General features: G+C 62.5%; 50 protein-coding genes (1 of these 50 only partly in view). 29 read left to right on the forward strand and 21 right to left on the reverse strand.

Annotated elements, in window-relative coordinates:
- Positions 1-1,198 precede the first annotated feature (1,198 nt).
- Positions 1,199-2,293 (forward strand): replication protein RepA, encoded by a 1,095-nt coding sequence (locus tag LDO29_RS17180; protein ID WP_224080998.1) that lies wholly within the window; start codon positions 1,199-1,201, stop codon positions 2,291-2,293.
- Between the two features lie 91 nt (positions 2,294-2,384).
- Here LDO29_RS17180 and LDO29_RS17185 read toward each other — a convergent pair whose 3' ends face one another.
- Positions 2,385-2,588, reverse strand: coding sequence for a cold-shock protein (locus tag LDO29_RS17185; protein ID WP_006159056.1), 204 nt, complete (start codon positions 2,586-2,588; stop codon positions 2,385-2,387).
- A 376-nt stretch (positions 2,589-2,964) separates the two neighbouring features.
- Here LDO29_RS17185 and LDO29_RS17190 point away from each other — a divergent pair, with 376 nt between their 5' ends.
- On the forward strand, positions 2,965-3,624 hold the full coding sequence (locus LDO29_RS17190; protein WP_224080999.1) for an AAA family ATPase: 660 nt from the start codon (positions 2,965-2,967) through the stop codon (positions 3,622-3,624).
- 3 nt (positions 3,625-3,627) lie between these two features.
- A complete protein-coding gene (locus tag LDO29_RS17195) occupies positions 3,628-4,638 on the forward strand; it encodes a ParB/RepB/Spo0J family partition protein (RefSeq protein WP_224081000.1) in 1,011 nt (336 codons plus the stop codon).
- Between the two features lie 66 nt (positions 4,639-4,704).
- Here LDO29_RS17195 and LDO29_RS17200 read toward each other — a convergent pair whose 3' ends face one another.
- Positions 4,705-6,267 carry a site-specific integrase gene (locus LDO29_RS17200; protein WP_224081001.1) on the reverse strand — a complete coding sequence of 521 codons (1,563 nt, stop codon included), beginning with the start codon at positions 6,265-6,267 and terminating at the stop codon, positions 4,705-4,707.
- Positions 6,268-6,818: 551 nt separating this feature from the next.
- Here LDO29_RS17200 and LDO29_RS17205 point away from each other — a divergent pair.
- The 12 genes from LDO29_RS17205 to LDO29_RS17260 all read left to right on the forward strand — a co-directional run bounded on the left by LDO29_RS17205 (position 6,819) and on the right by LDO29_RS17260 (position 22,996).
- Positions 6,819-8,024, forward strand: a complete 1,206-nt coding sequence (locus LDO29_RS17205; RefSeq protein ID WP_224081002.1) for a benzoate/H(+) symporter BenE family transporter — start codon at positions 6,819-6,821, stop codon at positions 8,022-8,024.
- Positions 8,025-8,581: 557 nt separating this feature from the next.
- Complete coding sequence (locus tag LDO29_RS17210; protein WP_224081003.1) at positions 8,582-9,454, forward strand: helix-turn-helix transcriptional regulator; 873 nt, start codon at positions 8,582-8,584, stop codon at positions 9,452-9,454.
- Positions 9,455-9,669: 215 nt separating this feature from the next.
- Positions 9,670-10,140, forward strand: coding sequence for a class I SAM-dependent methyltransferase (locus LDO29_RS17215; protein ID WP_224081004.1), 471 nt, complete (start codon positions 9,670-9,672; stop codon positions 10,138-10,140).
- A 96-nt stretch (positions 10,141-10,236) separates the two neighbouring features.
- A complete protein-coding gene (locus LDO29_RS17220) occupies positions 10,237-10,515 on the forward strand; it encodes a hypothetical protein (RefSeq protein ID WP_224081005.1) in 279 nt (92 codons plus the stop codon).
- A gap of 577 nt (positions 10,516-11,092) precedes the next feature.
- Positions 11,093-12,076 (forward strand): DUF1839 family protein, encoded by a 984-nt coding sequence (locus LDO29_RS17225; protein WP_224081006.1) that lies wholly within the window; start codon positions 11,093-11,095, stop codon positions 12,074-12,076.
- The gene (locus tag LDO29_RS17230) at positions 12,073-14,190 is read left to right on the forward strand and encodes a glycoside hydrolase family 2 protein (RefSeq protein ID WP_224081007.1); all 2,118 of its coding nucleotides are present in this window, start codon (positions 12,073-12,075) and stop codon (positions 14,188-14,190) included. Before LDO29_RS17225 ends, LDO29_RS17230 begins: the two co-directional genes overlap by 4 nt.
- 325 nt (positions 14,191-14,515) lie before the next feature.
- Positions 14,516-15,238 (forward strand): Crp/Fnr family transcriptional regulator, encoded by a 723-nt coding sequence (locus LDO29_RS17235; RefSeq protein ID WP_224081008.1) that lies wholly within the window; start codon positions 14,516-14,518, stop codon positions 15,236-15,238.
- An 87-nt stretch (positions 15,239-15,325) separates the two neighbouring features.
- The gene (locus LDO29_RS17240) at positions 15,326-17,719 is read left to right on the forward strand and encodes a polysaccharide biosynthesis tyrosine autokinase (protein WP_224081009.1); all 2,394 of its coding nucleotides are present in this window, start codon (positions 15,326-15,328) and stop codon (positions 17,717-17,719) included.
- A gap of 235 nt (positions 17,720-17,954) precedes the next feature.
- Entirely contained in the window at positions 17,955-18,206 is a 252-nt protein-coding gene (locus LDO29_RS17245; RefSeq protein ID WP_224081010.1) for an acyl carrier protein, read from the forward strand.
- Positions 18,203-19,402, forward strand: a complete 1,200-nt coding sequence (locus LDO29_RS17250; RefSeq protein ID WP_224081011.1) for an acyl-CoA dehydrogenase family protein — start codon at positions 18,203-18,205, stop codon at positions 19,400-19,402. The genes LDO29_RS17245 and LDO29_RS17250 overlap by 4 nt, the downstream gene beginning before the upstream one ends.
- Positions 19,403-19,412: 10 nt before the next feature.
- Positions 19,413-20,417, forward strand: coding sequence for an amino acid--[acyl-carrier-protein] ligase (locus LDO29_RS17255; RefSeq protein WP_224081012.1), 1,005 nt, complete (start codon positions 19,413-19,415; stop codon positions 20,415-20,417).
- 20 nt (positions 20,418-20,437) lie between these two features.
- On the forward strand, positions 20,438-22,996 hold the full coding sequence (locus LDO29_RS17260) for a beta-mannosidase (protein ID WP_224081013.1): 2,559 nt from the start codon (positions 20,438-20,440) through the stop codon (positions 22,994-22,996).
- Positions 22,997-23,104: 108 nt separating this feature from the next.
- Here LDO29_RS17260 and LDO29_RS17265 read toward each other — a convergent pair whose 3' ends face one another.
- Positions 23,105-24,139 carry a DUF1839 family protein gene (locus tag LDO29_RS17265; protein WP_224081014.1) on the reverse strand — a complete coding sequence of 345 codons (1,035 nt, stop codon included), beginning with the start codon at positions 24,137-24,139 and terminating at the stop codon, positions 23,105-23,107.
- A gap of 262 nt (positions 24,140-24,401) precedes the next feature.
- Here LDO29_RS17265 and LDO29_RS17270 point away from each other — a divergent pair, with 262 nt between their 5' ends.
- The 3 genes from LDO29_RS17270 to LDO29_RS17280 all read left to right on the forward strand — a co-directional run bounded on the left by LDO29_RS17270 (position 24,402) and on the right by LDO29_RS17280 (position 27,120).
- Positions 24,402-25,520 carry an acyltransferase family protein gene (locus LDO29_RS17270; RefSeq protein ID WP_224081015.1) on the forward strand — a complete coding sequence of 373 codons (1,119 nt, stop codon included), beginning with the start codon at positions 24,402-24,404 and terminating at the stop codon, positions 25,518-25,520.
- A 230-nt stretch (positions 25,521-25,750) separates the two neighbouring features.
- Positions 25,751-26,368, forward strand: a complete 618-nt coding sequence (locus LDO29_RS17275; RefSeq protein ID WP_224081016.1) for a sugar transferase — start codon at positions 25,751-25,753, stop codon at positions 26,366-26,368.
- A gap of 110 nt (positions 26,369-26,478) precedes the next feature.
- The gene (locus LDO29_RS17280) at positions 26,479-27,120 is read left to right on the forward strand and encodes a hypothetical protein (RefSeq protein WP_224081017.1); all 642 of its coding nucleotides are present in this window, start codon (positions 26,479-26,481) and stop codon (positions 27,118-27,120) included.
- Between the two features lie 24 nt (positions 27,121-27,144).
- On the opposite strand, the gene LDO29_RS17285 is transcribed toward LDO29_RS17280, so the two are convergent.
- From LDO29_RS17285 to LDO29_RS17300, 4 genes are all read right to left on the reverse strand, one after another.
- Positions 27,145-27,813 (reverse strand): acetyltransferase, encoded by a 669-nt coding sequence (locus tag LDO29_RS17285; RefSeq protein WP_224081018.1) that lies wholly within the window; start codon positions 27,811-27,813, stop codon positions 27,145-27,147.
- A 97-nt stretch (positions 27,814-27,910) separates the two neighbouring features.
- Positions 27,911-30,133, reverse strand: coding sequence for a polysaccharide biosynthesis tyrosine autokinase (locus LDO29_RS17290; RefSeq protein ID WP_224081019.1), 2,223 nt, complete (start codon positions 30,131-30,133; stop codon positions 27,911-27,913).
- Entirely contained in the window at positions 30,130-30,594 is a 465-nt protein-coding gene (locus LDO29_RS17295) for a low molecular weight protein-tyrosine-phosphatase (protein WP_224081020.1), read from the reverse strand. Before LDO29_RS17295 ends, LDO29_RS17290 begins: the two co-directional genes overlap by 4 nt.
- Before the next feature lie 2 nt (positions 30,595-30,596).
- The gene (locus LDO29_RS17300; protein ID WP_224081021.1) at positions 30,597-31,766 is read right to left on the reverse strand and encodes a polysaccharide biosynthesis/export family protein; all 1,170 of its coding nucleotides are present in this window, start codon (positions 31,764-31,766) and stop codon (positions 30,597-30,599) included.
- 351 nt (positions 31,767-32,117) lie between these two features.
- On the opposite strand from LDO29_RS17300, the gene LDO29_RS17305 reads away from it, so the two are divergent.
- From LDO29_RS17305 to LDO29_RS17330, 6 genes are all read left to right on the forward strand, one after another.
- Positions 32,118-33,359, forward strand: coding sequence for an MATE family efflux transporter (locus tag LDO29_RS17305; protein WP_224081022.1), 1,242 nt, complete (start codon positions 32,118-32,120; stop codon positions 33,357-33,359).
- A 74-nt stretch (positions 33,360-33,433) separates the two neighbouring features.
- Positions 33,434-33,886, forward strand: a complete 453-nt coding sequence (locus LDO29_RS17310; RefSeq protein WP_224081023.1) for an acyltransferase — start codon at positions 33,434-33,436, stop codon at positions 33,884-33,886.
- Positions 33,883-35,247, forward strand: coding sequence for an O-antigen ligase family protein (locus tag LDO29_RS17315; protein ID WP_224081024.1), 1,365 nt, complete (start codon positions 33,883-33,885; stop codon positions 35,245-35,247). Before LDO29_RS17310 ends, LDO29_RS17315 begins: the two co-directional genes overlap by 4 nt.
- Positions 35,240-36,346 carry a glycosyltransferase family 4 protein gene (locus tag LDO29_RS17320; protein WP_224081025.1) on the forward strand — a complete coding sequence of 369 codons (1,107 nt, stop codon included), beginning with the start codon at positions 35,240-35,242 and terminating at the stop codon, positions 36,344-36,346. The genes LDO29_RS17315 and LDO29_RS17320 overlap by 8 nt, the downstream gene beginning before the upstream one ends.
- An 11-nt stretch (positions 36,347-36,357) precedes the next feature.
- Positions 36,358-37,557, forward strand: a complete 1,200-nt coding sequence (locus LDO29_RS17325; RefSeq protein ID WP_224081026.1) for a glycosyltransferase family 4 protein — start codon at positions 36,358-36,360, stop codon at positions 37,555-37,557.
- A 160-nt stretch (positions 37,558-37,717) separates the two neighbouring features.
- On the forward strand, positions 37,718-38,491 hold the full coding sequence (locus tag LDO29_RS17330) for a ChbG/HpnK family deacetylase (RefSeq protein ID WP_224081027.1): 774 nt from the start codon (positions 37,718-37,720) through the stop codon (positions 38,489-38,491).
- Positions 38,492-38,667: 176 nt separating this feature from the next.
- On the opposite strand, the gene LDO29_RS17335 is transcribed toward LDO29_RS17330, so the two are convergent.
- The 5 genes from LDO29_RS17335 to LDO29_RS17355 all read right to left on the reverse strand — a co-directional run bounded on the left by LDO29_RS17335 (position 38,668) and on the right by LDO29_RS17355 (position 45,579).
- Entirely contained in the window at positions 38,668-39,948 is a 1,281-nt protein-coding gene (locus LDO29_RS17335; RefSeq protein ID WP_224081028.1) for a glycosyltransferase family 4 protein, read from the reverse strand.
- A gap of 16 nt (positions 39,949-39,964) precedes the next feature.
- Entirely contained in the window at positions 39,965-41,092 is a 1,128-nt protein-coding gene (gene wecB / locus LDO29_RS17340) for a non-hydrolyzing UDP-N-acetylglucosamine 2-epimerase (RefSeq protein WP_224081029.1), read from the reverse strand.
- A 1-nt stretch (position 41,093) separates the two neighbouring features.
- Positions 41,094-42,200 (reverse strand): UDP-2-acetamido-2,6-beta-L-arabino-hexul-4-ose reductase, encoded by a 1,107-nt coding sequence (gene wbjC, locus LDO29_RS17345; RefSeq protein WP_224081030.1) that lies wholly within the window; start codon positions 42,198-42,200, stop codon positions 41,094-41,096.
- A complete protein-coding gene (locus LDO29_RS17350; RefSeq protein ID WP_224081031.1) occupies positions 42,197-43,237 on the reverse strand; it encodes a polysaccharide biosynthesis protein in 1,041 nt (346 codons plus the stop codon). The genes wbjC and LDO29_RS17350 overlap by 4 nt, the downstream gene beginning before the upstream one ends.
- A gap of 305 nt (positions 43,238-43,542) precedes the next feature.
- Entirely contained in the window at positions 43,543-45,579 is a 2,037-nt protein-coding gene (locus tag LDO29_RS17355) for a polysaccharide biosynthesis protein (protein WP_224081032.1), read from the reverse strand.
- Positions 45,580-46,194: 615 nt separating this feature from the next.
- Between LDO29_RS17355 and LDO29_RS17360 the strand changes: the two genes are divergently transcribed.
- The gene (locus LDO29_RS17360; RefSeq protein ID WP_224081033.1) at positions 46,195-47,388 is read left to right on the forward strand and encodes a DegT/DnrJ/EryC1/StrS family aminotransferase; all 1,194 of its coding nucleotides are present in this window, start codon (positions 46,195-46,197) and stop codon (positions 47,386-47,388) included.
- Between the two features lie 80 nt (positions 47,389-47,468).
- Entirely contained in the window at positions 47,469-48,563 is a 1,095-nt protein-coding gene (locus tag LDO29_RS17365; RefSeq protein WP_224081034.1) for a GNAT family N-acetyltransferase, read from the forward strand.
- Positions 48,564-48,592: 29 nt separating this feature from the next.
- Here the strand turns inward: LDO29_RS17365 and LDO29_RS17370 are convergent, their stop codons facing one another.
- The 4 genes from LDO29_RS17370 to LDO29_RS28220 all read right to left on the reverse strand — a co-directional run bounded on the left by LDO29_RS17370 (position 48,593) and on the right by LDO29_RS28220 (position 51,728).
- Complete coding sequence (locus tag LDO29_RS17370) at positions 48,593-49,531, reverse strand: glycosyltransferase family 2 protein (RefSeq protein WP_224081035.1); 939 nt, start codon at positions 49,529-49,531, stop codon at positions 48,593-48,595.
- An 82-nt stretch (positions 49,532-49,613) separates the two neighbouring features.
- Complete coding sequence (locus LDO29_RS17375; RefSeq protein ID WP_224081036.1) at positions 49,614-50,558, reverse strand: helix-turn-helix transcriptional regulator; 945 nt, start codon at positions 50,556-50,558, stop codon at positions 49,614-49,616.
- A 684-nt stretch (positions 50,559-51,242) separates the two neighbouring features.
- Positions 51,243-51,560 carry a hypothetical protein gene (locus LDO29_RS17380; protein ID WP_224081037.1) on the reverse strand — a complete coding sequence of 106 codons (318 nt, stop codon included), beginning with the start codon at positions 51,558-51,560 and terminating at the stop codon, positions 51,243-51,245.
- Positions 51,561-51,602: 42 nt separating this feature from the next.
- Positions 51,603-51,728: a hypothetical protein gene (locus tag LDO29_RS28220; protein ID WP_041680323.1), complete on the reverse strand. Its 126-nt coding sequence runs from the start codon at positions 51,726-51,728 to the stop codon at positions 51,603-51,605.
- Between the two features lie 525 nt (positions 51,729-52,253).
- Between LDO29_RS28220 and LDO29_RS17385 the strand changes: the two genes are divergently transcribed.
- Positions 52,254-52,397: a hypothetical protein gene (locus LDO29_RS17385; RefSeq protein WP_224081038.1), complete on the forward strand. Its 144-nt coding sequence runs from the start codon at positions 52,254-52,256 to the stop codon at positions 52,395-52,397.
- Positions 52,398-52,410: 13 nt separating this feature from the next.
- Here the strand turns inward: LDO29_RS17385 and LDO29_RS17390 are convergent, their stop codons facing one another.
- Positions 52,411-53,631, reverse strand: coding sequence for a cyanate transporter (locus LDO29_RS17390; RefSeq protein ID WP_224081039.1), 1,221 nt, complete (start codon positions 53,629-53,631; stop codon positions 52,411-52,413).
- Positions 53,632-53,647: 16 nt separating this feature from the next.
- Positions 53,648-54,106, reverse strand: coding sequence for a nucleoside deaminase (locus LDO29_RS17395; RefSeq protein ID WP_224081040.1), 459 nt, complete (start codon positions 54,104-54,106; stop codon positions 53,648-53,650).
- Positions 54,107-54,267: 161 nt separating this feature from the next.
- On the opposite strand from LDO29_RS17395, the gene LDO29_RS17400 reads away from it, so the two are divergent.
- Positions 54,268-55,152, forward strand: a complete 885-nt coding sequence (locus LDO29_RS17400; protein WP_224081041.1) for a LysR family transcriptional regulator — start codon at positions 54,268-54,270, stop codon at positions 55,150-55,152.
- Here the strand turns inward: LDO29_RS17400 and LDO29_RS17405 are convergent.
- Positions 55,145-55,309, reverse strand: coding sequence for a hypothetical protein (locus LDO29_RS17405; RefSeq protein WP_224081042.1), 165 nt, complete (start codon positions 55,307-55,309; stop codon positions 55,145-55,147). The genes LDO29_RS17400 and LDO29_RS17405 overlap by 8 nt on opposite strands.
- Before the next feature lie 259 nt (positions 55,310-55,568).
- Between LDO29_RS17405 and LDO29_RS17410 the strand changes: the two genes are divergently transcribed.
- Complete coding sequence (locus tag LDO29_RS17410) at positions 55,569-56,258, forward strand: phosphoribosyltransferase (protein WP_224081043.1); 690 nt, start codon at positions 55,569-55,571, stop codon at positions 56,256-56,258.
- A 16-nt stretch (positions 56,259-56,274) separates the two neighbouring features.
- Here LDO29_RS17410 and LDO29_RS17415 read toward each other — a convergent pair whose 3' ends face one another.
- Positions 56,275-56,781 carry a LeuD/DmdB family oxidoreductase small subunit gene (locus tag LDO29_RS17415; RefSeq protein WP_224081044.1) on the reverse strand — a complete coding sequence of 169 codons (507 nt, stop codon included), beginning with the start codon at positions 56,779-56,781 and terminating at the stop codon, positions 56,275-56,277.
- 14 nt (positions 56,782-56,795) lie between these two features.
- Positions 56,796-57,671: the 3' portion of a 3-isopropylmalate dehydratase large subunit gene (locus LDO29_RS17420; protein WP_224081045.1), read on the reverse strand. Its footprint extends 429 nt past the window's final position; 876 of the gene's 1,305 nt are visible here — the last part of the coding sequence; the start codon falls outside the window, past its right edge; the stop codon is at positions 56,796-56,798.

The raw sequence follows: 57,671 nt of genomic DNA on the forward strand, positions 1-57,671 counted from the left end.
ACAGGTACGCGGGGGTCCTATAGGCCAACAAATTCATGAGTTCCGGTTCCGCGTAATCGTCCCAACTGCCGGGCTCGACGGACGCTCCCTTCCACGCAGAAATGGGTACGCACATTGTTGCAGCGCAGAATTCCGAGGCCTACCTTCCACCATTCGGCCCGCTTCGCAGAATCAGGTACGCAACATGCACCGCGCCGCCGCCTCGAAAGTGCGCAGAAATGGGTACGCCTGGTGCACAGCGGGGATCGCATTGCTACAGGTTAATTGCACCCAATCAAGATGCAGACGCAGAAACAGGTACGCCTTGGAAGGTATCGCTCAGGCATGTATACGTTCTGATGTGAGCGCTAGCTTTTAATATAAAGCAGATATATAATAAAGATTGTTGAAAGTGCCTCTGGCTTTCACCGCCTCAGCATGCGCAGAAACGGGTACGGCAAGAGGTAATGGCAATCCCTCCCCGCACGCAGAAATAGGTACGCAACGCCGAGATTCTCCGCAGACGCAGGTAAACGCAGAAACTGGTGCGCCGCAGAAATGGGTACGCTGAGGGGCCATCACCCGCGTCGAAGAGGATGCGCGCAGAATCGGGTACGCTTTGCGCCCGGGTTACGCAGAAATAGGTACGCTAGAAACCCTCAGGTGCCAGAGGTATACCGGGGTGCGAACCTGTTTCTGCGGGGATAACCGCCCGAACAGTCGTGTTTACGGCCAGGCATGCTTCATGACGCACTTTCAGCGCAGAAACGGGTACGCAATTGCACGGTTTTCTTGTGGAAAAGCCTGTGGGAACAACAAGTTATCCACGCAGAAACCGGTTCAGGCTTGGCGCTGAAACAGGTTCGGCTTTGCGCAGATTCGGGTTCGGGGGTTCGCAGAATCGAGTACGTTCTTCCGCAGATTCGGGTTCGCGAGGGGGTGATTTTCGCTTTGGAATCAACGCGCTGCCCTCTCCGTATACGGTTTACAAGTAGTTAACCCGTATCGGTATTGTTTACTTGTAGCCAAGGATCGGCCATCCGTGGACAACCCTCTCGGGTTGCCCACCGACCGCCATCCTTTCGCCAACCAGGTAAACACGGCACCTCCACCCAGTCGGCTTGCACGTAAACGCGTCAGGAACCGTATACGTACCCGTTTCTGCGTGACAACGTTTACGGCTTCGCGTACAAAGGCGGGTAATCCGAAGCACGCCAATATGCCCATCAAACGCACCCCGGTCGCCGCAGGGGATCGCTCCGTCCTGGATATGGACGGCGAGCCATCCCGAATCATTGTTCCCGGCAACGAGAACAACCTGGTCCCGTCCGAGAAATTCCAGCGCCTCTTTGACGAGGCGCAGGCCATGGAACGCGAAGACGCGTGGCAAAGTGGCGAGGTCGGCTTCCTGAGCCGGGCCAGCGTCCAGGTAACGTTGCCGTATCGCGCGCCCAAGGGCGCGCCGCCGGTGTGGACGCGTACCAGTGGCAACATCTCGCTGATGATCCAGCCTGGCTACTTCACGCAGCAACGTTCGGAACGCGCCAGCAATGGCCGCCAGAAGCTGGTTTCGGAAACGGTGTCGCTAGGCTATCCGTACGGTTCCTATCCGCGCCTGATGCTCGCGTGGATCGGCAAGGAGATCATGGCCAAGAAGAAGCGCGGCGAATTCACCGGAACGGTGGAAGACCGGCGCATCTCGCTGGGCAACTCCTTGTCGGAGTTCATGTACAACCTCGGCATTCCGATGGCCACCGGCGGCAAGCGCGGGACCATGACGCTGGTGCGGCAGCAGATGATCCGCCTGTTCTCGGCGACGATCGCGATCGTCCAGAACAAGTCGATGCCCAGCCAGAATCAGAACAGCAACCACGAGCCGCTGTCGATCGACCGCGTCGGCTACCTGCTGGCCGACCAGCTGTCGACCTGGTGGGATCCCATGCAACCGGGACAGGGCTCCATGTTCGAGAGCTTCGTCGTACTGTCCGAGCCGTTCTTCAACGAGCTGGTCAATCGCCCCGTGCCGGTCGACATGCGCGCGCTGAAGGCCCTCAAGCAGTCACCGTTCGCGCTGGACGTCTACTCGTGGCTGACTTACCGCTTCTTTACCATCCAGCGGCGCACCGAGATCCCGTGGGAAGCGTTGCAGATGCAGTTCGGCACGGAGACCGAGAGCGAGCGGAAATTCCGTGCCCTGTTCCGCAAGGCACTCAAGGATGTGCTCGTGGTTTATCCGGGCGCCAAGGTCGATGCCGACTCTTCCAAGGCCCTGATCCTGCAACCGTCCAGGACCAGCGTCCGCAAGCTCGGCTGACTGCGGCTGCGGCAACAAAAAAGGCAAGCACGCGGCTTGCCTTTTTTGTTTTCGGGAGTGCGCCACGCATCCACTGCGTGGCGCACTCTCATCAGGCGGGCTTGATGGCCGATGCCTGCAGACCCTTCGGACCTTGCTTGACCTCGAAGGTCACGCGTTGGCCATCCTTGAGCGTCTTGAAGCCCGAGCCCTGGATTTCAGAGAAGTGCGCGAACAGATCCGCACCGCCGTCATCCGGGGTGATGAAGCCAAAGCCCTTTGTTTCGTTAAACCACTTGACCGTACCGGTTGCCATAGGAATTTCCTTTCGAAGCAAGTTCTCGTACACCACGCAAACAACCGTTCAAGCACGTTGAGTTCTCGTAGATACCGAACGGAAGCCGACGAGGTTGACACGACTTGACTCGACTGTAGGGCGCATCATAACCAGATTGTGCTGGCGTGTCATGTGCGCCGTAGAGCGCACTACAGATACTTTAGGCGGACTGTCTGCCGCATTTCAAGCAGAAATATCAAACTTTGGCTGATTCGTCAGGTGCAGTGAGCAAAGGTCGCCCTGGATGGCTTCATATATATTATAAATATTACGAATCGGGTTGATACGTCACCTGGATTTGGCTAAAGTGGCGCCTAAAGTTAACCGCGCTTTCAGCGCTGAAAGAGAGGTCCTTGTGACAGCGAAAATCATCACGGTCTTCAACCAGAAGGGCGGGTGTGGCAAGACCACGGTGAGCATGCATTTGGCCGGGACGCTTGGCCTTCGCGGCGCCCGGTCCATGCTGGTCGACATGGACGAGCAGGGTACCGCGACGCGATGGGCGGCACAGGCCAGCGATGAGCGCCCCTTCCCGGCGTCGGTCATCGGACTCGCACCGTCGGGTGGTGCCATGCACCGGGAAGTCCGAAAATTCGTGCACGACTATGACTACATCGTCGTCGATTGCCCACCGGCTGTGCACTCCGCGGCGCCATCCAGTGCCCTGCTGATTTCCGACCTCGCGATCATTCCCGTGGTCCCATCTCCGCCCGATCTGTGGGCCGCGGTGGCAGCAAAGACCCTGGCCCAACATGCCCAGGTTCAGAACGAAACATTACTGATTCGCGTGATGGCGAACATGGTGCAGCGGCGTGTGTCGATTGCGCGCCAGGCTATCGAAATCCTCGGCGATGACGGGGAGGTTCCGCTTTTGAATTCCATGATCGGGTCACGGTCGGCATTCCGCGAGTGCCAGGCGATCGGGTGTACGGTCCATGGCGTTGCCGGTGCGCGCGAAGCCGTGCAGGAGGTCGACATGATGGTCGATGAAATATTGTCTTTGATTGAGCACTAAGGCATGGCTACAAAACTGAAGAGCCTGAAGGCAGGCATGTTGGCCGGCATGGCCGCGGAAAAGAGCCGTGGCGACTCCCTCGACCGCTTCGCACGTGCGGAGGCGGCGATTTCGCAGCACCCGAACGGTCTGCTGCAGGCGCGCCTGCAAGAACAGACGCCGCCTTTCAGCGCTGAAAGTGTGGAAGCCGAGAATCCCCGCCCGCTGGTCCGGATTCTCCTGACCCATCTGCATGACAATCCGCTCAATGCCCGCCGGATCTACGATCCCGCCGTCGTGCAGGAGCGCGCCGCATCGATTGCCACGCATGGGCAAAAGACGCCAGGCCTGGCCGCACCGGATCCCTCCCGTCCCGGTCACTACATCCTGATCGACGGCCACTATCGCAAGCGAGCCCTGGCGTCTGCCGGCAAGCTGGAGATGGAGTGCTTTGTCGAAAATGATCTCAGCGATCTGGATTTCTACCGCCTGTCGTTTATGCTCAACGAGCAGCGGTCGGACCAGTCTGCGCTCGACAATGCGATCGCCTGGCGCCAGTTGCTCGATGAGGGCAAGGTGCAGAAGGAGGAAGATATCTGCGAGCTGACCGGCATTTCCGCAGGCACGGTGAACAAGACCCTCGCACTGCTGCGACTCCCTGAATCGGTGCTTGCAGTCATGCGCGAACGGCCGAACGCGATCGGCATTGCCGCTGGCTATGAGTTGACGCTCTACTTCAAGCTTGCCGGCGAGGATCGCACGCGGGAACTGGCGACGCGCATCATGACCGACGGGCTGTCCAGCCGCGAAGTCGAGTCCATCCGCAAGCAGGCCCAGGAGGGCAAGTCGCGCAAGGTGAAGGAAATCAGCCGCCAGTACAAGATCCGTACTGACGGCGGCCAGTTGCTCGGCACCATCAAGGAGTGGGATTCCGGCCGGGTCATGCTCGATGTTCAACTCAGCGATCGCAGCGCGCGCGAGGCGCTGGTCGAAGCGCTCAAGGCGCGCTTTGGCCTGGACAAGACCTTGCTATGAAGCGGACCGGCTGTGATGCTGCGCGCAAGGGGAGGGGCGATATGAAAGCGCTTCCTGGTGCGCGCTTCACGCGGCCGCGGTCCGGATCTGCTTGGGTGTGAACGCCGGCAACTCCGTCGGCTGCGTCCTCGCATAAATCTTCCAGGCGGCCCGCAACAACTGATCGAGCCCACTGGCGCCATAGCCCGCACCGGGACCCGCTAGGCGTTTTGCAACGCCACGCTGGGTAGGCGGGTAGTCCACTGGGCCGAGGAGGGCAGCGGAAGAAGGCGGGCAGGCTGCCAGGCCTCGCCGTACCCAGTGCTTCTGCAATGCTTCGAGCGTGTCCGGGGCAATGGCAAGGGAGCGCGACCTCGGGCCATGCCAGTGCAGGCAGGCCTGATGTCCTTCAAGCCGCAACGCTGCGCATGTGAGGCCGGCAAGCTCGCTGACCTTGAATCCATCCCGTACCAGCAGGCCGGCTGCGAGCGCCGCCTGCCATTTCGCCTCGGACTGCGTGCCCAGCCAGTCCAGAAATCCGTCAATGTCCTTGCGCGCCAGCGGACCAGGTCCATCGGACTCCGCTGCCTCTGTGTCGCCCTCCGGCGTATCGACGGTATCGGGGAGGCAGGCGAACAGCCCTGCCTTCGACAGCGACCTGAGTAACGCGCGGATCACTCGCAAGGCTGCAGCCTGCGAACTGGCACTGAGGGGTCCTTCGAAGGGGCGCCAGTGCACCCGATCCCGCGGACTCGCGGGACCGCACCAGAATGCGGTCGGCTCCGGCGCGCGCAAAAACGCCGCGTACCCTTGCAGCGATTCCGCGGTCATTTCCTCCAGACGCAGTCGTTCCCGTGCCAGCCAGAGCAGCAGCCGCTCGGCCTCCTTTCGGTAGCTGCTGCGGGTATGCGGCGACCGCGGCTTTGCATCCAGCCATTGCCGCACGCGTTCCAGATCCGAGCGCGAGGCATCCGGAGATGGGCCGCCGGGCGGTTGCGGCAGCATATGCTCGAGCGGAACCGGATGCGTCATTTGTGGACCCAGGGGAAGCGGGACAATGGCGGGGCGCCGTGATACCTCCGAAGGCGCAACGATATATACGTCAATAAGTGCCTTATTATTATCTTTTTGAGGTCCGCGCTGCTCGATCAGCCATTTAGTAATGATCTCGGCCGACTTCGGGCCGATGCGTGGTACGGCGCGCCACCAGCTGCTGCCGCGCGCGTTCGCCAGGCTGGCTAGATCGGAAATTTTGTGGATACCGGCCGCGGTAAGACGGCGAGCCAGGCTGGGGCCAAACCACAGCCCGACTTCGTGCCCCGTCGACGGACGGCCCTGTCCCAAGCTTTCCAGCGAGGAAAGGGCATCGACCCGGCGGGTCATGCCCACGTCCGACCGTCCGCGAAGCGCCTCGAACATTTCGGCGATCTCGGGACGGTCGTGCTGCAGCGCGAACTGGACGAGGCGGTCCCGCAGCGCCAGGATGCGTGCAATCGCCTGGTGTTCGGTCAGGTCTTCGTCATCGTCCGGATCGGACAGGTAGCGGTTGGCGATGTCGACCGGACGCATGCCCTGCGCGTAGGCGCGCACGACCGCGAATTCCGTCCGGGTCAGCTTGGTGGCAGCCGAAGTGCCGTGATCTTCATTCATCGCCCCGATTCACGTAAGTGACTGAACTATAACAACTTTATCCAAAGTGGATTTCGAGCAGGCCACTTTTGCGGCACGAAAGTTAATGTAAATTATTTTTGTGCGAACCACCACACTTTAATCCCCGGACTTGTGGCTTTTCGTACGGTCCGACAGAAATCTCACAGGTCCTTCCCTTCGGCTTCCCGTGCCCGTGACTTGCCAGGCGGGACGCCGGGGCGGCCAAAGCGTACCCGTTTCTTCGGACAAGCCGCCGCGTGCGCCAGACCCGCCTTATCTCGGCTATCGCGGGGGCTTTGTCATTGGCGTCGGGCACTGCCTTTCCGACGTGGCATGCCGCCACCATACCCGCAGCGTATCAACCCGATACCCGATCAGTGTTGGACGACCCGAGCGGCGCTTGACTATCATCGGTTCGCACCCCCAGCACAAGACGGCAGAGGAAAGTGCGTCACAGGGGCCTGTCAGCATGTCGGTGTCCCGCAGAAGAACACCCGGCGCCCGCGTCGGCCCGAACGGAGACACGAAGGCCCCGCGCCTTCATTGCCCTCATGCCTGAACCCCTTATTTCCCCTGCCCAGAGCCAGATGGATCGCGCCGGCAGTGCGTGGTCCTTGTCCGCGATCACGGCGGGCTTCCTTGCCGTGCTGGTCTCATATTCGGGCCCGCTGGTGATCTTCTTCCAGGCGGCGCACGCGGCCAGGCTGCCGGCCGACATGGTCACGTCCTGGGTGTGGGCGATCTCGATCGGTGCGGGCGTGTCGGGTCTGCTGCTGAGCTGGCGGCTCAGGGTGCCGGTCATCACGGCATGGTCGGCGCCAGGGACGGCGCTGCTGGTGACGCTGTTTCCGCAACTGAGTCTTGCCGATGCCGTGGGTGCCTACGTGAGCGCCGCGGCCATCCTGTTCGTGATCGGGATCTCAGGCGGCTTCGACTGGCTCGTGCAACGCATTCCGCGCGGCATCGCGGCGGGCATGATGGCAGGCATCCTGTTCCAGTTCGGCGCGGGCGCATTCAAGGCCGCCGGGACCATGCCGCTGCTCGCCGCCGTGATGATCGTGACCTACCTCGTGTGCCGGCGCTGGCTGCAGCGCTACTGCATGGTCGTGGTGCTGGCCGCCGGTGTCGCGATGGCCGCGGCGCAGGGGCTCACGCATGCGGGCGATTTCCACCTGGCGCTGGCCAGGCCGGTCTTCACCGCGCCGCACTGGTCGTTGGGCGCCACGCTGAGCCTTGCCATCCCGCTCGTGATCGTGAGCCTGACCGGGCAGTTCCTGCCGGGCATGGCGATCCTGCGCCTGTCCGGGTATCGCACGCCCGCGCGGCCCATCCTTGCGGCAACCAGCCTTGCGAGCGCCGCCGTCGCGTGCTTCGGCGGCATCACCATCGTGACAGCCGCCATTACCGCCGCGTTGTGCACGGGCAAGGACGCGCACGAGGACCCTTCGCGCCGCTATGTGGCGGGCATCGCCAACGGTGCGTTCTACCTCGTGGGCGGAACGTTCGCAGGCACCATCGTGCTGCTGTTCGATGCCCTGCCGCACGCCTTTGTGGCGGTCCTTGCCGGGCTGGCGCTGGTCGGCGCCATCATGTCCAACGTGATGGAAGCCATCATGCAGGAGGACCATCGCGAAGCGTCGGTCATCACGTTCCTTGCCACGGCTTCGGGCATGACCCTGTTCGGGCTGGGCTCGGCTTTCTGGGGGATCGTGATCGGCAGCGTGGCCTGGTTCGTCCTGCACTGCAAACGGCGATAGGCGGGAGCCGCTCCCGCGCCATATCCGCCGCGGATTGCAGGACACCCCTCTTCAGCGGGGGGCATTGTATTGCAAGACAGCGCGCCACCCGATCGGGGGTTCCGCCATTCGCGCGGACTTCCGCAAAGCAACGGTTACGCCATAGCGCAGGCATCAATAAGCCTGCTGCGCCACATGCAGCCTTCCGCGCTGCGACGATTTGCGGCCCACGCGCATCATTCAAACTGATCATGGGGAAAACCCGGCCAGACTGGCCCTGCCTTGCTTTCGACAAGACCGTTTCATATGCTGGTTACCTGAGTTACGTTTTCTTACATCTGATTTCAATGGCGTCTAAGAGCGCCATGCGGTTGATAAGCGTCGGACAGACGCAAACGGGGCGATTCGACACCTCCAAGGGAAGGGACTGTCAGCCGGCCGGACCGGAAGGCTGAGGGCGCTGGAGCTCTGCCGGGTCGTATGGAAGATGCAACTCGCAGGATAGCGAGGCATTTTCCGAGAGCAAGTGCGGGTTGTCGCAGGGTTCGCGCTTGCCGCTACAAGAAAAGAGAGCGGCCATGGCCACCATCCTCTTGATCGAGCCTCATCCACTGTTGCGCCTGGGGCTGCGCCATCTGCTGGCGCAAGCGCATATTCCCGGGGACCTGATCGATATCGATCCGCTGGCACCCATTGAATCGGATCTCTGGCTGCATGGTGCGGACCTGCTCGTGTTCGGGTTGCCGCCCGACCATGGCAGCGGATGCCTGCAGCTCGCCGACGTGTGCGATCGGCTGCAGCCGCAGCGCGTGCTCGTGCTCGCCGAATCGCCGGCCGCAGCGCTTGGCACGGCCGGGCTGCCCGAGTGCGTGCGCGGCTGCATGCACAAGCACAGCAGCGCTGCGGCGCTCGACGCCGCAGTGCGCCTGGTGCTGGCCGGCGGCGAGTGCTTTCCGTCCCGTCTCCAGATGGAAAGCGCGTCCGGTGCCATGAGCGAAGCCGTGGTGGAGCACGGCATGTTGCCCGACGCGGTGGCCGCCGACGGCGACCCCAACGTCGTGGCGCTGCAACGTGGTCCTGGCGTCCTGGCCGTGGGGGGCGCGGTCCGCGTCGATCCGGCACAGCCGGCGCCGCCGACACTATCGCTTGCCCACGCTGGCGGCTACGAAACGCCGTCGGCGGGTGCCCACCTGCTCAATATCACCGAGCGGCAGTACGAGGTGCTCGCGCTGCTTGCGCGCGGCTATCCGATCAAGACCGTCAGCCGGATCCTCAACATCTCCGTCGCCACGGCCAAGACACACGCGTGCACGCTGTACCAGCGGCTGCACGTGCGCAACAAGGGTGAAGCGGTGTACGTCGCGCTGCAGCGCGGCGCCACGCTCAACTGGGCCGGACCGCCATCCGCCGGCCAGCCGCAGGTGCCCGCGGGTGCCGGCATGGCGGCATAGTCGCTGCCGGGGCCTGGCTGCGCAGATGCGGCCAGGCAGGCTCATCCATCTGGAGAGCGCGGCTCATCCAAAAGCATGAGGCGGACGTTGCGGCGGGTTGCTACGTTCTGAGTAAGGGCACCGGCAGGCACCTGCAGGCACTTGCGCGCAGCAGCGTGGCGCACGGCGCCCCGGTTCTCCAATGGTGGTATCGCTTCCGCTGCCCCTCACAGTCAATGTCGACCTATCTGATTGCCAGCAATGAAGTCATGTGCCGGGTCCTGGCCCGCCGGCTGCAGGCGCTCAGCCTGCCCGGCCCGATCCGCTGGCGCGCGCCGCGATGGCTCGATGAAGCCGACGCGTCCATCCCTCCCGAGCAAGCCGAAGATCCCGCAGACATCGCACTGCTCGATTGCAGCGGAGTCGAGGGCGATCAACGCGCGCTGCTGGACCGCCTGCACGCCAGGCTGGCGCCGCGGCGCTGGCTCGTGATTTCCGACCGGCTCGATGCCTCGCTCATGCTGCATGCCGCGCTGCTCGGCGCGAGCGGTTGCCTGGCAGCGCCGGTATCGCCCGAGCTCGTATGCGCCGCCATGGCGCTGGTCTGGGCCGGCGGGCAGTGTTTCCCGCGCGCCGCGCTCACACTGGCCGGCGGCGCGCCGCCGGCCTCGCTCGTTTGCCCGATTGGTACTACGGCCACCGGATGAGGGCGAACGGGACGCTGCGCGGCTATGCTTGATTTGCCTGCGGCAGAAGCCGGCCCGTTTCAGAGGGCCGCCGCCGCGGGAGTGCAAGGGGGTCGTATGGAGGGCGGTCTGGAATTCCTCATCGTGCGCGGCTTCGCCGTGCGCGAAGGGCGAGGCAAGTGGGCCTGTTGCTTCGAAATCCGGCTGGCAACGCAGAGCGATGAGCCGCTGCTGTACCGCGGTGAACTGCACGGCCGGCAATTCGACTGCGAACTGGCCGCGGCCGAGGCGGCACGCGAAGCCGGCGAACGCGAGGCGCGGTTGCGCGTGGAAAGCCTGAGGGCACTCATCATCGCACAGCATCGGCACCACCTGCCGTCATCGTTCGTGCCCTGAACCCTGGTCCGTTGCGCACCTTCGGGATGTGTTCCTGTCCGTCACCAGCCTGACGCCGCGTGCGCGGTGCCGTTGCCGCGCTTCCCGACCGGCCATGCCATCGGATGCATGTCCGGCCTGGTGTGATCTCCATGATGCGTTGGGCGCGCCAAAAAAGAAGCCCGCCGACCGGGGGACCATGCGGGCTTTGAAACGCGCAAGGCACGTAGTGCGCTTGCACGTTCCATCGACGATAGGCAATCGCCGCCCCGGCCTCCATCCGCCAGAAGCACCATGCGCACGGCGTCGCGCAGCCGGTATTCATCCATGCTTCAACCATGCAGGCGGATGCGGAGATACGCTGCGCGAGCCGCCGCGCGCAGGGCTGCGGAACTTTGTGCGGCGTCCAACAGACTGCCGGGAACACGCCGCGCAATGATCGCCAGCACGACCGGTCGTGCAAGCATCAGACACGGTCGGGGGAGGCGCGCAGGACAGGAGTGGATGCACGGCAATCGAGCTGCAGGTGCGCTGGCGCCTGCAGCCCTGACCGTGCGCGCCCGCGAACGCAACGTCTTGGCACGCGCGGAGGCCAACAGTGTACGGCGACACGAAGATGCGTGGGCGTGGCGGTCCGGGATTGCGCGGTGGAAATCCGGTCTGGTCGCACGTTAACAGCCACGTCGATCTCTGGATTGAACTGCTGCATGGCCTGGACCTGCCACCGGTGGCAGCGCTGCCCTGCACCGTCAGGCAAGCGTTTGAGGCCGACCACTTCACGCAATGCCGGATACCCGATGCCGATCTCGAGCGGCTGTTCGGCCTGAACATCCATGTCCTGACGCTGTACGACTCGCTCGAGAGCCACGTCGCCGCGCAGACCAGCCGAGGCAACATCGTGGTGATGGAGGTCGACAGCAGCCAGCTGCCGCCCGCGCCGGGCACGGCCTACCAGCGCCAGCGCACGCTGTCGTGCATCGGCATCGACGTGATGATTCCGGATGCGCTGGCCGTGGGGTATTTCCACTCCGACGGCTATCACACCGCCAGCGGCGAGGACTACACCGCGCTCTTCGGCCGGGTGCCTGGCGGACGCAACGCGGAAGCCCTGCTCTACACCCATGCCGACGTGGTGCGCCGCAATCCGTGCACGCACAGCGACGCGTCGCTGCTGCAGGCTTCGCTGGAACTCTTTCGCTTTCACCTGGCAAACCGTCCGCGCGACAATCCGGTCAGCACCTTTCGCGCGGCATTCCCCGAGCACCTTGATCGCCTGATGGCGCGCGGCGAGCCCGGCTTTCATCACTATGCGGCCGGTGTGCTGCGCCAGCTCGGCGCCAACTTCGAATTGCTTGCGCGCTACCTGCGCTGGCTGGTCATGCAAGGCGAGCAGGTGCCCGACAAGACGGCCGAGGCCTGCTACACCATGGCATCGGAAGCGATGGTCATGCAGTTCCGGCTGATGCGCGCGGTGATCAGCCGCAAGCCGGACACCTGCGAGGATTGCCTGGACCAGCTCGAAGCCTCGTACCAGGCGTGCGTGCCGGTGCTGGCGCGGCATTTCGCCGGGAGCAAGGCGTGACGCTTCCCGTCGCCGCCGCGAGCACACGCCGCGGCGCGCGGCTGCCTGGCAGCCTGCACGTGTCGGGAGACTGGTCATGGCTGGAAACCCTGCCCGGTGCCGCCGACAGCCCGGCATGCCTGGACGAGTGCGCGGCATGGTTGCCGGCCCCGGTGCCGGGTACCGTGGCCGACGCCATGCGCATATCGGGCCGCTGGCGCGACACGACGCCGGTGGCCTCGCATCGGCACGACTACTGGTACCGCCTGCGCTTCGCTGCGACCGGGCACCGGCTGCTGCGCTTGCGGAGCCTGGCCGGCGCGGCGCAGGCATGGGTCAACGGGCGACCGATCGCCGCGCCGCAGGCGCTGTGCGATGTGTGCGAGGCCGAAGTGGACCTGGCAGGCGTCAATACCCTCCACCTGTGCTTTCGGGCCAGCGTACCCCGGCTGCATGCGGCGCGCAGCACGCTGTGCTGGCGCCAGGCACTGACATTCCCGGCGTCGGGCGTCATCGGGCATGCCGCGGCTGAAGACACGCCGCTGCACGCCGTGGGCTTGCTGCAGCCCGTCGAGTTGCTTGAACTCGGCGGCAACGATGTTCTCGCCGATGCCGCGGTGGATCTCTCCGCTGGAATGGAAGATGGCGCGGGTCTGGTTTCCATGCGCCTGCACCTGCATGGCGAGGCACCGGCGCAGGCGATGCTGAGCATCTGCGATGCGGATGGCGTTGTCCGCGCGCCGCTCATGCGCGAGGATGCCTTCACGCTGGCGGCCGAAGTGCGCCTTGACCATCCCAGGCTCTGGTGGCCCCATACGCACGGCCAGCCGGCCCGGTATCGCGTCCTGGCCGAGGCCGGGGGACACATGCTCGATTGCGGGCGGATCGGATTGCGCAGCGTTCGGGGCGACAGGCATGGATGCAATCCCTTTCCACGCATCAATGATGTGCCGGTGTTTTGCCGCGGCGCGCGCCTGGGCGCCGGGGAACTGGCCGCGCTCGCGGCATCGCCGCTGGCCGCTCGCTCTTGGATGCGGCTCGCACGTGGTGCCGGGATGAACGTGCTGTATCTCGATCGCGGCTGTGCGCCGGCCGCTGACTTCCGCAGTGCCTGCGATGCGGTCGGCATGCTGCTCTGGCGCGAAGGCATGAATCTGCCCGATGCCACATGGTTGCCGGAGATTGCAGGCGTGCCATGCGCGCGCACGCTCGGGGCGCTTGGCTTGTCGCAGGCCGTTGGCGATCCGCGCTGGAAGGCCGGCGTGCCGCATCGGCCGGGCACGCTATGGGATGCCGAGGACGTGCGCGACCGCAGCCTGCGCACGCTGTATGGCGTGGATCCGCCGCGCCTGCGCCGGAGCGATCCGCAGCGCTATCTGCGCCTGTCGCGAGCGCTCGCCGCCGAGCTGGTGAGCGACTTCATCGCCGGTTGCCGCCGCGCAGGGGGCACGTCCGGACTGGCACTGCTGCCATCGCTGCGCGATGTGCCGCTCGCCAACGGCACAGGCGTCGTGGATGTGTGCGGCCGTCCCAAGTCGGCCTGGCATGCGATGCGTGCCGCGTGCCGCCCGTTGCAGGTACTGCTGGGGACAGACGCTGCAGGCCGGATCCGCCTGGACCTGCTGAACGAGACAGCGGCAACGCGCGATGTCCGCGTCAGGGTTTGCTGGATCGGAAACGGCGCACAGGTGCACGCCGAGACCGAGCACACGCAGCAGCTTGGGGCACACCAGTCCCTGGTGCTGACACCGCGGCCGCAGCATGGTGGATCGCCGGACGCGGACGACGTGGTGCTGGCCACGCTATCGGACGCTCGCAGTGGCGAGCTGCTCAGCCAGGCGGTGCACCTGCCGGACCGCCGTGCCGAAGCACTGCCGCAGGCGGGCCTCCAGGTTGAGGTCCTGCACGACGCGGGGCACTGGTGGCTCGAGATATCGGCCACGCGTCTTGCACGCTGGGTGCACATCGAGGACCATGTGCTCCAGCCGGCGCAGGACTGGTTCCACCTCGCGCCCGGCGGGCGTACCCGTATCCGCCTTTTGCATGAAGGCGGCCACACGTCTCAACCCGGCATGGCGCCCGCCGGCAGGGTGTGGGCGCTCAACCAGGACGATCCTGTCCGCTACGCCGGCTAGCGGCGCCATTCCAGTACGCACCCGCTGCCGGGCATGTCCGCTTTCCGGCCGACCTACCAATGGATGACAGTGCACCAGCCGTCTGCCTACTGTCCCATTGACGATCCATGGCGCTAAATACAGAAACCGGGTCAGAAGAATTGCCGCATGGTTCGGGGCCGCGGCGAGCCTGGCTGGGAGGAGACGGACACAAAGCGCCGGCACAGCGGGATTGCCCGGCGGCAGACCGGCCTGGCGCGGCGGGGCCCGTGGCAGGGTGACGGGGCGGGCGGCGCCGGCAGGTAGATTCTTGCCCGGACACGGGATGGGACAGGGGGGTACGAAAATGATCACGCATCGCTCGGATCTGAATGCCAACTATCTGCTCAATGCATTGCCGCGCGGCGAATGGGAATCACTGGCGCAGCACATCGAACTGGTGCGCCTGCGTGCCGGCGAGCTGCTGACCGATTCGGGACAACGCATTGTCCATGTGTACTTCCCGACCACGTCGGTGGTGTCGCTGCTGTCCCTGCTGGAAGACGGCGCCACCGTGGAAATCGCCGCGGTTGGCAACGAAGGCCTGGTGGGCGTCCCGGTGGTCACCGGCGGCGACACCATGCCATGCCGCGTGGAAGTGCGCAGCCCTGGCCTGGCCTACCGCATCCCTGCGCGCCTGCTGCGCGCCGAACTGCCGCGCACGCCTACGCTGCAACGGGTCACGCTGCTCTACGTGCAGGCCATGCTGACGCAGATCGCGCAGACGGCGGCGTGCAACCGGCACCATTCCCTGAACAAGCAGCTGTGCCGCTGGCTGCTGCTGGCCGTGGATCGACTGAGCTCGAACGAACTGGTGATCACGCAGCAGGTCATCGCCAACATGCTGGGCGTGCGCCGCGAGGGCGTGACCGAAGCCGCCGGCAAGCTGGAAGACCTCGGGCTGATCCATCACAGCCGCGGCCACATCACGGTGCTGGACCGCTGCGGGCTGGAGAAGCACTCCTGCGAGTGCTACAAGCTCGTCAAGCGCGAATACGACCGCCTGCTGCCAGCCCTGGCGCATGCCTGAAGCCGGAAGGCCGCACGTGAACAGCTATGGCCGGTGCCGCAGCGCATGCTGCGCGTCCGGCCTTCATCGCTTTGAGGAGCAGTGTCCGTGAGCAGACTGTCATATGCCGGTGCACCGGCCGACCGGGAGGTCCCCCGGCGTGAAGCCCCGGTGGCGCGAGCCTTGCAGGCACGCGCGCTGCTGGATCATATGGGGTGGATCGTCGCGGCCGGCGTGGCCGGCGCGGCGATCGGCGGCATGGTAGCGCTGTCGTCCCCGCTGGAGTACCGTGCCCAGGCGCTCGTGCAGGTGGAAGGCAAGAATGGCGCGATGCGCAACGTCGCGCAGGCGCCGCAGGGTGCGTCACTCGACGCCGGGCTGCTGAGCAGCCGCGCGGTGGTGGCGCCCGTGGTCGAGCAACTGCACCTGGACATTACCGCCAGGCCGCTGCGCGCCCCGCTGCTCGGCACGCTGGTCGAACGGTGGTCCACGCCGGGCCAGCCGCGCGGCACGTGGCTGGGCTATGCGTGGGGCGGAGAGCGGCTCGTGCTGGACCGCCTGGCGGTGCCCGAGCGGCTGGTGGACCAGCCCATGCTGTTCGAAGTGCTGCAGGATGGCAGCTACCGCATCAGCTACCAGGATACCGGGCTCGTGGAAGGTGTCGTCGGCGAGAATGCCGCCGGCAACGGCGTGGAACTGCGCGTGGCGCGCATCGACGCCGCGCCGGGCACGCGCTTCCTGCTCACGCGCCATGACCCGGCACGCACCGCAGAGGCGATCCGGCTCGGCCTTACCGTCGATAGCGAAAGCGCGGACGCCGGCGGCAGCACGGTGCGCATAGCCTGGCAATACCCCGATCCGGAGACCGCTGCTGCGCTCGTCAATGGCGTGACGCGCGCCTACATCAGCGGGCAGACCGCCCAGCGCCGTGGCGACGCCGCCGACTCGCTGGCTTTCCTGACCGGCGAATTGCCGCGTGTGCAGGCCGAGCTGGCGCGCGCCGAGGAGGCGCTGAGCCGCTATCGCGCCCGCACCGGTTCCATCCAGCCCAGCCGGGACGCCCAGTCGTTCCTGAACAGCAGCATGGAATACCAGCGCCAGATCGCCGCGCTCAGGCTGGAGCGCACAAAACTGCTGCAGCGCTTCACCACGGACGCCAATGAGGTGAAGACTGTCGACAGCCAGATCCAGCAGATGACGCGCGAGCGCGCGGAGATCGATGCCCGCATGCAGAGCCTGTCCGCCTCCGAACGCGAGTCGGTGGCACTGGCGCGCGACGTCAAGGTCGCCGAGGACATGTACATGACGCTGCGCTCGAAAGTCGAGCAGTTGTCGCTGCTGCGCTCGGACAACTCCAGCCAGATGCGTGTGGTCGACAACGCCATTGCCCCGGTCCGGGCGGTCGGGCCCGGCGCGTGGCCATTTGTTTCCGGCGGCATGCTGCTCGGGCTTTGCCTTGGTGTGGCCGGTGTCGGCGTGCGCCAGCGCCTGAAGCCATCGGTGGCCACGGCCAACGATGCCGAACAGCGGCTTGGCATTGCCATGCTTGGCGATGTCGCTTTCAGCGACGAACAGGCTGACCTCGAGCGCGAGGTCGAAGCAAAGCGGCGCCTTGGCATTGCCGCGGGCTTTGCCATGCAGGCGAAGGGCCGCCTGGAGGCGCCTCGCCCGGGAACCTCGCTGGTCGATGCATCGGCCGTAGATGCTGCCGACAGCGAATACGCGGAAAGCGAACGGCTGCTGAGGCAGGGGCTGCATGACCATTTCCTGCTGGCGCGGCGGGCGCCGCACTCGCTTGCCATAGAAGGGCTGCGCACACTGCGCGCGGCGCTGCATTTCTCGCTGCGCTCGGCTCCCGATGGCGTGGTGGCCGTGACCAGCCCCGCGGTGGGCGCAGGCAAGACCTTCTCCGCGGTCAATCTTGCCGTGCTGTTCGCGGAGGCGGGCCAGCGCGTGCTGCTCGTCGATGCAGACCTGCGCCGCGGCAAGATTGCCGACTGGTTCGACCAGCCTGCCGAAGGCGGGCTCGCGGAAGTACTGGCTGGCCGCCTGCCGATCGCCGAGGCTGTTCGGCCGACCGTCGTCAACAGCCTGTTCATCCTCACACACGGCCAGACGCCGCCCAACCCGTCCGAGCTGCTGATGCTGCCAACGCTGGCGGACAACCTGCGCCGCTGCGCGGGCCGCTTCGACCTGGTCATCGTCGACACGCCGCCTGTCATGGCGGTTGCGGACGCGACGCTCGTCGCCAGTCTGGCCGGCTCGACGCTGCTGGTCATTCGCGCCGACGTCACGCCGGCGGACCAGGTGAACGAGACCCTCAAGCGCCTGGCACGCGCCGATGCCCGTCTTGCGGGCGGCATCCTGAATGGCGTGGTGCAGCGGCGCAGCAACCGGGCGGATTTCCACAGCATCAATCCGTATCTGGGGATGCCGTTGCCGCGAGCCGACCTGAAACAGCCGGCGTTGACGAACCAGGCCGACGAGCGCGGAAAGGCTTGATGAGGCTTGATGCACGCAAGCCGCAGCCCGAGGCAGAGAGCGTCGAGCGTACCCGTTTCTGCGTGGATCGGCAGGCGGCCGGTATCCAATGCAATGTGATGCGGGTCATCGCCCGGCATGGATGCCCTTCCGCGGCAAGTGCACGATTGGTGTGGGAGCGCACCGATGCGGAACCTGTGGTCTGGGCTAAATAGGCGAACACACTGGGTAATAAACACGACACGGGAGCGCCAGTATGAAAGCAGCCATACGTACCATTCTTTCGGACGTCGCCCGGCTCGACGTACCGGTGGAGTCGTTGGACGACCAGGCCGACCTGTATGCAGCAGGACTTTCGTCGCTGGCGACCGTGCACGTGATGCTCGCGATGGAGAACGCGCTTGGCATTGAAATACCCGATCGCCTGCTGACCCGCCAGCTGTTCCGCAGCATCAGCTCGCTGGCTGCCGCGGCCGAGCAGATCAAGCAAGAGCAGGAGGCCGCATGAAGCCCGCCCTTGCCAGCGTGGAGCTGGCGCATCCGCTGCCGGAGGTCGTCGACGCCGCGCACTGGCTGGCCGCTGCGCAACTGGCGGCGGCCGAGGCCGCCCGGTATGCAGACCAGGTTGACGGCGACGCGCGGTTTCCGCACGAGGCCTTCGCGATCTTGGGCGATCAGAAATTACTGGGCGCCATGGTGCCAGCCGCCTTCGGCGGAGGCGGTGCGTCGCTGGACACGGTCGCCGGGGTCTGCCGCATACTCGGCGGTGCCTGCGCCTCGGCGGGGATGATCTACGCCATGCATCAGATCCAGGTGGCGTGCCTGGTCAACCACGCCAGCAGCAGCGCATGGCATGCACAGTTATTGCGGCGCCTTGCCGGCGAGCAGTTGCTGCTGGCTTCGGCCACGTCCGAAGAGGCCATCGGCGGCGCCTTGCGCAACAGCGGCTGCGCCGTCAACGCCGATGGCACCAACCTGCACTTGCTCAAGATGGCGCCGACCATCTCCTATGGCGCGCACGCGGACGGCATTCTCGTGACCGCGCGGCGCAGTCCCGATGCTTCGCCGTCGGACCAGGTGATGGTCAGCGTGCTCAAGCCCGACTATGTGCTGGAAAGCCTGTCAGCGTGGGATACGCTGGGCATGCGGGGCACCTGCAGCAATGGCTACAGGCTGGAAGCCCGCGGCCATACCGACCAGATCCTTCCGGTGCCGTTCGGCGAGATTGCCGACGTCACCATGACCCCCGTGTCGCACATTCTGTGGTCCGCCCTGTGGACCGGCATCGCCGCGGATGCCGTGCAGCGCGCCAAGTCACTCTTCCAGGGCCAGGCCCGCGCCCGGCCAGGCACGTTGCCGCCCTCGGCCACGCGTGTCGCCGAAGCCGTGGCCATCATCCAGATGCTGGAAGGCAGGCTGGAACTCGCGCTGGCCCACCAGCGCCAGCGCCACGCGGTCCAGAGCATGTCCGCCATCTTCAACCTGGCTGCGGAAATGAATGGCCTCAAGACCAGCGTGTCGGCGCTGGCGCTGGAAGCCGTGCATATCGCGATGCTCGTGTGCGGCATGGCGGGCTACAAGCATGGCACGCCCTTCAGCCTGGGCCGCCACCTGCGGGACCTCTGGTCCGCTCCGCTCATGATCAACAACGATCGCATCCTGACCAACACCGCCAACCTGCTGCTGGCAGACCGGTCTGCCTGAGGAGCCGACAATGGAAAATGCCAGCAACGCTTACGCGCCGGGCGACGATTCGCCGACTGCATCCGGCGGCAGCTATGCCGCGCCAAAGCCGTCGCAGGACCCGGACGCCGGCCGCCGCGCCTTTCGGCAGGCATTGATCGACGCGCGCGTGCTGTATCCGAGCGCGGTCGATGGCATTTATGGCCGCAGCGGGCTGTTCGAAAACATCGCCGAGGGTTTGAACGCCGCCATCAGCAAGCTCGGGGCCGACCAGCACGCGGAGGTGATGCGCTTTCCTCCCGCGATGCCACGCAAGGATTTCGAGGCCAGCGAGTACCTGAAGAGCTTTCCTCAACTGGCGGGTACGGTGCATTGCTTCTGTGGCGGTGACCGCGAGCACCACCGCTTGCTGGCCCGGCTCGAACAAGGAGAGGATTGGGCCGATCAGCAGCGCCCGACGGATGTCGTGCTGGCGCCCGCGGCATGCTACCCGGTGTACCCGGTCGTGGCGGCGCGTGGACCGATGCCTGGCGAGGGGATGGTGGTTGACGTGCTGACCTACTGCTTCCGCCATGAGCCGTCGATCGACCCGGCGCGCATGCAGATGTTCCGGCAGCGCGAATACGTGCGGCTTGGTACGGCCGAGCAGATCGTTGCCTTCCGCCAGACATGGATCGAGCGCGGCAGGCAACTGGCCGGCATGCTGGAGCTGCCCCATGAGGTCGATCTGGCGAACGATCCGTTCTTTGGCCGCGGCGGCAAGATCGTGGCGGACAGCCAGCGCGAACTCAAACTGAAGTTCGAGCTGCTCGTGCCGATCAACGATGGCGCGCCGCCCACGGCCTGCATGAGCTTCAACTACCACATGGACCATTTCGCCCATGCGTGGCCATTGCGCACGGCGGACGGCGCGCCCGCCCACACGGGTTGCGTCGGTTTCGGCATCGAGCGCCTGACGCTTGCCCTGCTGCGCCACCATGGCTTCGAACTGGCGAAATGGCCACGGCGCGTGCGTGATGCGCTCGGGGGCCTCTGACGCGGAGCGGTGACCGCCTCATGACGCTGCAGAACTGTCTGGACACAAGCGTTGTGCCCGTCTGCGAAGACCTGCCGGCAAGGCGTCCGGGGATCGCAGTTGTCAGTGCCGCGCTGGACGGCGAGTGGGCATGGGCACAGACCGCCGCCGGCGCAGCAGAGAATCCGGCCGCGTTGCATCCGGGCGTTGCCTGGTTGCCAGCTCCCGTGCCAGGCACCGTCGCCAGCGCGCTGCGCGCCGCAGGGCGCTGGGACGACGCCGCGCCGCCACCCTTGCACGCGCACGACCATTGGTATCGGGCTGCCTTTTCCGGCGATGGCCGGCGCGTGTTGCGCTTCAACGGCCTCGCCACGGTCGCCGAAGTCTGGCTGAACGGAGCGCTTGTCCTGAGCACGCGGCACATGTTTGTTGCCCACGAGGTTGATGTCGACCTGGCCGGCGACAACGTGCTGCACATCTGCTTTCGCGCGCTCGAACCGTGGTTGCGCAAGCAGCGCGGTCCGGTGCGCTGGAAGCCCAGGATGATCGTGCCTGCACAGCTGCGTGCGGTCCGCACCACGCTGCTTGGCCACATGCCGGGCTGGTGTCCGCCGGTCCATGCGGTCGGCCCCTGGCGTCCCGTGGAACTGTTTGATCCGGCCAGCGACGACATCCTGCATGGCCTGCGCGTGGACCAGTGGGCGCGGGTGCAGGACCAGGATGGCGTGGTTTCGGTGCGCCTGCACTTTCCGGCGTCGGCGCCGGCTTCGGGATCGCTCGAGGTCATCGGCGAGGCAGGGTGCCGCTACGCGGGCGCGTTGTCGCGCATTGACCGTCATACCCTTGCAGGCGCCGTCCATATCGATCGCCCGCGGCTATGGTGGCCGCATACGCATGGTGATCCGAATCTCTACGGCGTCGAAGCGACCATCGAGGGGCGAACCGTCCAATGCGGCCGGATCGGATTCCGCAGCGTGTCCCTCGACGAGACAGGCGAATCGGGGGCGTTTGCACTGCATATCAACGGCAAGCGGATGTTCTGCCGCGGCGCCTGCATTTCAAGCGTGGATCTGCCCGGGCTGGCGGATACCGACGAAGCCTCCAGACGTTGGCTGGAACTTGCGCGCGCGGGTGGCATGAACATGGTCCGCGTCAGCGGCGTGACGTGCTATCCGGGCGAAGCCTTCTATCGGGTCTGCGATGAACTGGGACTGCTGGTCTGGCAGGATTTCATGTTTGCCAATTTCGACTACGGCAGCATTGGGCCTGGGGTGGGCCTGACGGAAGACATTACGCGCGAAGTCGGCGAGTGGCTGGCTTCGACCCGGACGCACCCGAGCATTGCGGTGGTCTGTGGCGCCAGCGAGGCGGAGCAGCAGGCAGCCATGCTCGGCGCCGCGCGCAGCGAATGGAAGCAACCGCTCTTTGAGGCACTGATTCCGGACCTGGTTGCAGCCCATCGGCCTGATATCGTCTATGTCGGCAACTCGCCCACCGGAGGTGCCTGGCCGTTCCAGCCCGATACCGGAGTCAGCCACTACTATGGCGTGGGTGCCTACCAGCGTCCGCTGGCCGACGCCCGCCTTGCCCAGGTACGCTTCGCATCCGAATGCCTGGCCTTTGCCAATGTACCGTGCGACCGCACGCTCGCGGAGAGCGGCTTGCCGCCGCTGCATTCCCCGCGCTGGAAATCCGGAGTGCCACGCGACGCCGGCGCGTCGTGGGATTTCGAGGATGTGCGCGAGCATTACCTGCGCAGCTTGTATGACGTCGATCCGTCGCGTCTTCGGTATGAACAGCCTCAGCGCTACCTGATGCTGTCACGCGCGGTAGTCGCGGAGGTGATGACAGAGGTCTTCAGCGAATGGCGCCGGGTTGGGTCGAGCTGCGCGGGCGGTCTGGTCTGGCAATTTCAGGATCTGTTGCCGGGCACCGGCTGGGGCATCGTCGACGCCTGTGGGCGCCCCAAATCGGCCTGGCACGCCCTGAAGCAGGCCTGGCAGCCGCTGCAGGTGCTGATCATCGACGAAGGCCTCAACGGCCTGCACCTGCATGTGCTCAACGAAACGCCGCGGCCGCGTGCGTTGTTGCTGGAGCTACGTTGCCTGCGTGACGGCGAAGTCGTCGTGGCACAGGCACGGCAGCCGCTCTGGCTGCCGGCCCACAGCGCGGAGTGCATGGAGGCAGCCGCGCTGCTCGATCGCTTCTTTGACTTCACCTACGCTTACCGCTTCGGTCCGCCGACGCACGACGTTGTGGTGGCGACGCTGCTTGCAGAAGAGGGCGGCGAGCCGCTGAGCCAGGCCGTGTACCTGCCCGACCGCCGCGCCGCTGCACTCAAGGCCCCTGAACTTCAGGCCCGGCTCGAATGCGTGGACGACGACTGGTGGATCACGATCACAGCCCGGCGCTTTGCCCGATGGGTACATATCGAGGACCACGCCTACCGCGCCACCGAGAACTGGTTCCATCTCGCGCCGGGCAGCAGCCGGCGGTTGCGGCTGGTGTTCGACGGCAAGGCTGGCGGCGATGCCGCGCCTGCCCCATCAGGCGAGATTTATGCCCTTAACGCCGAGCGTCCGCTTGGCTACGACGGCTGATGTCCGGCAACTTCGGTAGCGCACGGCGTGCCGCATTGCGGCGACGTACGCCAGCCCACTGCGTTTTCTCTGACGCAGTGGACTTGGAGAGCGAAAACATCGATGGCGCTATGCGGCGGCAGCGTCCGGGCGCCCGAAGGCCGAGATCAGGCTTTCGATGGTCTTGTCGTAGCTGGATTCCAGCGCGTCCAGGCTTTGCGTGCAAGGATCGGCGCGGCGCCGCGCAACCGCACGGGCCAGCCGGAACTGCAGGACCTTCGCTTCCGTCGCGATGGCGTATGCGGTCTCCGCGGCCGGAACCGCCAACCGGTTACTGCTGCCCTGCTCGTCCAGCCATCGCAGCCAGTGGTGCAGCATCTCGAAGTTCGCGCCGAGCTGGCGCGGGAGATTGAAGGTGTAGAGGTGGAAGTAGGCGTCGTCGCGCGCCAGCAGCGTGTCCATATGCTCGTCGAATTCCTGTCGCCACTGGCTGACGGGATTGATGGCAGGCAGCCTGGCCAGGTGCTGGCGCATCAGTGCCGCCGAGGCATCGGCCATGGCCGGCATGGCAAGCGCGGGCCGCACGCGTTTTGCGCATTCGGCATAGGGAAACAGGATGTTGCCGTTGCCGCTCAGTTCCGGCGACAGCCTCAACAGGCCGCGATAGTCCTCGTCCTGCGCGCTGTGGTATCCCAGGCTGTGGTAGTACGAGAGCCGTTGCGCCAGGGGGTTGATGTAATCGATCCCCACCGTGGTCTTGACGTGCTCGCGCTGGTACGCGGTCGCGTGTGTGTCGGGCAGGTAGTAGCTGTCGACTTCGACAAGTACAGTATGGCCGCGTTCAACCTGGGCCACCACGTGCGCCTGCAGTGTGTCGTAGACCGCCATTTCCTGGACGACCGTGCCATACAGCGTCTCCAGATCGGCTTGCGGGTACTTGAAGAAGGTGAAGTGATCGCCTTCAAAATCCTGCGCGGCAGTGAACGGCAGTGCGGCACGCGGGTCGAGCCCCCATGCATGCAGCAGTTCGACCCACAGGTCGATATAGCAGTTGGTTTCCTGCCAGATCGCGTCGGGACCGTGCAGCGGGTGGGGTTGAACAGATGCTGGCGTGGTGGCATCGAGTCCGCCACCGCCTTCGCTGGGTACGGTCGTTGATTTCATGTTGATCCTCTGCACCGGTCAACTCCGGGCGCGTCGCCTGCACGGCAGCCGACGCTTACTGTACCGACGCAGCCAGGTGACTTCGGTGCGCTCTCCAACAAAGCAGCAGTTGTCCGGGGCAGGACAGCACCGGAAGCGCCACACCATGTGTGTGAGCTGTCCAACAGTGTTGCCGTTTTCCGAGAGCCAGAATGTCACGACACGGCCCCCGTTTGGGGGCAACGTAGTGGTTCAAGCCGGGATCGGAGCACAGGGGGAACCTATGTCCCAGCAAAAGCTGTCTTCTATCCAATGCTTGCGCGCCATCGCAGCGATGGCGGTCGTCGCATATCACTCGGCCGCGACAATACAGATACACGGCTGGAAGCCAGGAATCGTGAGCCATGCGGCCGCATGGGGATGGGCAGGGGTCGACATCTTCTTCTTTATATCCGGCTTCGTCATGGTGATGACGACGGGTGGACGAGATCGGTCCGTCAGTGCGGCAAGGGAATTCATGGCCGCCCGGATCGCACGGATCGTACCCATGTACTGGGTTCTCACAAGCCTGATGCTTGTGATCGTGTGGATCGCACCGAGCCTCAAGACTACGGAATTCACGGTGATGCAGGCGGTAACCTCCTATTTTTTCGTTCCGTACGAAGTCAAGCAAAGTGGCAGCTATTACCCTGTCCTCTATGTTGGCTGGACACTGACCTACGAGATGTTTTTCTATGCCGTGTTTGCTGTGTCGCTCTGTTTTGCGGAGCAACGCAGCGGGGTGGTCCTCACAGCCTTTTTTGTGGTGCTTTCCGTCCTGTCATTGACGCGGCCGTCGGCGTACATCTTCAGATTCCTGACGGATCCGTTGTTGCTGGAATTTGTACTCGGCTGCGTGTTCGGATGGGCTTATCGATCCGGCTTCAGAGTATCCAGATGGACTGCCGCTGTCATCATCGTCGCGGGCGGGCTGGGGTTCTGCGTAGGGACGCCCACCTCCGACATGGCTCACAGGGTCGTATTTGCGGGGATTCCGGCCGCGCTGCTTGTGGTGGGGGGGATTGTCATGGAGGCTGCGGGCGGCTGGACGGGAAGCGACCTCCTGCAGCAGGTGGGAGACGCGTCGTATTCCTTATACCTGTTGCAGGCATTCACGATCCCTGCGTTTGCGCGAGTGCTGACCAGAGCGGACAGACTTCGCCTGCTGCCTGGAGACCTGATCTGTCTATCGCTGGTGGTTGCATCCGTGCTTGTCTCCGTACTTGTCTATCGGGCTGTCGAGCGTCCCATTGATATCAAGCTTCGCGCGTTGAGGAGGGCCCATCGCCAGGCGCAGGGCGCCCGCAATGCCGAGCTGGAAAAACATGCAACGACGCTCACGCAGCGCGACCGCGGAATGTAAGGGTGAAGTGCCCACTGTGCCCGCCGCCACATATCGATCATCAGGACACACTCCCATTCGATTATATTGGGCGAATGGCGCAAATCGCTCATCGCCTGTCTGTGCTGCAGGTCGGCGAGGCACGATATCAGGCTGGTATCGTGCCTCGTCCTGCGGCGTTCGGCTCCACACCGCGAACTTTGCGATTTGCATCGTCAACGGCCGGCTCTTAATGATTGGCTGGAAGCATCATGAAGCGCATCTTTGACGTTGTTGTTTCTTCGGTAGGTCTGCTGCTGCTCGCCGTTCCCCTTCTCATCCTGATCTGCGCAGTGCGCTGGGAACTGGGCACGCCAGTCTTCTTTCGCCAGGTGAGGCCGGGCCTGCATGGGAGATCATTTCAGATTCTCAAGTTCCGCACCATGACGGGTGCGAGAGGGGCGGATGGCGAGTTGCTGCCTGATCCGGACCGTCTCACGAGGTTCGGTGCGTTCCTCCGCTCCACCAGCCTCGACGAACTGCCAGAACTCTGGAACGTCCTGAAAGGGGATATGAGCCTGGTTGGGCCGCGCCCGCTATTGGTGGAGTACCTGCCGCTCTATTCGCCGGAACAGGCCCGTCGGCACGACGTTCGTCCGGGGATTACAGGACTGGCACAGATCAGCGGACGCAACGCGATCAGCTGGGAGGAAAAGTTCCGACTAGACGTGTGGTATGTGGACCATGTCTCTGTATGGCTGGACATCGTGATTCTTTGGCGCACGGTCAACAAGGTGCTGGCACGGGATGGGATCAGTGCCGCGGGGGAATTCTCGGCGCCGCGTTTTCGCGGTAGCAAGCAGCGCGCCGCTGATGTCGATGTTGCGTGAGCCAGTGGGGCACGAATGCAATGTATCTCGGTGCAAAAGAGCGATGAACTGGGGGATTCATAGTGCAAATTTCCTGGCATCTGGTTGTACATGTCGGAGAAGCGTCGCTCATGTTCCCCCTCGCGGGGATTGTCGCTGTCCGCCTCGCCTGGCTTGGTCTGTGGCGGCGGGCGTTCTACTGGCTCTTTTCGCTGGGTGCAGGCACGTTAGTCATCCTTGTCGGCAAGCTGGCATTCGAGTTCGGGGGATGGTTCGTACCCTCAGTAAACGTGTACAGCGTCAGTGGACATGCCTTGCTTACCGCGGCCGTCTACCCGGTACTATTTTCGGTGTCAGGTGAAGCACGGGGCGACAGGGCCGCACGATTCGGCATGTTCGCCGGAATCTGCGTGGCGGTCCTGGCTGCAGTAGCGCTGGTCGCAGGACGCTACCACACTGCTACGGAAACCTTGATCGGCATGGGTGTAGGGCTCATCGTGGCGTGGACAAACCTGCGTCGTTCCCGTCGACTGCTGCCCGCTGGTCGGTCTCCGGCTATCTCTGCGCTGGTGTTATGCGTGGTTCTGATGATTGTGATTCCCGCATTGTTGTACCCCATCAGAACCCGTCTGTGGTCGCAAGGGCTGACCTGGTTTGGTATCTCGGAGCGTTATGCCAGGCATATTGGAACTGATCCGGTCTCCGGTCGGACCGTGGTGACGGTTGTGCAGTTACCCTTGCCTGCTTACCGGCAATCGTCGGAGCTTTTCTGATACTCCATTGCCAGCCAGTGAGGTTCACGCGTCGCGAATGCGGCGCGACGTAATCTGGTAAGCCCCGGACGTGATGAACTGACGGTCATTCGTGCTGGATGAGACGCCAGTGTGGGAGTCGACCGTGCATTCGACACCTATCTTTACTCCCGGGTAGAGGGTTGCGCGCGTACCGAGGAAGCAGCGGGATCCGATGGCACTGTCGCCGTTGAGCACCGCATAAGGTGAAAGTACGGAGCACGCACCGACGCGAGAGCCGTGACCAATTCCACAAAAGACATTTGCCACCACACCGTCCTCGACAGTCGCGCCGCGACTGACCACGGTAAATGGGAAGATCAATGCCCCCACGCCCATGCTGGACGAGGGTGATACGATGGCGGTGGCATGTACATACGAGGGAACCATCATCCCATTCTGTAAAAGCCATGAGAGCACGCTTTGCCGTGCCTCGGGAGAGCCGATCGCAACTAGTACCGCCTGGTTTGGTGCCGAGCGGTACTGCATGATAGGGCCGAGATAGGGTACGTCCAACCCTTCGGGGACCTTGCCAGGCCTGTCGTCGATGAACCCCGCAATATTCGGCGCGCCCGCCGATGCTTCTACTTGCAGATAGTCGTAGAGTTCCAGGCCAAGACCACCTGAACCGGCGATGACGACGGACGAGACGGCAGGTGCGTGAACAAGCGGCATTGCTACTGGACCTTCTTCCGGTGAAGCATCACAGACGTCGGCCCATGTGTCAGGTCGAGCCGGCGAAAGCGGCATCGATTCAGGCCGCCTTCCCGGTCTATGCGCGCTTGGACTGCGCACTCCCGTATTCACCGAGATAGCGGTACTTGCCAAAGTAGTAATGAGCCCGGTACCAGCGTCCCTCGATCACCAGCCCGTTGAGAAGGACACCCTTGACCTCAGCGCCCGCATGTCGAACCGCGCGTTGCGTGGCTACCAACTCGCCGATCGTGGTTTTCTCTGCGCGCGCTACCACGAATACGGCACCTGCCTTGCCGGCGAGGATACCTGCGTCGGCAGCGGCAAGAATTGGCGGCGTATCGATCAGTACGAGGTCATAGCGAGATTTGAGTTGGTCCAGCAGGGAATCGATGCCCGGGCTTAGCAGCAGATCTGCTCCGTGGGGGTGCATTGTGCCAGTCGAGATGAAGTCCAGGCCCGGTGCAATCTGCCGCTGCAGCACCTGATCCAATGGGGCGCCCATCAGCAGTTCGGTGAGACCGGGACCGCGCTTGCCGTCGAAGGGATGGTGCAGGCCGCCCCGACGCAGGTCGGCATCTATGAGGACAGCGCTATGCCCGGTGGCGGCAATGGCGGCGAAATTTGCGCAGACAAAGGACTTGCCAACGCCTGGAGCAGGGCCGGTGATTACCACAATTCGGCTATTGCTTCCGGCAAGGGAAAACTTCAACGCGGTGCGGAAGCTGCGCAGACTTTCGATGGCGGGATCGTTAGGCTGTTGAAGTGCGAGCAGTCCGACTCCTGACGGAAGCTGTGATTGCTGCTTGCTGAAGGGGATGGTCGAGTAGACGGTCATGCCGGTCTGTCGCTCGATTTCATCCGCGTCGGCAACGCCGCCATCAAGCGAGTGGCGCGCGATGGTAGCCAGCAGGCCGGCGAGCAAGCCTAGGGTGATCGATAATCCTACGATCATCCCGCGGTTTGGACGCACCGGCTTGAGCGGCACATCGGCTGAGTCCACCATCCGTGCGGTTCCCACCTTGCTTGCTTTTATCAGCTTGAGCTGCTGGACATCGTTGAGCAGCGACTGAAGCAACTCGGTACTGACCTTGACATCGCGCATCAGGCGCAAGACGTTCTGTTCTACGTCGGGAAGTTTCTGGATTCGCCCCGATACGCCGTTCAATTGAGAGGTCAGGCCGGCAATCTGGCTATCGATGAGTTCCAGGGCCGGATGGTGATTTGTAAAGCGCGCGGCCAGTTCCTGCCGCCTCTGCCGCAATTCCTGCAGTTTCGTCTGGATCTGCACCGATTGCGCCAGGATCAGCTTGGACTCCTCGCTCAGATCGATCGTGCCGCGCTGATTGCGCATTGCGTTGTACCGGGTCTCGGCCGCGTCGACCTGCTGCCTGAGTTGTGGCAACTGCTGCTCGAGAAACGCCAGAGACTTTTCCGCCTCAGCTGCCTTGCGGCGTACGTTCTGGTCTACATAAGCGTTCCCGATCTCATTGAGGATGGCTGCCGTCATGTTCGGCGAAGTGCCTTCCAGGGACACACCAATCACGCCGCTTTGCTTGCCACGCTCGCTGATTATCAAGCGTTCCTGCAACTGAGCAATGGCGGCGCTGCGAGGCAGGCGGCGGAGCTCGAACCCGCTGCCGGGGCGGCCATCGAGTTGGCTGACCAGAAGGGTGATCGGGCCGACAGTGGTCTTGACCGATAGTGGTGTGCCGACTTTTCCCGTGGCTTCGACCCCATCGCTGCCAAACTGCACTCGATACTGGTTGTCGGCGAGCGCAGTCAGCATGATCTTGCGTTCCTCCATGGTGACAGGCAAGTCGAGTTGAGGCACTGTAATCGATTCGTGACCCCAAGCGAAACCGCCCCATCCGAAGAGCCCGGGGTTTGACAGCTCGGGGTTGAAACTGGCGATCGCCTGACCAATCAAGGGGAAGTACCGCGGTGTAGCTTCGATGTAGAGGCGCTGGTTTTCAACTGCTTTGCTGACCACCATTCGGGAGCGCAATAGTTCAATCTCCGCGGTTGCGGCAGGCTTGACGTCGAATACCGGTGAGATGCCAGCCACCAGCCTGCTGGCTGAATTGCCGCTGGGATCCTCCACCTGGACCATCATATCCGCGCGATAGACCGGCTTAGTCAGCATGGCATAGACGAGGCCTCCGAAAATGACTAGTCCGGCGATGGCCAGGAAAGTTCGGCGATAACGCACCAGCACGTCAAGATAGGCCGTCATGTCGATCGTTGTGCCGCGCTCGTCCGGGCCCTCCGAGACATTATCCTGCGTATTGACCGTTCTCATGATGCCTCCCTATTGCTTTGGGCCGACACAGCGGACCCAAGCTGAGTTGACCACGATGCGATCCCCTGCTTAATCAATTCCAGAACGATGTAGAACATGTTCAGTGAACAGCCATAGGGGTCTGGCACGTCGACGTGAGTAAACTCGCATACTCGGTAAGTCTTTCCGCGCGCCTCGGGACACACCAGTTCCAACGCGTTGCGTTGCTCCGTGTCCATCACAAGTATCAAGTCTGCTGCTGTCACGAGAGCGGCATTGACCTCGCGAGCTCGGTGGCCGGCAATGTCGTAGCCCTCGCGCGCCAGTAGATCCACGGCTCGCGGATCAGCGGGAGCGCCGACCGGTGGTGCAAGTCCGGCGGAAGCCACGTAGCAGCCCGGCAAGGCACGCCCAAGCAGACTTGCCGCCATCGGGCTGCGACAGACGTTTCCCGTGCAAACCACAAGAATCGAGCGGATCATGTCTATTTGACCGCAGTCGCGGTGCTGAAGATCGGCTGGGTGCTTGGCAACAACAGGTTGATCACGCGGCTCCAGCGAACCACTTCGCGTGCGTCAACATAGACAACGTCCTTGGGTTCCAGCTCGAAACCCTCAGCGATCGCCAGCGCGGCCGGCGAATTGCTGTCCAGATGGAATACCTTTGGCTCGCCATCGTTCGTTTTGCGGATCACGAAGATTTGTTCGGGATTTGCCGTTGTTTGATTGACCCCGCCCGCATCGCCGAGGGCCTCATTCAGCGTCATCCTCCCGTTTCGCATCAGCAAGGAGGTCGGGCGCACCACTTCGCCGGTAACGAAGATCTTGTTATCCTCGCGCTGCTCAACTCGCACGATGTCGCCAGAGCGCAGCAAAATGCGTGACGGATCAATGCCTTTCGCCAACAAGGCCGGGATGTTGACGTACCAGCTGCGCTCGCCACGGGTGACTCGGATACGGCTGTTGTCACCGGTAAGGTTCAACACGCCGCCTGCCCGATTGAGCGCCTCTACAAGAGTCATGGGTGCATCATCGATGGCCTGCATGCCCGGCGTCTTTACCTCGCCGTCGACATAGACACGCTGGCTGCGGAAGCCGAGTACACGTACGGTCATCTGGGGATCCCTGACCACGCGCGCCAGAATGCGAGCCATCTGATCGCGTACTTCATTGGCAGTCTTTCCCGCGACATGCATTACACCAGCGTATGGAAACTGAATATCGCCCCGTGCGCTGACCACATAGCCCGGTACGTTCGAGCCGCCGCTCGAGGTAGGCATCTCGAAGGCGGCTCCGATGCTATAGGTCTGGGTGGGAAAGACCAGCTCTGGATGGTCCCACACCACGACCGAAATGATGTCGCCGGCACCGATCAGATAAGGTGTTGGCGTCGCAAACAGCTCGTCGACCTTGTCGTTGTCCACGCGCGCCTTGCTGCGCTGCTCACGCACCAGATCGAGAGTGATGGGGGTTACCTTGGCAACCGCATCGGGCCCGATCGCGCCAACCACCGTCTTGTTGTCGAAATACATGCCAGGCGATGCAGCACATGCTGACAACAGCGCTGCGGCTGCGAGCAAGGCCAGGCGGCGACAGGTATTGTCGCGATACGCAGCGCCAATCGCGGATGAAATGCAGGAATTGATTTCTTTCATGGCAGTCTCCATCGCTGATGGAAGACGGACAAGGCACCGTATATGCGATGTCCCCTCATGAGGCACTATAGGAAAGCCTGCATCCGAGATCGGTGCGCTCTCGCACACTGAATACCGGGAAGAAAGTACTAAGCCGATAGCAAAGTACACCCTAGCCTATCGCATTATGCTCTTCAAATTACAATAACACCCTCATCGCTTGGATGTGCTACTTATGGATGATACCGGTTTGCAGGTTGCTTTCTATAATTTAAATGGCTAATAATCAATATTAATTGATGAGATATAGATCGTTAGTTGTACGGATAATTTATCATTATCGATAATAGTGGTTCGCTTCTTGGAGGGGGCATGAGCGCTTCCGCACTAACTACCAATACGCTATGGAAGCTCATGAGCCATATATTGGCTCGCGGCTCGCTGATCCTCGCGTCAATCGTGCTTGCACGAAAACTGGACCCCGTAGCATTTGCGGAATTCAGCTACTTCCAGTTGACGGCCGTGACAATATCGGCTTATGCGGCACTGGGCCTGGGTGTAACCGCTTCGAAATTCTTCGCTGAGGTCTCATTCGACGACGATCGGGATAGCTATCCGGCAATCACGTTGATGTGGGCGATTTCGATATCCGTCTCTGTGATTTTCTTTGTCGGAGTCATGATAGCCCCGGTTTCATGGTTTCCGGGCAATCTGACCATACCTCGCTGGTTGCTGGCGCTGGCAGTGTTGGCCTTCGCACTGGAGATCGTCCCAACCGGGGCTCTAATGGGATTGGAATGCTATCGCCCGGTGGCAGGCCTGTCGGTGATAGCGGCCGGCATCATGCTGATCGGTGCATGGGGTGCTGCGTCCGAAGGCTCGTCAAAATTGGCAATGATAACCATCACATTCGCTTCTGCCCTGCAGGTGGTAGGGAAGTCTTGGATCATTATTCGGCTTATGAGATGGAAGCGGCTCGCTCGATGGCATTCGGTAAACTGGCGGCGCCTCAATGAGATCTGCAATTTTGCTGGTCCGATGCTGTTTGTTTCGTTGCTTTCCGGCTCCGGAACATGGGTTCTCGGGAAGATAATTCTGGACGGTCCTGGTGGCCCGCTCGCATTTGCACACTACGCAATCGGGCTGCAGTGGTTTTCTCTCGGCCTCTTCCTGCCCACGATCTTGTCACAGGTCATTCTGCCTAGACTGGTTCGCGCCTCGCGGGAGGGGGCGTCCACGAGACAGCTGACGCATCACTCCGCATGGGCAGCCGCTATCATGGCCCTGGCGGTTTCGGCTGGGGCGTTCCTCTTTTGTGCGTTGATTCCGGATATATATGGCGGCAACTATGAGAACGAGCGCTGGTTTATTGCAGCATATCTTGCGGCTGCGATAATTCTCGCGCCGGCAAACACCATTGGTAACGCGATTGTCGCGAATAACGGACAGCGTGCATGGCTGTTTCTGACGTGCATATGGATGCTCGTCCTGCTTGGCTCCGCTGCCACTACGGTCAGCCTGATGGCGTGGGCGGGAGCAATATCGCAAGCCGCTGCAGCGGCGGCGCTTGTCACCGGGGCAATCATTGTGGCTCGCGGTCGGGGCCTGATCTGACAGAAATGAACACACTTCGACTACATATCTATCATCTGATCACGATGATCCTGCCAGCGACCAGGTGCTTCCCATTGAAGCGCCTGCTGTTGCGATGGTGTGGTGCCGAACTTGGTACGAATGTGAGCATTACCTCCAGCGTACGGTTCCATCTGACCGGCCGGCTTGTGATAGGCAAGGACACCTGGATTGGGCATCAGGTGCTCATCGTTGGGGGGAATGCTGATGTCATCATCGGCGAGCGCGTGGACATAGCGCCGCGGGTATCTCTGGTAACCGGAAGTCATGAGATGTTCACCACCGAGGGGAAGGCCGCCGGACAGGGCTACTCCGCACCGATTCGCATAGAAAGTGGTGCCTGGCTCGGCGCGTCGTCGACAGTGATTGCCGGAACGGGCATAACCATCGGTGAATGCGCCATGGTGGCAGCGGGATCGTTGGTAAATCGGGACATCCCGCCGCGGTCGGTTGTCGGCGGCGTGCCAGCCAAGCTCTTGAGAGCGAATGTTGATCGAGAGGCAGCATGAACTCGGGCATCCGCGTTGTGGATTTCCTGGTGCTACTGGCTGCAGTAGTCCTGCGCGTCGCATCGCCATCGACAGCAGATTTGAGCTACCTTCTCATCGCGGGCTACGCGCTGTTCGGGCGGGAACGAGCGGTTAGGGCGTTGGCCCTTTCCTGGCTGCTCACGATGTTAAACCCTGGCATTGCTCCGGAAGCCCCACTGGCAAGCATAGATCGCTACCTTGTTCTTGCAATGGCGGCATTGTCTGTCATCTCGCGTAGCAGGCTTGAGGGGCACAGGCTATGGAGTGGCGCGGTGACGAAAGTTACCATCTTGGTGGGTGGATTTATTCTAATTCACTCAATGTTGGCCAGTGCCTTCACTGATATATCGATGCTTAAGATACTTTCCTGGATGGTAGCACTTGTCACTTTGCTTGTGGCCTGGAAGGAACTTTCAATTCACAAGAGAAATCAGCTCGCAAAGGAACTGTTCGCGGGATTGTCTCTTGTGATGATCGCTAGTCTACCTCTACTCGAATCCCCGATCGGCTATCTCCGGAATGGAACTGGCTTTCAGGGAATACTCAATCATCCGCAGCCTTTCGGACTTGTTATGGGAATCATAGGCGCACATGCTGCGATCCGGCTGTTGTCGTCGCCGAGGCCCAAGTGGAGAGTGATTCTGACATTCGGAATCAGCGGAGCCATGGTAGTACTTTCGGAAGCGCGAACCGCTGGATTGGCCATGGTTGCGGGCGTAGCACTGGCAGCTGCAATGGGCCCGATCCTGACGAGGCAGCCGCTGCAGAAAATACTTCCCGGCCTTTTCAGCCGGCGCCTCCTTGTCGTTTTCACGATTGCCCTTGCAAGTTCCATGTTCTGGGTTGGCCCTTTCCTGGCCCACTTCGACACATATTTGGGAAAGGGGGCGGAGTCAGGCGGAGGCCTGGTTGATGTTTATAACGACTCCAGGGGTTACCTGATGCAGAAATCATGGGCGAACATAGAAGCATCCCCCATCTCCGGCATCGGTTTCGGCATTTCCTCGGACTTCGCTGATATGACGGTCGAGCGAGACTCAACATTTGGACTGCCGACCGGCGCTCCGACAGAAAAAGGAGTGTTGCCCGTCGCAGTACTTGAGGAAATTGGCATTCCGGGGTTTATTCTCTTTTTCCTGTGGGTTTCGGTGGTGGTCATCCGCTCCGCACGAAACGGCGGCATAGAAGCACTGACCGTTGCCCTGACTGTGTTGCTAACGAATCTTGGCGAAGCCACGCTATTCTCCGCCGGGGGGATGGGTCTCCTGATGCTGATTCTCATCAGTTGGTCAGCTGCGGACTATCGCCACAAAGCATTCGCCGGAGTCCGTGATGCTTGATCTCTGGTTTTGGCAGCGCATCGTAACACCGCACATGGCCGGCCTGGTGAGCGCTATTGCTGCCAGGGGTCATGAGGTGCACTACGTAGCCGAAGAGCCAATCTCGGCAAAGCGAGCAGATCTTGGTTGGGATATACCGGACTTGGGCAAAGCGACGCTGCATCTTCTATCGGCAGAAGGTGGTGTTTCCAGGCTGGCGTCCCAGGCCAGCCCTTCATCTATCCACGTCTGCCAGGGCATGCGCGGAAACGGATATGTCTCGGTCGTGCAGCGCTTGCTGGCGGAAAGCCGGTTGCGGCAGTGGGTCGTAATGGAAACCGTTAACGATAGCGGCTGGCTCGGTGCCGTGAAACGCCTGGAGTATTCACGCCTGCTCCGTACAAAGGGAAGGGCAATCGAGGGAATTCTGGCTTCCGGTCATGCCACGGCCAGATGGCTCATTGAAAGAGGGGCGCCAGCGACGCGAGTATATCCATTTGCATATTTTCTCTCCGGATCCCAGTATTCAAGGGATGATGGCCATGCTTCAAAGGCTGGAATTAGATTTATTTTCGTCGGAAAATTCATAAAGCTTAAAAGATTGAAATTTTTGATAACGACGCTGTCAAAGTTAAAGCGAAAATATGATTTCGAATTGACTGTCATTGGCTCCGGGCCACTGGAAGAATCGCTGCGTTCTGAAGCGATGGCTATGCTTCCCGGCAGAGTAAGGTGGGTCGGGCGCGTGCGTAGTCCCGACATTCCTGCATTGATGGCAACAGCGGATTGTCTGGTATTGCCAAGTACCCATGACGGATGGGGAGCCGTCGTTTCCGAGGCACTCATGGTCGGTACGCCTGCAATCTGCACCGACACGTGCGGAGCCGCGGAAGCGGTGCGCTATAGCACAGTGGGCGGGGTGTTTGGGCGAGATGATGCCGAAGGGCTTCTGCGATTGCTCGAGCGCACGATTCAAGCGGGGCCCGTTCACCCTGATGCACGCAGAAAGACTGCTGCATGGGCTCAATGCTTGAGTGCAGAAGCTGGCGCCGACTACCTTGCCGAAATTCTTACTGGAGACTCGGTGGGGGTGCCACCCTGGCGGCGCGACACTCACTGAGTGAGAAAAAAATGAAGCCAACCGTCATGATCTTCGTGGGGCACTATTTACCCGGCTATCTCGCGGGCGGGCCAATACGGACAATTGCCAATATGGTTGAGCAATTGGGGCGGGAATTTGATTTTCGCGTTATCACGCTTGATCGTGATCTTGGGGACAGCGCGCCCTATGTTGGTATAAAAGCCAATTCCTGGAATGAAATGGGTCTGGCGCATGTTTACTATATGGCGCCAGAAATGCGATCACTGGCGAGGATTGGACGTATCCTGCAGGATCATAAACATGACATTGTCTATCTCAATAGTTTTTTTAATCCTCAGTTTACAATAAAAATTCTGTTGCTCAGGCTGTTCCGGATCACCCGGAGGGTTCCTCTTATCATCGCGCCGAGAGGGGAATTTTCTAGGGGGGCGATGAACATCAAGAAATGGAAGAAGCTTGCCTATATTCAATTTGCCAAGATTCTTGGTTTGTATCGAGATGCAATCTGGCATGCATCCACGGAAATCGAGGCGGGCGACATAGCCCGAGAGTTTGGCGTGGAGGCTTCTGCGATTCATGTGGCGCGGAATATCACCAGCATCTCTTCGGTGTTGGAGCAGAACAGTAATTTTCCTGATTTGACGAGAAATGGCAGGGAGGGGCCATTGAAAGTCTGCTTCCTTTCCAGGGTGTCGCCAAAGAAGAATCTTGACTACGCCTTAAAGGTCCTCTCTAAAGTCGATATTCCAATAAATTTCGACATATTTGGTCCCAGGGAGGATGTCGCCTACTGGACGGCGTGCGAGAAAATCATTGCACAATTGCCGAGTAAAATTAACGTGACGTACCACGGTGGCATCGAGAATTCAAAAGTTAGGGATACAATAAAACAATACGATGTCTTCTTTGTGCCAACAAAAGGTGAGAATTTCGGGCATGTATTTTTTGAAGCTCTGGTGTCGGGTGTCCCCGTATTGACCAGTGACCAGACGCCGTGGCGAGCCCTGCAGCAAGAGAATGTCGGGTGGGATATCCCGCTGGACAGGCCCGAGGCGTTTGTTGCCGCACTCAAGAGCGCTTCGAGCTGGGATACCGGCAAAAGAAACGAGGTAAGAGAGCTTTGCAGGAAGCTTGCACTTCGCAAATCAGCTGACGCTGACGTATTGGCAGCGAATCGACAATTGTTTACGCGCACCATGACTCTGGATTTCCATGGAACCCCGAAGTGAGTAGGCGTCTTCACGCACATTGCGCCGGGCTGCGACGCGGCAATGCAACATCAGGGGGCGTATCGTCCGACTCCAGCTGTCTATGGTGTGATGACGTACAGATCGGATTCCCGGTCGAGCACTAATATCGTCAGACTGGGACATGTATTGGAGATCCGCCATGAGAAATCTGATTGTCAATGCTGACGATTTTGGCTACAACGACGATACATTTCGCGCCACTGTCTCATGTTTCGAGGCGGGGCTACTTACCAGCGCGACAATACTTGCGGGAAAGTCAGCATCCTTGCAGGCATATGACTATGCCAGGAAGAACCACGAGAGGTTCTCATTCGGTCTTCATTTTAATATCACTGAGGGATGCCCGATGTCGGGAGGCAATTCGTCACTTTCTGACGAAAACGGCTTATTTCGACGAAGCTTGCCCCAGCGAAAGCATGCAATGGCCGGGCTCCTGCGTGAAAGCGATATCCGAAGGGAATTTCGATGCCAGCTTTCTGAATTGTTGGACCATGGTGTCAACGTGACGCATGTTGACGGTCATCATCACATGCATAAACTTCCCCTCGTACTTCATGCCATCAAGAAGGAAATGGCTGAGTTCGGAATTAAATGGATTCGCAGACCGCAGAATTTTTATCTTTACAAGAGCTGGCTGCGCGGAGCGGCGAACAAGCTCTTGCTACTCCAATTCAACGGATTGAAGTATTCGGATTGCTATTTCGGGGTCTACGCGGACAGGCCAGACTGGCATTTGCGTCTTCCGGATCTGATACCGGATGGTCTAACTGAGATATCCCTACATCCTGGCATTGACGAGCCTTGGCGCAGAGCGGAATGCGAGCCGTTTCTTGCTCCTGCGGAACTTCGCGCGTCACTTGAGCGCCGCGACATTGTCTTGCGGCGTCATGGCGAACTGGAACGGGTTTCATGATCTCCGTCACTGGCCCGGTGGCGGTGCATGGCAATGGTTGCAGGCACTACCCATGCAAGTTTCAAGCGAGACTCTGGGGGCATGTCCGCCACACAGGCAAACGTCTTATAGGCGGGTAGCCTCCGTCACGCCAAGTCGCTTCCTCCGGTTGGCCCTGCGGTGCGGGCTGTTCCTGCCTAAGTTCGCGTCGAGGAAGCCGGCCGTTCCCCCTTTTTACCAAACAGGGCTTCTTCCGACTTCGCGTTGCCGGCTTGTTCAAGCAACGTGGCCAGTCTGGCGACTCCAACCTTGATCGATAGGTTTTCGTCGTAGAAGACTTTTCCCCGTATTCCCATCCCTGCTAATGCATCGGGCTCCATCGACGCAAGGCGAATTGCTGCTTTGGCAATCGACTCGGGATCCTCGGGCTCGGCGCAGACGCCAGCATCTGCCTGCTTGACCAGGTCAGCCGCGTCCCCGCGCACCGCCATCAGAATTGGCTTGCCGCTGAACAGGTAAGCTTGCGTCTTCGATGGAACGGTAATTGAAAAGAGGTGATCGTCCCGCAGATGGACGAGCAGCGCGTCCGCAGCCCTAAGAATCACGCCGACCTCGTTGATGGGGACCCTCGGCAGGAACAAGACGGCATCGCCCAGGCCTTGCGCCGCTACCATTTCCCGAAGTTGCCGCACCTGCACGCCACCGCCGACAAAGACGAACTGGATGCGTGCGTCGGCCGCGTGTGCCTGCGCTGCCGCCAGTACCACGGCGTCGAGCGCCTGGGCCTGCCCCATGTTGCCTGCGAAGACGATATTGAAGCGTCCACGCATGCCTGGTGGCACTTGCCCGGCCTGGTTTGTCGCTGCCAGCGCAGTTTCGTCGCACCAGTTGTAGATCATATGCAATTTGTGGCGTGGAACGCCGCGTTCGAGCAAGCGTTTCTCGAATCCCGGAGATTGGGCGATGATCACGGTCGCTCGTCGATAGACCAGCCGGCATGCCGAAGCGACGATAGCCAGGGCACGGCGATTGGGCATCATGCCGGTCGATTCAAGCGTGTCCGGCCAGAGGTCCTGAATGTCGTAGACAAATGGAACCCGATGGACCAATCCGATTGCGGCCGCGGCCATGCCAACGGTCAGCGGGGGGTGGTAGACGTACGCAACATCAAAGCGCTTTCGTTGCAGCATGCCGTATATGGCCGCTGCAGCCGCGAAGCTCAGATAGTTGAACACCCGCCCAATGGCAGAGCGGCTGTGGCTAGGATACAGCGGTACCCGCGTTACTGAAATTCCCTCGATGGTTTCCTTCTGAAACGCCTTCAGACGGTAACCAGGATAGATCACGCCCCCCGGGTAGTTCGGAAATCCTGTCAGTACTTCCACCTCATATCCCATTGCCTTGAGTTCCCGGGCAAGCAGTAGTCCCTTCAGCATGGGTTCCGGTTCAAACCATTGGGTAATCAACAGTACACGCACTTTATCCACCTGGGTTCTATTGCTTCCACACAGTCCGCATGACGTAGTCGGTGTAGCTGTGGATAATTCTGACGACCTTGTCGGATACGTTGTCAGCATCGTAGTCCCGGACTGCGTGCAGCAGCCGAGTCTTTCCCCTGGGCTGACACTTAAGCAAGGCCAGCCCCTGGAGCATCCGTTCCGTGCTGAGGCCGATCATCATCACGGCAGCTTCTTCCATGCCCTCAGGACGTTCATGGGCCTCACGAATGTTCAGTGCGGGGAAGTTCAGGATCGACGATTCCTCGGTAATCGTTCCACTATCCGACAGAACGGCGCGTGCCTCCGTTTGAAGACGCACGTAGTCCGTGAAGCTGAGCGGCTTCAGAAGTTGGATGCACGGATGGAAGGCGATGCCGAGAGCGTCTATACGCTTTCTTGTTCGTGGGTGAGTGGAGATGATGATGGGCAAGTTGTAGGTATCGGCCAGCGCGTTGAGCATGGCAACGAGGCGCATAACATTCACCTCCGAGTCAATGTTCTCCTCGCGGTGCGCGCTGACCACAAAGAATTCATTGCGGGTCAGTCCCAATCGCGTCAACACCTCGGATGCATCGATGCCACACCGATAAAAATTCAGGACCTCCCGCATCGGGCTTCCAACTTTAATTACCAGGTCAGGAGGCAGGCCTTCTCGCAGCAGATACTCGCGCGCTATGGCGCTGTATGTCAGATTCACATCGGCCGTATGATCGACAATCCTCCGGTTGATTTCTTCGGGGACGCGCTGGTCGAAGCAGCGGTTGCCGGCTTCCATGTGAAAGACCGGGATCTTGCGCCGTTTCGCTGGAAGGGCGGCCATGCAGCTGTTGGTGTCGCCCAGTATCAGCACGGCGTCCGGTCTGTTCTTCTCCAACACCAGATCCGTCTGGATAATGACATTACCGATCGTTGCACTGCTCGAGCCGCCAGCAGCGTTCAGGAATGCGTCGGGACGCCGGATACCGAGGTCATGAAAGAAGATATCGTTGAGTTCGTAGTCGTAGTTTTGTCCGGTGTGAACGAGCGTATGCTCCGTATGCTCGTCGAGCTTCGCAATGACGCACGACAACCGGATGATCTCCGGACGTGTCCCAACTACCGTCATCACCTTCAGTCGCGTCATGTCAGACCTTATGGCTGATTGTGTCTGGGCAGGTCCGGTCAAACAGCTCGTTGGCCCAAAGCATAACGACAAGCTCGTCGGAGCCGACGTTGGTGATGTCATGAGCCCAACCGGGGACAGTTTCCACAATGACAGGGTACTCGCCGCAGGTGTTCACCTCATGCACCTCGTCCGAAACGATATGCCTGAACGCGAAGCGGGCCTGGCCTTTCAATACCAGGAATTTTTCGGTTTTCGAATGGTGGTAGTGGCCTCCGCGAGTAACCCCGGGCTTGGCAGTGAAGAATGAAAACTGCCCGCAATCGGGGGTTTTCAGGACTTCGGCGAAGGTGCCACGTGGATCGCTGTACGCCGGAACGTCATAGGCGAAGCGGTCGGGAGGCAAATTGCTCATGTAGGTGGCATACAGGGCGCGGGTAAGCCCCGTGCCGACGCGCTTCGTAACCAACGTGCTGCGGCTATTTCGGAACGAGAGGACGAGATCTGCAATCTCCCCGACACTGATGGTGTATCGAGGTGCGACTTCCGGCGTCTCCCCGCACTCGCCCCGGCTATCCATCACCTGCAGCAATGTCCGCACGACATCATCGATGTAGACGAGCGTGAGCACATGCTGCGGGTCTGTGATATTGACAGGCAGATCGCGGGCGATGTTGTGGCAGAAGGTCGCGACAACCGAATTGTAGTTCGGCCGGCTCCATTTGCCGAAGACATTCGGCAGCCGCATGATGTAAACGTGCGCACCAGTCGCTTTGCCGTAGCCTTGCAGGACTTCCTCGGCGGCGTATTTGCTTTTTCCATAGGGATTGGCAAGCGCTGCCTGGCTGGAGGAGGTGTACAGGACCGGGACTGACTTGCCCGTACCCCGCAGGATCTCGCACAGCTGGCGGGTAAGTTCAACGTTGCCTTGCCAGAACTCGGCCGCGTTGGGGGGGCGGTTGACACCGGCCAAATGGAATACGAAGTCAAGACTACTCGCCAGGGCCGAAAGGGAGGCGACCGACGTCTGCCTCGTAAATGGAACGACCTCGATATCAGCACGCTCGCGCAGTGCAGTGATCAGATTCTTTCCGATAAAGCCGCCTGCACCGGTGACAAGGACCTTCATGCTGCCTCCACCAGTTTCGGAGCATGGTTCGCCAAGTATGTTCGAATGCTACTGAGTTTGAGGAGCAGGTCGCACATTCCGTCGACATTGAGCTGTTCCGTATTGTGAGAGTTGTAGTCGTCGCTGTGGGAAATGCGACGCTCGCCTTGCTCAACGTACTTCTCGTAGTTGAGGTTGCGCATATCCGGGGGGATACGGAAATAGTGCCCCTGGTCTACCGAACATGCCATCTCCTCGCGGCTCAGCAGTGTTTCGAACAGCTTCTCGCCGTGCCGAGTGCCAATGACTTGGATAGGATGCGATGGCCTGCTGAAGAGGCGCAGCATGGCTTGCGCCAGGATGGCTATGGTGGCAGCGGGGGCCTTCTGGACGAAGATGTCACCATTGGCGCCATGTTCGAAGGCGTGCAGCACGAGATCGACTGCGCCTTCCAGTGTCATCATGAAGCGGGTCATGGCTGTGTCGGTGACAGTCAGCGGCTTCCCGGACATCAGCTGGTCGATGAACAAGGGAATCACCGAGCCACGCGACCCCATTACATTGCCATAGCGCGTGCCACAAACGACAATTTGACTTGCATCGAGGTTCCTTGCTGCAGCAATCATTACCTTTTCCATCATTGCCTTGGAGATTCCCATGGCATTGATTGGATATACAGCCTTGTCGGTGCTCAGGCAGACCACCCGCTTGGCCCCGCAATCCACTGCAGCGCGAATGACGTTCTCGGTTCCGAGGATATTAGTCTTGACCGCTTCCAGCGGATGGAACTCGCAGGAGGGTACTTGCTTCAGCGCGGCAGCATGAAATACAAAATCGACACCAGTCATCGCGCTCGTAATGCTTCGGTAGTCACGAACATCGCCTAGATGGAACTTGAGCTTTGGATTCTGATATCGCTTCCGAAGATCGTCTTGCTTCTTCTCGTCCCGGCTGAAGATTCGAATCTCGCGAATGTCGGAATCGAGAAAGCGCTCCAGCACGGCATTCCCGAATGATCCCGTGCCTCCGGTAATAAGTAGGACTCCGCCAGCAAACATGTTTCCCCCGTTGCATTCTGTCAAGAGCTCACGATCGTTTCGGACCAGGATGATCACGATCCAGGTAAGGCAAGGCGATATGCCAATTGATTAGAGTTGCCACGCGCTGACGTTCGACCGGCGCGCTCTCCCTTCTTTCTTGGGAGTGTTAAATCCCCAACTATCAGAAGTATTGTGCGTGGGAGGGCGATTGCAATGCGACAACGTGTGTGAGCGAACGCTGCTTTCGCTTCCGCGGTCGGCACCTTGGATGTTGGCTTGCCGACGCCTCGCTTGAGTAGGATGGCTGTGCGCGGAAGCCAACTTCAGTTCGCCTCGCCTGAGTTTGACAAGCTTGCGTGGTTCAGGTCCGTCGCTCCTTCTGAGGGCATCAAGCGGCCGGATACCATTCCACGGAACGGGAATTGGAGCGATTGCGTTTCGTCTGGCCGTGTCAGTGCTGTCTCGTGGCGCGCGGATTCCAGCGAGCTGTACGGCGCATACTCAGGCACAAGGCTTTGCAAAGCGATCTGGATTTCCAACGGATCCCGTGTATCGCAGGCGGCGAGCAGGCGGTCGAGCTTCTTGCGCAACTCCGGTTCCTCGATGAACGGCTCATTCGAGCACAGAATGCGCTCGTGCCCGCTGGCTGTAACTTCTCCGCCAATCAGGAGCTCTTCAAATAGCTTTTCGCCTGGACGCAAACCGACAACCTTGATTTCGATTTCACCTGCAGGATTCTTGCGAGTCTTTTCGACTAAGCCGGACATCTCGATCATCGTGCGCGCCAAGTCGATGATTCGGATGGGCTTGCCCATGTCAAGGACGAAGACTTCCCCGCCCTTTGCCATTGCGCCAGCCTGAATCACCAGTTGCGCAGCTTCGGGAATTAGCATAAAGAAGCGGATGACGTCAGGATGCGTAATAGTGATTGGTCCGCCTTCCCGGATTTGCTTGCGAAAAAGGGGAACCACCGATCCTGACGACCCGAGTACATTGCCGAAACGCACCATCGAAAACACTGTGCGCGTGTTGGCGCGAGCGGCTGCGGCCTGGAAGGTGAGTTCTGCGACACGCTTGCTCGCACCCATGACATTGGTGGGCCGTACTGCCTTGTCGGTTGAGACCAGGACGCAGGTCTGCACACTGAAGTGATCGGCCAGGTTTGCCACAGTGGAGGATCCGAGGACGTTGTTCCGTATGCCTTCCGACATGTTTGCTTCCACGAGCGGTACATGTTTGTAGGCGGCTGCGTGGTATATGGTGTCGACCTGCTGGCCGCGCAAGGCGGCCGATACCGCAGAAGCGTCGCACACCGAGCCGATGCGGGCTGTTATCTGAAGGTCCGGGTAGCGCTGACTCAGTTCCTGTTCGATGGCGTAGACAGCGTATTCCGAATGGTCGAACAGGATGAGCTGCTGCGGTCCCTGGGAAGCGATCTGGCGGCACAGTTCCTTGCCGATGGAGCCTCCGGCGCCCGTCACCATCACGGTTTTCCGTTGTGTGCATTTCCCAAACAGATCTTCCCGCGGCGGCACGACATCGCGTCCCAAGAGGTCTTCCACGCTGACATCGCGGATGGATTGCACCGTGATCTTCCGGTCGACGAGTTCAAGTAGGGATGGCACAGTTCGCACACTGACAGAATAGCGATGCAGGCGGTCGATGAGCTGCCGGCGGCGCTCATTGGACAACGAGGGTACGGCAAGTACCACTTCATTGATGGCGTGCTCGGAAATCCGGTTGCGCATCTGGCTGCTGTGATAGACCGGCAGGTCGGCAAAGATGCTCTTGCTGAGCGCTATATCATCGTCAAAGAAGCAAACAGCTTTGTGGCTAAGGCTTGCGCGGACGGCAATGGCGAGCTGGAACCCGGCTTCGCCGGCGCCAAAAATGCCCACTCGAAGGACAGAGCGCTCGTCTTGAGTTTTCTGCTTTTGTTGAATACGTGTCAGCAGCGCGCGTGCGACGAAGCGCGAGATCACGACATACGCAAATGCGATGAACCAATAGATCAGCAGGCCGGTGCGAGGCAGCCTATCGAGATGCACAAGAAATGAAAGGGCATACGTCAGGCCAACCAGGCAGGCCAGGCTGGTACCAGTTGTCCACAAGACTCGGAGGTCGAAGTACCTGACGACGGTCCGATATAGTCCGCTCAGAGAGAAGATGGGAATCGTGCACGCGGCAATAATCAGCGGTGGCGTAATGCCGTACTGTACAAGCAAGTCGAAATTGCCGGCGCGAAGGAACAGCGCAAAGGCGAAGCACATCGGCAGTGCAAGCAGATCCGCTGAAAGCATCAGCGCGACTTTGCGTCGTCTCGGAAGTGCAATCAGCCACTGTGAGAGCAAATTTGTCATGTGACTGGATCTCCATGCACCATCATGGGCTGCTGAGGCATTGCCGTGATTAGACCGGTATCCCGAAACCACAACGCTGCGGCGAACGGGAAAAATTGCGCACAGTTCAGCATTGTCGCGAGGCTTCTTCTGTTGGAAAGCACGACCTCCAATCGGAGATTCTCATCCTTGCCTCGCGCTTTACCTTTCACCTCTGTCGGCGCTGCCGGATACTCGGACGAGGATCCCGATTGAAGTCATTATTGCTATTGCGGAGTGGCTCGCAATACGGCAGCGTGCGCTCGCGTACCAACAACGATGAATCGGGAGATGCATCAATCTTCATCGGCATTTGTCTCGGTCGAGTGATCTAGTCCACATGGCGGCCTTCACTTGATCCGGCAAGTTTGATTAGATGAAGGCGTCCACGTCGCGCTTGATGTGGCATCTCGCGCTCGCGATCCGGTCGGCCACGGGGTCGGGGCCCGAGCGGTAGCATCAACTTGCTTAGCCAAGGGCGGCTTTCAGCGGTTGACAATGCCGCTCCTGCCTTCGTTCCCGGCGGGTGGGATCCAAGGGCTGGCGGGCTCAATTGCGGCAGCGACTCCGACATTGATTGCTGACACGGATGACTCCATGCTAGATACCGAATTCTCACCTTGGCCGAGCTTTAGCATCGAAGAGGCGACTGCCGTACAGAATGTCCTCCTTTCGAATCGGGTGAACTACTGGACGGGAACCCAATGCCGCGAGTTCGAAAGGGAGTTCGCACATTGGTGCGGAGCCGCCCATGCCGTATCGCTCGCCAATGGCACGCTGGCACTGGACGTTGCATTGAGAGCCCTGAACATCGGGCCCGGCGATGACGTCATCGTGACACCGCGAACGTTCATCGCCAGCGTCTCCAGCGTGGTGAATGCGGGCGCCAGGCCGATCTTTGCGGATGTCGAGCCGGACAGTGGCAATCTGTCTGCTGAAACTATTCAGTTGGTGCTCACGTCGCGCACGCGTGCCATCGTCTGCGTGCACCTGGGCGGCCTGCCGTGCGACATGGATCCCATCGTGGCGCTTGCGCGCCAGCACGGCATCAAGGTCATCGAAGACTGTGCGCAGGCGCACGGGGCGAAGTACAGGGACCGTGCCGTTGGCAGCATTGGCGACGTGGGGGCGTGGTCGTTCTGCCAGGACAAGATCATGACTACCGGCGGCGAGGGCGGAATGGTCACAACGAACGACCGTGATCTGTGGTCGCGCATGTGGTCGTTCAAGGATCACGGCAAGAGCTGGGAGGCGATCTATGAACGCGAGCATCCTCCGGGGTTCCGCTGGGTGCACGACTCGTTTGGTACGAACTGGCGCATGATGGAAGTGCAGGCCGCAATCGGCCGCATCCAGCTCGGCCGGATGGTGCACTGGAATGCTCGCCGTACCGGGCATGCTGCAATCCTGACCGAAGCCTTGCGTTCATGCGCGGCGTTGAGGCTGCCTGCTTGTCCGCCCCATATGCAGCACGCGTGGTACAAGTTCTATGCATTCGTTCGCCCCGAGACGCTGCGCGACGGATGGACGAGGGACCGGATCGTGGCGGAGATCCAGGCCAGCGGGGTACCGTGTTATGCCGGCAGCTGTTCCGAGGTGTATCTTGAAAGGGCGTTTGACGGCACAGGGTTCCGGCCCGCGCACAGGCTTCCTGTTGCGAAGGAGCTTGGAGAAACCAGCATCATGCTTCTGGTGCATCCCACACTGACGGATGGCCAGATTCGCGAGACGGCCGACGTCGTCCGGCGTGTCGCTGCGCGGGCTGCCGCCGAGGAGGCCGTGAGCCAGTGACAGTGCCGATGCCGGCAAACCGTGTCGCGAAGACGACGAAGTCATAATGGCAGATCGCATCACGGGGCACAGGCCGGCCTGTGCAGAGCGCCATGGTAATTTGCGGTGCGTACGTATCGCGACTGGACTTCCGGGGGGGAGACGTGATCCAAATCAGCTTTCTCGATCCATCAGCACCGGAGTGGACGTCGGTGTTGGACCGATGCGCGCATGACTGTTATCACAGGCCCGGCTGGATGCGGGCAGCGGAGATCGGCGACAACGGGCGTGCCTGCGCGATCTACGCGACGACCGGGAGCCATGAACTGCTGGTTCCGTTCATACGCAGGGCGCTGCCCTCTGGCGAGTGGGACGCCGTTTCTCCATACGGTTATGGCGGCCCCCTGGTCAGCGAGCTGACTCCGGCCGGCTTTCAGGAGGCTGCGATGCATGCCGCGGTCGAGGCGCTTCGTGACGCAGGGTGTATAGCGTGGTTTATCCGGCTGCATCCCATGCTCAATGCTGACTGGCGATGTTCCGTCGGCAATATTGTCGAGCATGGCCCAATTGTCTCGATCGACCTGACGAAGACAGAGGCGCAGCACTGGAGCGAAACCGTCCATGGCCATCGCAGCGACATCTCCAAAGCGCGGCGCGCAGGTGTCGAGGTGCGGATCGACAGCGATCTTGCCGCGCTTGCGCGCTTTGTCGAGCTTTACTGGCAGTCGATGGACAGGCTTCGCGCTTCCGACTACTACTACTTCGACAAGCGGTACTTCGAGACGCTGCGCCGGGAAGCGAGCGGCAGCCTGCGGTTGTTCATCGCCGAGGAACGCGGATGCATGATCGGCGGCGCACTCGTGTCGCTGGCAAAGTCATCAGGCATTCTGCAGGGCCACCTGTGCGCGGTGGACAGCCGCCATCTGCATTATCAGCCACTGAAGATGCTGATCCATGCCCAGCGCGAATGGGGCCGTGCGCACGGATACAAGCGGCTGAACCTGGGCGGCGGCCGCGGACGTGGCGGCCAGTCGGAGGATTCCCTGTACAAGTTCAAACGCGGCTTTTCGCCGGACACGCATATGTTCCGCACGCAGCGGCTGATCGTCAATCCGCAGCGCTATGTCACGCTATGCGGCGGCAATGCCGGCGTGCTGCTTGAACGGGACGGATTCTTCCCCGCCTATCGCAGGTGACGGCGGGGCTGTTCCGGCACGATGGCGCACTAGGCGGCAGAGCGCGGCAACCCGGGAGTGCCGCCCTGCCGATCCGGCGACTCGACGGATTCCGCGTTCAGCAGCAGCAAGAACTTTTGCGTCGTGGCAGCGAAGGCCGGGAGGCCGGCTCTGCCGGTGCCCCGGCAGTTGCGCCACAGGTTGTGCGGCAAGGCGATCAGCACGAACAGCGCTGCCCGGAATGGCTGGTGCTTGCCGCGGCGGTAGGACCGGAAGGCGGTGTAGATGCGCGAGGCGTCGTCGTCGGGACTATCGTGCGTCGCGCATGCGGTATCCACTCGTGAAGCACGGTTGACAGCGCTCGGCATCAGCTCGATCCGGTGGCCGTGTTCGTGCACGGAGCGATTGGCGAGATCGATGATGTCATAGCCGTCCGCGAGATGTTCGTGAAAGCAGGTGCTGTCGAACAGCCGGCGCGGAAACACCGTGCTGGCAAGGATGACCGACTGCAGCCGTTCGCCAGACCTGTACTCCAGCGACGGATACCCGAGGTACGCACACTTGCGCGGCTTGATGCAGCGTCCCTGGCATGCTTCGACTCCCGTCAATATCAACGGCGCCACCATCTCCCCCACCTGTGCCCGGCGGATAAAGTCATCCGCGATCCGCTCGGCCATCTGCTGCAGGAACGTTTCGCCAAGCAGCGTCATGTCGTCGAGGAACAGCACGTGCGAGCCGGTCGCGGCACGCACGAGCCGGTTGCGGTTCGCCGCCGGCGTGCGCCTGGGCCCTTCGAGATACGGGATCGCGGCATACGATTCCCGCATCATCTGCCGCGTGTTGTAGTTGCTGCTGTCGTCGGACACCAGTATCTCGTGCGGCGGCATCGTGGATTCGAAAACCGACTGCAGCGTTTGCCGCAGGCCGTCCGGATTGTCGCGCGTGCAGATGCACACGGAAAACGTGGGCAGGAAAGTGCTGGCTGGCATGGCTGACCCCCTCGGTCCCCGGCATGGCCCGGGGCAGCGCCGGCCCGTCTTGTCTTGCGGGTCGCGGCGCTGGTACTGGCGTTCAGATCGTCGGGCTGGCGGCCTCGTAGACGGCCGCTTCGCTGTGGCGCGCGACCACGGGGCGCATGCTGCTGTCCCGCGTCACACGCTCGTCGCCACTTACCCATTCCAGCGTGGCGCCACGCTGCAAGGCGGCGTAGACGGCCTCGCCCTTGTTGCGCACCTTGAGGCGCTGGTAGAGCGTGCAGGCGTGGCTCTTTACCGTGGCCACGGAGATGTTCAGCATGCGGCTGACGGTCTTGATCGGATAGCCGCGTGCCAGCAGCACCAGCACTTCGTACTGGCGCGGTGTGATCTTGAGCATCTCGGCTTCGTCGTAGCTCGGTTCGGCCTCCGCGGTTGGTTCGGTCGCGCGCGCGCTGCCGGACAGCGGCAGGCCGGGCTTGAGGCCGGTCAGGTCGCGTACGGCAACGCTGCTGCGCACCGCGCTGCGCGGCGCACTGGCGCAGGTGGCCAGCGAAAGCTGCTCGGGCTGCGCCGCGGCAGGTAGTGGCGCGGCGGACGCGAGCGATTGCGTGACGGGCAGGGCCGGGCGCGATGCCGACGGCATGGTGCCGGTCTCGGCGCTGAACAGCAGGCCTTGCACGGCGGAAACCGCGAGCCGGATGGCGGCCTCGATGACCGCCAGCGATGCCGATTTGGGCAGGCATCCACAGACACCGCGCGCGCTGTCCGCGTCAGGCATGTGCAGCGGCAATTGATCGGCCAGGACCAGAATGCGCTGGGGCGACAGCAGCTCGCGTGCGACCTGCAGCTGCGCCCACCCGATGCGTGTGTCGGCCGGCATGCCAAAGACCAGCAGGTCTGCGTTGTGCGGCACATTGTCGTGTCGCCCGAGCTCGTCAGGCGCGAGCGCGGCGACGTGACCGGAATCCTGGATGTTCTCGAGCATCTGCAGCAGCCCGAGACGGAGCAGAGGATGCTCCTCGATCAGCAAGGCATTCATGTTTCACTCCCCGTTACTCGGGAGGGAATGCGGGTGCTTTGCGTGTGGGGAGACATTGCACGGCAAGCGGACGCGTGCTGCGGCCCGCTGACTGCCCTGACCCCCGTGCTTCCATGTCCGGCCTGTTCCGTTTTCTGCTCGGAACTTGTCGGCGGCTGGAAGATGACCCGAACCCGAACCCGAAAGTTTCTCGCTCCTAAATCGGCTTAAAACCATCTTATGGGGTGGTGGTATGGATTGCAAGCAGGGCTAGTCGATGTCGGGTGGAGGTGGGAATGAACCGGATTTCATAATACCTACCGAAAATCCCGCGAATTGGCAGGGAAATGTCGCGAGAACGCCATCTTGGCGAGGATGGGCAACCGTATCACGACTGAGACATCACTTTGCGGAATGGTTTCAGAGTTGAAACCGATTTGATTATTCCGGGGTTTGCCGTGTCGATTTTATAACCCCTTCGGGGGGTAAAAGAAAATCGACAGTCATTCGATGACGCAATTATGAAACGGCCTTCGTTGACAGTGTTTCTCAATAACTGCGACGCTTGATGCCCATGCTAGGACACGCGATCTAGTGCTTCTGGATGAGTGGGAATTGCCACCTCGGGATGAGGCCGGAGCAGCGTGCGGCACAGCGGCTCCGGCGGCTTGCCACCGACCTGGCGGGCCAGGTCGGCAGCCTGTGTCAGCGGGCCCAGTAGCCTGGTCGCATGACCCAACCGCGCGGGCTTTTCACCCAGCGGTCGGGCACGTAGCGGTATCCGGGCCGCTGCGCCTGCCAGTAGCCGGCGCGCCAGTCATAGTGGCCGCCACGGGCGACCCAGTGGCCGGGTACCCACCCCTGGCCCGGCCGTGCTGGCGGGCGCGACTCGTGGCGCGGCGGTGGCGGTGGGTGGCCATAAGCGTAGGCGGCGGGACCGTCGTGGGCTTGGGCGGGGCTGAGCAGGCCGAAGGTGCCTCCGGCGGCGAGGACGGCTGCGGCGAGAAGGAGCTGGCGTTTCATCGTGGTTCTCCTGGTGTCTGGTTGACGGACAGGCGGTATCTATCAATAGCGGTCGTGGTAGTAGTGGTAGCGGGGCGGCGGGCCGCCGCGCGGCGGTACCACAATGCAGGCGGAAAGCAATGCTGCGGTGGTGGACAGCAGCACGGCCAGGCAGAGGGCGCGTTTCATGTCGGGCTCCGGATCGTTCGCGTTGAACACGGCTTCAATGTAGCGACGCCGCCCCGCGCTGCGTGCTTGCACTTGTAAGCCTGTCTCACATGACGCATGCGCTGCGCGGCGTCATGGACTGCTTCATGGCGTTGCCGGCAAAGCCTTGTCGCACAAGGGTTTGCCGGCAACGTGCGGGCCAGGCCCAAGTGGCCGCCGTGTCCATGTCAGGGGTAATGTGGCGTTACATCGGAAATAAATCTCGCAAAGCATTCGGCAGGTGCGCCCTGCGGCAAAGCCGGCGTACCGCCGTGGCGGCAGTACAGGGGTACGCAGAATTGGGTACGCGAGGCTCATTCGCGCTTCACGTTGGCGCAGCCTTTCCCCGGTCCGGTGCCGCGTATTGCCGGTGCGGCATCCGGACGGTGTGGCACGAAGCTTGCACGGCTTGCAGTGTTCCCGGGAAGTTGTCTACCTTTGCCTCGGGGACCGGTGCGCCAGGCCTGCGGGCCGCGCCGGCCCCGGGCAACCATGCAGGGAGGCGCCATGCCTGTCATGCTCGTCGTGCTGGCCCTGCGCATCGTGCAGGGGCTGACGCCCGCGGCGGGCGCGCTGTTCGCGCTACCGCCCTCCATCGAGCCCGATCCGGCTGATGTCAGCGCGGTGGTCGAGGGGGCCATGCCGCGCTGAGTGGCGCGGCCGGCTACGCCGGGCGGGCCGTGGCGCCAGTCATGGACCTGGCGTAGCGCGCAGGGTCCAGGCGCATGGTGAGCGCGGCCACGAACGCCACGCAGCCCAGGTGGTACCACCATCCCGCCAGGAAATCGCCGGTGCGCGAATGCAGCGCAGCGGTGATCCACGGCGCCAGCGACGCCAGCAGGAAGCCGCCGCCCTGCATCAGCGCACTCAGTGCGCCCGCGCTGTCCGGGTCCGGCAGGTGGTCAAGGGCCACTACCAGGTACAGCGCGAAGCAGCCGCCCAGTCCCGCGCCGCCGATGGTCGCCCAGGCATAAGGCGACCATTCGGGCCACAGGGCCAGGCCGGCAAAGCCCGCGGCCTGCATGGCCAGTGCCGCTGCCATCCACGCGCGGCGGTCTTGACGGCTCGCAGCCAGGGTGGGCAGCATCAGCGCGGCGGCGGCCTGGGCAACCGCCATCACGGCCACCAGGCTACCGCTGCGCGCCACGCTCCAGCCGTGCTGCTGGTAGAAGGGCGCCAGCCATGCCACGAGGGAGGCATAGCCGCCGTTCATCACGCCGAAGCAGGCCATCAGCATCCACGTGCGGCGGCGGCGCAGAAGCTGGCCGGCAGGCCGGTGCGCGGCGCGCGCAGCCGGTGTCGTCACGGCTGGGGCTGGCAGGGCCCGCCAGGCAAGGCCAAGCGCCGCCGCGGCCGGCAGTGCCCACCAGGCCAGGCCTTGCTGCCACGAACCGGACAGATCCGAGATCAGCGGGGCAAGTTGCGCACCCAGCGCGCCACCGCCCATCAGCGCGGCCGAATACAGGCCCATCACCGGGGCCACGCGCCGCGGGAATTCCTGCTTGATGATGCCGGGACAGGCTGCCTGCACCACGGCCACGCCAAGACCGCACAGGGTCGCGGTGGCGACCAGCAGCGCGCTGTCCGTCGCCAGTGCGCGCAGGGCCGACCCCATGCCAAGCAAGGCCAGCGCGCCCAGCACCGCGCGGCGCACGCCAAGCCGCTGGCGGATGGCCGGTGCCGCAAAGGCGCCGACGCCCATCAGCAGCATGGGCAGCAGCGTCAGCCACGCCATGCCTTCGTAGTCCAGCCCGGTGCCGGCGCGAATGGTGGCGGCCAGTGGCCCGACGGCGGTCAGGAACGGCCGCAGGTTCAGACCAATCGCCACGACCGCGGCCAGGATCAGCCAGCGCGGCGCCGCGCGGTGCGAAACGTCGTATTGCATGCCTTCAGGAATGCCTTCAGCCGCGAGGCTGGCGTGAGCCGTAAAGCTGCGCCGCAGAGATGTCCACGGGCACCCGTTGCAGCGGCAGCGGCGGCGGCACCAGCGGCAGGCGCAGGGCCCGGTAGGCGGCTTCGCTCGACAGGCCATAGGGGGCCGCGTCGTCGTTGTCGAAGGCGTAGTAGACGGCCTGCACGCCGGCCATGGTCATCGCTGCCAGGCACATCGGGCACGGATGTCCGCTGGCGTAGACCACGCTGCCGTGCAGGTCCGGTGTGCCAAGCTTGCGGGCCGCCGCGCGCACGGCTTCCATCTCGGCATGGGTGGTGGGGTCGTGGCTGTGGACGATGTCGTTGACGCCTGTGGCTACGGCTTCGCCGTCGATGGCCAGTACCGCGCCGAAGGGGCGGCCGCCGCGGCCCAGGTTGGCCAGGGCCAGGTCGACCGCCTCGCGCATGAGTTGTTCGTGGGTTGCCATAGCGTAGTTAAAGTAAGTGCCGGCTTACTGCATGGCGTGTTGCGCAGGCGCCATGCGGCAAACGGCAGGACAGGGAGAGCCGCCAATCTACGCCCAGGCTTGGCGATTGGGAAATTAAATGATGAAATCACTGGCAGTGGAAAATCAAATACCTGATCGCCGTGCATGACGCCCGCCTGGATCCCGCCCTGTTGCAGAGCTTTGTCGCCGTAGCCGAAAGTGGCAGCTTCACCCGCGCGGCGCAGCGCGTGCACCTGACCCAGTCGACCGTCAGCCAGCAGGTGCGGCGGCTGGAGGAGCAACTCGGCTGTGCGCTGCTGGACCGGGGTGGCCGCTACGTCACTACCACGCCCGAGGGCGAGCGGCTGCTGGGCTATGCGCGGCGCTTGCAACAGTTGATGGCGGAAGCGGTGGAACAGGTGCGCCAGACCTCAGGCCAGGGCGAGATCCGGCTGGGCGTACCTGAAGATTTCGCGGCCCAGCCGCTGACTGCGGTATTGGCCGGATTTGCGGATACCTGGCCCGGTATCCGGCTGGAGGTGACCAGCGGGCTCAGTCACGATCTCTGGCAGCGCTTCCAGGACGGCGAACTGGACCTGGCACTGGTCAAGCAGCGTGTCGGCCATGCCGCCGGGGTGGCGTGCTGGCCCGAGCCGCTCGCATGGATTGACAGCCGCACGCGCCCGGCCATGGCGCGCGACCCGGTGCCGCTGGTGGCGTTTCCGAGCGGTGGCCTTTACCGGGGCGAGATGACGCACGCGCTCGACGCCAGCGGGCGCCGCTGGCGCATCGGCTTCGTCAGCGCCAGCCTGGCCAGTATCAGCGCGGCCGTGGCCGATGGCCTCGGCATCAGCCTGCTGCCGCGCCGGCTGGCGTCGGAAGCGCATCGCCTGCTTGACGACCAGTCATGGCTTGGCGCCGTGCCGGCCATCGAACTGACGCTGCACGCCCAGCCGGAGCCGTCCGCCGCCGCCCGCGACATGATGGGGCGCCTGGTTGCGCTGTGCGACCAGGCCATGGGCGTGAACGCGACGCCGCTCAGCTGAAGAATTCGCGGAAATATCGCGTGCAGTTGCCGGCCTGCCGGAAGGTATAGGGCAGTTCGGCCATGGCGGCCGCTTCGAGCGAGCCGAACGGAATGTCCAGGTCATTGTCCTGGCGGGAGATGTCTTGTTCGTTGCTGATAGGGTGCTGCAAAGTCATGTCAGGCTCACTGGTACTGCGGCCGAGCCGGCCGCCTCGTCGATCCTGGCGGGGTTGCCGCCCGACAAGCATCCTAGCCGGTCCGGCCGCGGCGGTCAGCCTGCCGCAGTGCAACACACTGTTGCCGTATTGCGTTCAATGCGAAGCCGGTCCATGCCGGCGGAGCGGGATGCCGGGGACGGACTATAGTGGCTGAGGGGTTCCGGCCCAGCCCCATGCGCCGGCCACGCCGACCATCCCCAACCTGCAGGAGCGCGCCATGTCCATGCCGCCGAGCTTTGCCGACCGACGTGAGGCCGGCCTGTACCTGGGGCGCCACCTGGCCGAACTCGGGGTCGGCCAGCCGCGCGATGGCATGCCCGCGCTGGTGCTGGCGCTGCCGCGCGGAGGCGTGCCGGTCGCGTTCGAGGTCGCGCGCGCCATCGGCGCGCGGCTCGACGTGCTGCTGGTGCGCAAGATCGGCGCGCCGGGCTACCCCGAACTGGCGCTGGGCGCGGTGGTGGAGGGCGATGCCGGGCGTGAGCCGCATACCGTGGTCAATGACGATCCGTGGGTGCAGCGCGCCGTGGAAAGCGGAGCCTTCGATGCCGAGCGCGGGCGCCAGCTTAACGAGATCGTGCGGCGCCAGCAGCGTTACCGTGGCGGCGCGCCGTTGCCGCGCCTGGCGGGGCGCACGGTGATCGTCGTCGACGATGGCGTGGCGACCGGAGCCACGATGCGCGCCGCGCTCGAAGGCGTGCGCATGGCGGGTGCCGCGGAGGTGATTGCCGCCGTGCCCGTGGGGGCCACCGATGGCCTGGCCAGCCTGGAAGCCGCCGCTGACCGGATCATCTGCCTGAACACGCCGGCGAACTTCGGAGCGGTGGGTGCCTTCTACCTGAACTTTGCCCAGACCAGCGACGACGAAGCCCTGGCGCTGCTGCGCGACGCGGCGACTTGGCCAGTGTGAGCGCCGGTGAGGCGCGTCAACGGCGGGCCAGCCTGGATTTCAGGTGTGGGATCAGCCCGCCTGCACTCAGGATCTCGCGCAGGAACGCCGGCACCGGCTCGCAGGCGACGGTGGTGCCATCGCCCAGTTGCAGGACGGCATTCTCCAGATCCAGCGTGGCTGCCGCGCCATCCGCCAGGCGGCTGGTGTCGGGGCATACCAGCACCGGCAGGCCGAGATTGATGGCATTGCGGTAGAACAGCCCGCCAAACGACGGCGCCACCACGGCCCGTACACCCAGATGGCGCAGCGCCTGCGGCGCCTGCTCGCGCGAAGATCCGATGCCGAAGTTGGTGCCCGCTACCAGCACATCGCCCGGGCGTACCTGACTCGGGAATTCGGGGCGCAGGCTTTCCAGGCAATGCGCGGCCAGGACTTCCGGCGCCGCTTTCATCAATATCGCCGGAGCCATGGCGTCGGTGTCGATGTTGTCGCCAAAGCGCCAGATGCGGCTTGGGGATGCGGGAACGGAAGGCTCGGTCATGCGGAAAACCTGGTTCAGAGCAGGGTGCGGGGGTCGGTAATGCGCCCGGTCACGGCGCTGGCCGCCACCGTCAGCGGCGATGCCAGCCACACCGCGCTGCCGGCATCGCCCATGCGGCCGGAGAAATTGCGCGCGGTCGAGGCAATGGCCCGGCTGCCGGCGGGAAAGCGCGCGGCGCCATAGCCGGCGCAGGCACCGCAGGCATTCGGGAGCAGTTCGGCGCCGGCTTCGGCCAGGACGGCGAGCGTGCCCTCGCGCTGCGCCTGCTGCTGGTCGCGCACCGAAGCGGGCGCCACCTGCAGGCTTATGCCCGGGGCCACGCGCCGGCCGCGCAGCACCTGCGCGGCCATGCGCAGGTCGTCCAGCTTTGCGCCGGTGCAGGCGCCAAGGTAGGCAATCTGTACGGCTTCGCCGGCAGCCTGGTCCACCGGCGCACTGTTGGCCGGCGAATGCGGGGCGGCCACCTGCGGTGCCAGGGCGCCGGCATCGAAGACATGGCTGGCCAGCAGCGGTGCGCCGGCATCGCTGCGCCAGTGTGCGAGGTCGATGTCCGCCAGGGTCTGGGCCGGTACGCCTGCCACGGCGAGCCAGTCCAACGTGACGGCATCGGGTGCCACCAGCCCGGTCTGCGCGCCAAGTTCGGCGCTCATATTGGCCAGCGTCATGCGTTCCTGCATGGAAAGCGCCGCCACGGCGTTGCCGGCGTACTCGATGGCTTCATAGCGGCCGCCGCCGAGGCCCAGCCGCGCGCACAGGAACAGCACCATGTCCTTGGCGCAGACCCCGGGCACAAGCGTGCCGTCCCATTGCAGCCGGATGGTCTGCGGCACGCGCAGCCAGATTTCGCCCGTGGCCAGCACGCCGGCCATCTCCGTGGCGCCTACGCCGAA

This window comes from Cupriavidus laharis (genome assembly GCF_914271435.1).
Classification (GTDB): Bacteria; Pseudomonadota; Gammaproteobacteria; order Burkholderiales; family Burkholderiaceae; genus Cupriavidus; species Cupriavidus laharis.

Coding starts and splice junctions, on each gene's coding strand:
- LDO29_RS17180 (WP_224080998.1), top strand. CDS start 1,199: ATGCCCATCAAACGCACCCCGGTCGCCGCAGGGGATCGCTCCGTCCTG.
- LDO29_RS17185 (WP_006159056.1), bottom strand. CDS start 2,588: ATGGCAACCGGTACGGTCAAGTGGTTTAACGAAACAAAGGGCTTTGGC.
- LDO29_RS17195 (WP_224081000.1), top strand. CDS start 3,628: ATGGCTACAAAACTGAAGAGCCTGAAGGCAGGCATGTTGGCCGGCATG.
- LDO29_RS17200 (WP_224081001.1), bottom strand. CDS start 6,267: ATGAATGAAGATCACGGCACTTCGGCTGCCACCAAGCTGACCCGGACG.
- LDO29_RS17205 (WP_224081002.1), top strand. CDS start 6,819: ATGCCTGAACCCCTTATTTCCCCTGCCCAGAGCCAGATGGATCGCGCC.
- LDO29_RS17210 (WP_224081003.1), top strand. CDS start 8,582: ATGGCCACCATCCTCTTGATCGAGCCTCATCCACTGTTGCGCCTGGGG.
- LDO29_RS17215 (WP_224081004.1), top strand. CDS start 9,670: ATGTCGACCTATCTGATTGCCAGCAATGAAGTCATGTGCCGGGTCCTG.
- LDO29_RS17220 (WP_224081005.1), top strand. CDS start 10,237: ATGGAGGGCGGTCTGGAATTCCTCATCGTGCGCGGCTTCGCCGTGCGC.
- LDO29_RS17235 (WP_224081008.1), top strand. CDS start 14,516: ATGATCACGCATCGCTCGGATCTGAATGCCAACTATCTGCTCAATGCA.
- LDO29_RS17245 (WP_224081010.1), top strand. CDS start 17,955: ATGAAAGCAGCCATACGTACCATTCTTTCGGACGTCGCCCGGCTCGAC.
- LDO29_RS17250 (WP_224081011.1), top strand. CDS start 18,203: ATGAAGCCCGCCCTTGCCAGCGTGGAGCTGGCGCATCCGCTGCCGGAG.
- LDO29_RS17255 (WP_224081012.1), top strand. CDS start 19,413: ATGGAAAATGCCAGCAACGCTTACGCGCCGGGCGACGATTCGCCGACT.
- LDO29_RS17260 (WP_224081013.1), top strand. CDS start 20,438: ATGACGCTGCAGAACTGTCTGGACACAAGCGTTGTGCCCGTCTGCGAA.
- LDO29_RS17265 (WP_224081014.1), bottom strand. CDS start 24,139: ATGAAATCAACGACCGTACCCAGCGAAGGCGGTGGCGGACTCGATGCC.
- LDO29_RS17270 (WP_224081015.1), top strand. CDS start 24,402: ATGTCCCAGCAAAAGCTGTCTTCTATCCAATGCTTGCGCGCCATCGCA.
- LDO29_RS17275 (WP_224081016.1), top strand. CDS start 25,751: ATGAAGCGCATCTTTGACGTTGTTGTTTCTTCGGTAGGTCTGCTGCTG.
- LDO29_RS17280 (WP_224081017.1), top strand. CDS start 26,479: ATGTTCCCCCTCGCGGGGATTGTCGCTGTCCGCCTCGCCTGGCTTGGT.
- LDO29_RS17285 (WP_224081018.1), bottom strand. CDS start 27,813: ATGCCGCTTGTTCACGCACCTGCCGTCTCGTCCGTCGTCATCGCCGGT.
- LDO29_RS17290 (WP_224081019.1), bottom strand. CDS start 30,133: ATGAGAACGGTCAATACGCAGGATAATGTCTCGGAGGGCCCGGACGAG.
- LDO29_RS17295 (WP_224081020.1), bottom strand. CDS start 30,594: ATGATCCGCTCGATTCTTGTGGTTTGCACGGGAAACGTCTGTCGCAGC.
- LDO29_RS17300 (WP_224081021.1), bottom strand. CDS start 31,766: ATGAAAGAAATCAATTCCTGCATTTCATCCGCGATTGGCGCTGCGTAT.
- LDO29_RS17305 (WP_224081022.1), top strand. CDS start 32,118: ATGAGCGCTTCCGCACTAACTACCAATACGCTATGGAAGCTCATGAGC.
- LDO29_RS17315 (WP_224081024.1), top strand. CDS start 33,883: ATGAACTCGGGCATCCGCGTTGTGGATTTCCTGGTGCTACTGGCTGCA.
- LDO29_RS17320 (WP_224081025.1), top strand. CDS start 35,240: ATGCTTGATCTCTGGTTTTGGCAGCGCATCGTAACACCGCACATGGCC.
- LDO29_RS17325 (WP_224081026.1), top strand. CDS start 36,358: ATGAAGCCAACCGTCATGATCTTCGTGGGGCACTATTTACCCGGCTAT.
- LDO29_RS17330 (WP_224081027.1), top strand. CDS start 37,718: ATGAGAAATCTGATTGTCAATGCTGACGATTTTGGCTACAACGACGAT.
- wecB (WP_224081029.1), bottom strand. CDS start 41,092: ATGACGCGACTGAAGGTGATGACGGTAGTTGGGACACGTCCGGAGATC.
- wbjC (WP_224081030.1), bottom strand. CDS start 42,200: ATGAAGGTCCTTGTCACCGGTGCAGGCGGCTTTATCGGAAAGAATCTG.
- LDO29_RS17350 (WP_224081031.1), bottom strand. CDS start 43,237: ATGTTTGCTGGCGGAGTCCTACTTATTACCGGAGGCACGGGATCATTC.
- LDO29_RS17355 (WP_224081032.1), bottom strand. CDS start 45,579: ATGACAAATTTGCTCTCACAGTGGCTGATTGCACTTCCGAGACGACGC.
- LDO29_RS17360 (WP_224081033.1), top strand. CDS start 46,195: ATGCTAGATACCGAATTCTCACCTTGGCCGAGCTTTAGCATCGAAGAG.
- LDO29_RS17370 (WP_224081035.1), bottom strand. CDS start 49,531: ATGCCAGCCAGCACTTTCCTGCCCACGTTTTCCGTGTGCATCTGCACG.
- LDO29_RS17375 (WP_224081036.1), bottom strand. CDS start 50,558: ATGAATGCCTTGCTGATCGAGGAGCATCCTCTGCTCCGTCTCGGGCTG.
- LDO29_RS17380 (WP_224081037.1), bottom strand. CDS start 51,560: ATGAAACGCCAGCTCCTTCTCGCCGCAGCCGTCCTCGCCGCCGGAGGC.
- LDO29_RS28220 (WP_041680323.1), bottom strand. CDS start 51,728: ATGAAACGCGCCCTCTGCCTGGCCGTGCTGCTGTCCACCACCGCAGCA.
- LDO29_RS17385 (WP_224081038.1), top strand. CDS start 52,254: ATGCCTGTCATGCTCGTCGTGCTGGCCCTGCGCATCGTGCAGGGGCTG.
- LDO29_RS17390 (WP_224081039.1), bottom strand. CDS start 53,631: ATGCAATACGACGTTTCGCACCGCGCGGCGCCGCGCTGGCTGATCCTG.
- LDO29_RS17395 (WP_224081040.1), bottom strand. CDS start 54,106: ATGGCAACCCACGAACAACTCATGCGCGAGGCGGTCGACCTGGCCCTG.
- LDO29_RS17405 (WP_224081042.1), bottom strand. CDS start 55,309: ATGACTTTGCAGCACCCTATCAGCAACGAACAAGACATCTCCCGCCAG.
- LDO29_RS17410 (WP_224081043.1), top strand. CDS start 55,569: ATGTCCATGCCGCCGAGCTTTGCCGACCGACGTGAGGCCGGCCTGTAC.
- LDO29_RS17415 (WP_224081044.1), bottom strand. CDS start 56,781: ATGACCGAGCCTTCCGTTCCCGCATCCCCAAGCCGCATCTGGCGCTTT.